Here is a 55,661-nt window from a genome sequence, read left to right as displayed (position 1 = left end):
TCATAGGCGCTCGCGGGCTTGCCGATTTCGGCGACGGCGTCGAAGATCTGCGCGCGCATGTCGGTCCAGGCTTCGCCCGCGCCCTCAAGCGCGGTTTGCGCCGCGCTGGCGAGCGAGGCGCCGCTGGCCTCGATATGCGCATGATCATGCTTGCCCATGGCGATAATGTAGGCGCTTTGGGCGCGGCCCGCAAGTTGCGGGCAATGCGTATCAGTGGCGCGCGCGGCGGTTGAGATCGTGGCCGAGCGCGACGATCGCGACGCCGATCATCGTCGCCAGCACTTCGCTGCCGTCGTGCGGTCGCGCCAGCGCGCCCGCCATCATGCCGAGCCCGAAGCAGCCAACGCCGAAGGGCATCATATAACCGTGGCTGAGTACGCCGGAAACCAGCGTCACCAGCGCGAAACCGATCGCGATGGCGAGGCCGACCTCGTGGAAGAGATGGTTTTCGAGGAACACCCCGCCGACCGAGGCGATCGACGCGAAGAAGATCGTCGTCGCAAGGCAATGGACGAGGCAGAGCCCCGACAGGCCCATCGCAAGCTGGTCGCCCGACAGCGAGGTCAGCGGTCGCGAATCGCGCGCAGCCCGCACCATCGCGCCGAGGCGAGGCCATGCATGGCTGTGACTGGCGACTTGGGTCACCCGATTCTCCGTTGGTCCGACTGCGGGGCTGGATATGGCATAACATGACAGAGGTTACAATGTCTCATTGTAACAATTCATATCCCTCCTTCGTCATTCCCGCGAACCCGAGCGCACCTTCATTATAGCTTGGTCGGTGCGCGGTTGCGCGGTGTCGTTGACAAAGTCGAATGCCCATTAGTGAGTCATGCAGCGTGGTATGAACCTCGCCGCGTTTTTCGCCGGAATGTGGCACGATCTTGCCGACGAGCGAGCGGATGCCCGCCTATTGCTGTGACTGGTGCAAAGGGTCTTGGCAGCATTATCTGGCGAGTTAGAAAAAGAGCCCTCGATGCCATTAATGGAAGTGGAAGGCAGCAAAATATTTTCCCGTCAGGCACGTCAGCAAATACAAGATCAAGGCCGACTGCTCTGGTGTAGCGACAATGTATGGAGAAACGATCAAAGGAACGCCCGACCAGTTTGCAGGGCAAAGCACTACGAATGGTGAGAAGATGGATCCGAATGCAATGACTGCAGCAAGTGTTAGCCTCCGCGACGGCGCCGGGAATCTGCCGCGAACTCCCCTCATCGGAATGGGCACTACCCTTGTTGTTTCGTTGAATTCTGACCCCAGTAAAAGCGTCGTTGTTCGGATTAATGACACTAGTCCACTTCGCCCGAGTAGAATTCTGGACCTGATCCCAGCAGCAATGAAGCCGCTCGCCGGCAAGGCATATAATGAGGTCGCGGCAAACGCGTACGATTGCAAATGAAGAGGCGCCTCAAGATGATCCGAGTTGCGATTCTTCCTCTTGCCATGGCACTGTTAGCCTGCACTCATGATGAGCCGATCGGCGCGAACGAAAGCCTCAAATTTCCTAATGAAGAATGCTCTACGCAACCCGCCGAGCGTGTGGGAAAGCTGGGCTGCAAGTTTCTGGGGCGGCCTGATGGCATTCCGACCTATTCACTATTTCTCGGGAAACCGGATCGTCAACTGCTCATATTTGACCGATCTATTGAGGTTTATCCGGAGCCTTCTGGCAAAGGAATCGCTGTAAATAGTTACGAAGGAAGCAATTTCACAGACTGCTACGTATTATGGGATAAAAATATATTAAATAAAAGAAATTATGTTTCAAAGTATTGGGAATCAGAAGATAAATTGGAAAATGGCCCAGGCATTGTTTTGCGAGATTCGGACCACAGGTACTTTACATGCTCCAAGTGGATTGGCGGGTCTTTGAAGGTTTCAGCCAGATGGGAGAGGTCGGACGGTTCCTATTTGGTAGGCGAAGCGGAGCTTTCGCCAACGGGTAAGTTAAATGGCTTGACCTATCGCGTTGATGCCAGTGAAGCCCAATAAGCTGGATGGCCAGAGAGGCGCTTCGACGGAAGAGAAGGGGTGTGTGCCCCGAGTGTAAGAAATTTGCGCTAGCACTCAGATGCCATGTGAGCCGCGGGTGAATTGACATCCTTCCGATCCAGTCGGGGCTATTCTGATCTTTCGTCGTCGCCGTGGAAGGAAGCTCCGCGTGCGCAGACCGGCTTCCAGTATGGAGCTATGACCTCTACTTCGATCCTGCTAACCGATGCCACGAGGCAGGCGCGCTGTCATACATTCTTCTCTGCCGTAGCCCTCGCCGCTACCGCCATCTTTTGGCTCTGATCGATGAGTCCTAACCCTAAGACGGGCCAGATTGAGGCACAAAACGGGACTTTTATGCTTGGCTCAAATGGTGACTTCCAGCGAGTTATAATGACGAGGTTTGTCAGGCCTCCGCCTCCGCCCGCAGCGCCTTTCGGTCGAGCTTGCCGATCATCGTCTTGGGCAGGCTCGCGCGCACCTCGACGGCGCTCACCCGCTCATGCTTGCCGAGCCGGGCGTTGAGCCAGTTCTTCAGCGCTTCGCCGGACACTTCATAGCCTTCCTCCAGCGTCACGAACGCCTTGGGCGTCTCGCCGCGATAGGCGTCGGGGACGCCGAGGACGATCGCTTCCTTGACCGCGGGATGCTCGTGGAGGTGCGCCTCGATCACGCTCGGATAGACTTTGAAGCCGCCGACCGCGATCATGTCCTTCAGCCGGTCGACGATGCGGATATAGCCGTCGGCGTCGATCGCCGCGACGTCGCCGGTGCGCAGCCAGCCGTCTTCGGTGAAGCTGTCCTTGTCGGCTTCGGGCCGGTTCCAATAGCCCTGCATGATCTGCGGACCCTTGACCGCGAGTTCGCCCGCTTCGCCCGGCGCGGCGTCGCTGGTGGGATCGTCGCGGCCCAGCAGGCGGATGCGCGTCGCGGGGATTGGCTGGCCGATCGTGCCGGGCTTGACCGGGCCGTCATAGGGGTTGGTCGCGACGACCCCCGAACTTTCGGTGAGGCCATAGCCCTCGACGAGCGAGGCGCCGGTCGCCGCGATGAATTTCTCGCGCAGCTCGGCGGGCATCGGCGCGCCGCCCGAGATGCAGACGCGCAAGCTGGAGAAGTCGGTCTTCGCGAGGTCGGGATGATCGAGCAGCGCCTGATACATGGTCGGGACGCCGGGCAGCGCGGTCGCCTTGGTCCGCGTGATCGCCGCGAGCGCCGCCTTGGCGTCGAAGCGCGGCAGCATCGTGATCATCCCGCCGTTGAGGACCGTGCGATTGAGGACGCAGGTGTTCGCGAAGACGTGGAAGAAGGGCAGCACTCCCAATATGCGGTCGCCGGCATCGTGATCGGGGTCGATCGCGTTGACCTGCCGCGCGTTGGCGGTGAGATTCTGGTGGGTCAGCTTCGCGCCCTTCGGCGTTCCGGTGGTGCCGCCGGTATATTGGATCAGCGCGACGTCCTGCTCCGCGTCGATCGCTACCGGATCGGGGCGCCCGTCGTTGGCAAGGAGCGCCGAAAAGCGGATGATGCGCGGATCGGCGGGCAGCGCGGCGACCTCTTTTGTCTTGAACAATCGGTAGAGGACCGACTTCGCGGGCGGCAGTCCGCCCGCGATCGAGCCGACGACGAGATGCTTGAGGCTCGATCCGTCGAGGACCGCGAGCGCGGTCGGCAGCAGCGCCGCCGCGCTGAGCGTGACCAGCGTGTCGGTGCCCGAATCCTCGACCTGCGCCTCCAGTTCTGCGACGGTATAGAGCGGCGAGAAATTGACCACCGTCGCGCCGGCGGCGAGCGCGCCATAATAGGCCGCGACATAATGCGGAACATTGGGCAGGAAGAGCCCGACGCGGCTTCCCTTGCCGATCCCGCGCTGCTGCAATCCGCGCGCGACGCGCGCGACGCCGTCCGCGACCTCGGCATAGGAAAAGCGGCGCCCCATGAAATCGAGCATCGGCGCGTCGCCCTTGCGCGCGGCGCTCGCCGCGAGCATGTCGGGAAGCGAGAGCGGAGCGAACGGCTGATCCCATGGGGTCGGATGGCGATAATCGTGCGACCAGTCATGGGGGCTGTTCATTGCCGGGATTCGTCCTTTCGCGCTCGTTACTGACATCACTTTAAGCAGCGCCGCCGCATATCGCAATCGGGGGCCCCCCCACGCTTGCGGCGCGGCGGCGTGGCGGCTAGGCAGGATCGTCTTTCTCGCCAGGGGTTGTTCCATGCCGCAGCAGATTTCGCGCTTCGCCGCACCGCTCGTCCTCGTCTCGATGCTCGTTGCCGCTCCGGCAACCGCAAAGGACAAGGAGCCGCCCGCGCGTCCCGCGCAGATTCAGGAGCTTTACGCCTGCCGCGACATCGCCGACCCGACGGCGCGTCTGGCCTGCTTCGACCGCGAGGTCGGCGAATTGTCGCAGGCCGATCAGGCGCGCGAAATCGTCTTCACCGATAAGGAAACCGCAAAGAAGACGCGCCGCGGCCTGTTCGGCTTTTCCTTTCCCAAGCTCGGCGGGATTTTCGGCGGCGACGATGACGAGATCAAGGAAATCGACACGGTGATCCGGTCGGTCAGCGTCGACCGTTCGGGCAAATATACGCTGGTGATGGAGGACGACGCGGTGTGGACGCAGATCGATACCACCGCCTTGCCGCGCCAGCCGAAACCGGGCCAGAAAATCCACATCAAGACCGCGACGATGGGCAGCTATTTCGCGACGATCGAGGGCGGCCGCGCGATCCGCCTGAAACGCGACCGCTGATCGGAGCCTGCCCCTCGGGGGTCGATGATGGCAGGCGAAAGCGCGATTCCGGTGCCGGGCCTCGGCGGTCCGCCCTTCGTGCTGCTCGACGACGCGCGCGCCGAAGGCGCGGCCCCGGCGCGGCTGTTTCGCAGTCCGGTGGAGATCGTCGCGGCGCATTCGGCGCGTGAAATACCCGCCCTGCTGGCGACATTGGAGGCGGCGCGGAAGCGCGGGCTGCACGCTGCGGGCTTTCTGGCTTATGAGGCCGGGAAGGGGCTGGCGCCCGCGTGGCGCGGTGCGCCGGGTGCCGCACGGGACGGTGATCTGCCGCTCGGCTGGTTCGGCCTGTTCGAGACGGTCGAGCGGATCGCGCCCGACGCCGTCGCCGCATGGCTTCCCGACCCCGCCGCCGTCTGGGTGGGCGCACCCCGACCGCGCATCGATCGCGCCGACTATCTGGCCGCGGCCGAACGCGTGCTCGCTTATATCCGCGCGGGGGACATCTATCAGGCGAACCTGACCTTCCGCGCCGATGTGCCGCTGCTCGGCGATCCGCTCGCCGTTTATGCGCGGCTGCGGCGCACCGCGCGGGCGGGCTATGGCGGTTTCTTGTGGACCGGCGAGCGGGCGGTCGCTTCGCTGTCGCCCGAGCTTTTCTTCGCGTTGCGCGAGGGGCAGGTGATGGCGCGGCCGATGAAGGGAACCGCCGAACGGCGCGCCGACCCCGACGCCGATGCCGCGGCGGCGCGCGAATTGGCCGAGGATCCCAAGCAGCGCGCCGAGAATCTGATGATCGTCGACCTGATCCGCAACGACCTGTCGCGCGTCGCGGCGCCGGGAACGGTCGCGGTGCCCGAGCTTTTCCGCGTCGAGAGCTTTCCGACGATCCACCAGCTCGTCTCCGACGTGTCGGCGGCGCTCCCTGATGGGGCGGGAGCGGTCGATGTGCTGCGCGCCGCCTTTCCCTGCGGGTCGATCACGGGGGCGCCGAAGGTGCGCGCGATGGAGATCATCGACGCGCTGGAAACGGAGCCGCGCGGGCTCTACACCGGCTCGATCGGCTTCATCGAAGCGGGGGGCGGCGGCGCCTTCAACGTCGCGATCCGGACATTGGTGTTTCCGCACGGGGACTTGCGGGACGGCGCAGCTTGCGCCACGCGCCCCTTGCAGGAAAGCGTGGCTTGCGCCACGCTGGGCCTGGGGTCCGGAATCGTCGCCGACAGCCAGCCGGCGGAGGAATGGCGCGAATGTCTGGCCAAGGGGGAATTTGTGAGCGTAGCGGGCGAAAGCTTCGACCTGATCGAAACGATGTTCTTCGATCCCGTCGAGGGCGTCCAGCGGCTCGAAGGCCATCTGGCGCGGATGAAGGCCAGCGCCGCAGCGCTCGATTTCCTGTTCGACCGGCACGGCGCGCGCAACAGCCTGCAATCGGCGACCTTCCGCCTGCGCAGCGCGGCGCGGGTGCGGATGCGGCTCGCGCGCTCGGGCGCGCTCGCGGTCGAGGTGTCGCCGCTGCCGCGGCTCGCCGAACTGCCGGTGCCGGTCGCGGTCTGCCCCGCGCCGATGGCGCCGGGCGATTTTCGCGCCCTGCACAAGACGAGCCTGCGCGCACCCTATGACGCGGCGCGCGTCGAACGGGGCACCGCCGAGGTCGTGTTCGTCGACGAACCGGGCTTCGTCACCGAGGGAAGCTGGAGCAATATCTTCGTCGAACGCGACGGGCTGCTGCTGACGCCGCCGCTGGCGCTCGGGCTGCTTCCGGGCGTGCTGCGCGCCGAGCTGATCGAGAAAGGCCGCGCGGTCGAATCGCACCTGCGCCTCGCCGATCTTGCCGGCGGCTTCTTCCTCGGCAATTCGCTGCGCGGCCTGATCCCGGCGCGGCTGGCGGACGGCGCGGCCGCCGCGATAGGCTGAGCTTCGCCCTGCATAGGTAAATTATCCCATGCCGCGCTTGCGAATTGCGGATGGAAGCTCTAGGCGCGGCCCCGCGCAATTTCCTGTCCATTTGCTCGCGAAGGACCGCCTCTCCATGTCGCTGAAGCCGCATACCTCCGCCGCCCTCAACCGCATCCAGCCCTCGGCGACGCTCGCGATGACCGCACGCGTGACCAAGCTGAAGGCCGAAGGCGTCGATGTGATCGGCCTTTCCGCGGGCGAGCCCGATTTCGACACCCCCGATTTCGTCAAGGAAGCGGCGATCGAGGCGATCCGCAACGGCCAGACCAAATATACGCTGGTCGACGGCACGATCGCGCTCAAGGAAGCGATCCGCGGCAAGTTCCGCCGCGACAACGGCCTCGACTACGGCCTCGACCAGATCACGGTCAACGTCGGTGGCAAGCATACGCTCTTCAACGCGCTGGTCGCGACGGTTGATGCGGGGGACGAAGTGATCATTCCCGCGCCCTATTGGGTGAGCTATCCCGACATCGTCGCTTTCTGCGGCGGGACGCCAGTGATCGTCGAAGGCACGGCGGCGCAGAATTACAAGATCACCCCGGCGCAGCTCGACCAGGCGATCACGAAGAAGACGCGCTGGGTGATGTTCAACTCGCCGTCCAACCCGTCGGGCGCCGCTTACGCGCCCGAGGAACTCGACGCGATCGGCGAGGTGATCCGCCGTCATCCGCACGTGATGGTGATGACCGACGATATGTACGAGCATGTCTGGTACGCCGATTTCGCCTTCTCGACCCTCGCGCAGCGCTGCCCCGACCTCGCCGATCGCATCCTGACCGTGAACGGCTGTTCGAAGGCCTATGCGATGACCGGCTGGCGGATCGGCTATGCCGGCGGTCCGGCCTGGATTATCAAGGCGATGGGCAAGCTCCAGTCGCAGTCGACTTCGAACCCCTGCTCGATCGCGCAGGCGGCGGCGGCGGCGGCGCTCGGCGGGCCGCAGCAGTTCCTCGACGACCGCAACGCCGCGTTCCGGAAGCGGCGCGACATGGTGGTCGCGATGCTCAACGATGCGCCCGGTCTGTCGTGCCCCGTCCCCGACGGCGCCTTCTATGTCTATCCCGACGCGAGCGGCTGCATCGGCAAGAAAACCCCTTCGGGCCACGTCATCGAGAATGACGAGATGCTGATCGACTATTTCCTCGACGCCGCGCGCGTCGCGGCGGTGCACGGCGGCGCCTTCGGCCTGTCGCCGGCGTTCCGCGTTTCCTACGCGACGTCCGAAGCGGCGCTCAAGGAAGCGTGCGTGCGCATCCAGCAGGCCTGCGCGGCGCTGAGTTGACCCTTCTCCCCTCCCGCCTGCGGGAGGGGGCAAGCTGAACCTCGCACAACCATCCGGTTCACCCTTCGGTAAGCCCTCGTCCCTATAGGTGATCGCCATCACTGCACGGCGGCAAGGGGCGCGCCATATCGTTCGGTGTAACCAGGGCGGCATCGCCCGCGAAACGATAAACATGACAAGAGGCTCCCATGCTGACCATGATTCGCTCCGACTGGTTTCCGACCATGCTCGCCGGCTTCGCCATCGGCGGGCTGATCGTGATGCTCCAGCATCCGGGGCTCGCGCTTCCCTTGTAATGCCGATGCGGCGCGCGTTCGCCGCGTTGCTCGCGGCACCGCTTCTCGCGCAATGCGCGCCCGCGCAGGCCGAGAATGTCGTCAAGCTGCCCGCCGCCGCCTATGACCCTGCGGTGGGCGCGAAGCGCGCCACCGCCGTGCTCGCCGGGGGCTGCTTCTGGGGCGTCGAGGGCGTCTTTTCCAACGTCAAGGGCGTGATCTCGGTCGAAGCGGGCTATCACGGCGGCAGCGCGGCGACGGCGAAATACGAACTGACCCACGACGGCAGCTCTGGCCATGCCGAGGCGGTGCGGATCGTCTATGATCCCACCAAGGTCAGTTATGGAACCTTGCTGCGCGTGCTGTTCTCGGTCGTTGCCGACCCGACGCTGAAGAATCGGCAGGGCCCCGACGCCGGATCTCAATATCGCGCCGCGATCGTGCCGATGGATGCGGCACAGCGGCAGGTCGCGACCGCCTATCTCGCGCAGATCGGCAAGGGCGGCTATTATGCCAAGCGGCTCGTCGTCCCGATCGAGGCCTATAAGCGCTTTTATCCCGCCGAATCCTATCACCAGAATTTCATGCGGCTCCACCCTGCGAATCCCTATATCGTCCGCTGGGACGCGCCCAAGCTCGCGGCGTTGAAGCGGCTGTTCCCAAGCCTCGTCCGCGGGACTCCCGCCCCCTGATCGCTGCCGCCCCGCCGCTCATCGCGCCTGCGGAATCGTTCGTCGCAAATCGCTGGCCCGCCGCCCGTGGCTGCGGGAGCAGGGGGGCGGCCAAAAGGGTCGGGACAATATAGACGGTCGCCGCCGCGGGGTTGGAATGAAGTTACGGTTTTCGGGCAGGTCGCTGCTCGGCATGACGATCGGCGCGACGTTGCTCGCAGGATGCGTCAGCGGCGCGGCGCTGGTGCCGCCGCCGCCACGCCAGGCGCAGCCCGCGCCCCACGCTCCGGGCGCGGTCACCGTTCCGATCGGGGAGCCGGCGCGCTCGTCGGCCCCGCCGCCGCGCGGCACGCTCGATCCCGGCTTCCGCCGTCCCGCGCCGGGCCTCAATGATCGTATTGCTTCGCTCTGGCGCGCCTTTCCCGGCAAGACCGGCATCGCGGTCCAGCGCATCGACGGCGAATGGGCGATCGCGCAGCGCGGCACCGACCTCTTCCCCCAACAGAGCGTATCGAAGCTGTGGGTGGCGATGAGCATCCTCGACGCGGTCGATAGCGGCCGGATCAGCCTCGACCAGAAGGTCCGCATCGGGCCCGAGGATCTGGTGGTCTTCCACCAGCCGCTCGCCGCGCGCGTGCGCTCGGAAGGCAGCGTGACGATGAGCGTGCGCGACCTCATCGAAACCGCGATCACCCACAGCGACAATCTGGCGAACGACAGCCTGCTGCGCACCGTCGGCGGACCCAGTGCGGTGCGCGCCTTCATCGCGAAGAAGGATCTGGGATCGATCCGTTTCGGCCCCGGCGAGCGGCTGCTGCAAAGCGGCACCGCGGGGCTGACCTGGCAGCAGAGCTATTCGATCGGCCGCAATTTCTATACCGCGCGTGCGGCGTTGCCGATGGCGACGCGCCAGGCGGCGATGGACAAATATCTCGCCGACCCGGTCGACGGCGCGAGCCCCGCGGCGATCGCGAGCGCGCTGACCCGCCTTGCGCGCGGCACCTTGTTGTCGCCCGAATCGACCGACTATCTGCTCGGCGTGATGACGCGGACGCACAGCGGGCCGAAACGGCTGAAGGCCGGTCTGCCCGCCGGCTGGCAATTCCTCCACAAGACCGGCACCGGCCAGGATCTCAATGGCATGACTGCGGGCTATAACGACATCGGCATCGCCACTGCGCCCGACGGCACCCGCTATGCGATCGTCGTGATGCTGGGCACCACGACCGCGTCGATCCCGCAGCGCATGGCGCTGATGCAGGCGGTGTCGGGCGCGGTTGCCGAATTCCACGGGCGATAGGCGTTCTGCGGGGTTTGTGGTCTTGCCGCTTTCGATTATAGGCGGCGCATGAAGACCTGTCTCGCTTTTCCCCTGATCGCCGGATGTCTCGCGCTCGCAAGCTGCGCGACGCCCGAGACGCGGCTCCGCAACGGCCTCCACAATGCCGGTCTGTCGCAGGCGATGTCGGCGTGCATGGCCGAGCGGATGGTCGACCGCCTGTCGCTCGTCCAGCTCCGGCGCCTCTCGGCGCTCGGCAGCCTCAAGGACAAAAGGATCACCGATCTGTCGCTCGACCAGTTCCTCCACAAGGTCCGCGCGCTCAAGGATCCCGAGATATTGACGGTGTCGACAAGCTCCGCCGCGCTTTGCGCGCTGCGCTAACGACTTAGCTCCCAGTTTCGACAGCCCAAGTTTTTCTGGACGCGGCAGGGGTAGCCTTGCCGCGCAACTTGTGCTTATGCGGCGCCATTCTTCTCCCCTTCCAGAGTCGAAAGGCCCGGCAGACCTCATGAACATCCACGAATATCAGGCGAAAGAACTGCTCGCGAAATTTGGCGTCGCGGTGCCCAAGGGCATTGCCGCGATGAGCGTCGAGGAAGCCGTCGCCGCGGCGAAGCAGCTTCCCGGGCCGCTCTATGTCGTGAAGGCGCAGATCCACGCCGGCGGCCGCGGCAAGGGCAAGTTCAAGGAGCTCGGCCCCGACGCGAAAGGCGGCGTCCGCCTTGCCAAGACGCTCGAGGACGTCGAGGCCGCGGCCAAGGACATGCTCGGCAACACGCTGGTGACGATCCAGACCGGCGAGCATGGCAAGCAGGTCAATCGCCTCTACATCACCGACGGCGCCGACATCAAAAAGGAATATTATCTCGCGCTGCTCGTCGACCGCGCCACCAGCCGCATCGCGGTGGTCGCCTCGACCGAGGGCGGTATGGACATCGAAACCGTCGCGCACAACACGCCCGACAAGATCCACACCATCGTCATCGACCCCGCGACCGGCCTGATGCCGCACCACGGCCGTAGCGTCGCCGCGGCGCTCGAGCTCGAAGGCGATCTCGCGAAGCAGGCGGCGAAGACGCTCGCGGGGCTCTACAACGCTTTCCTCGCGACCGACGCCGAGCAGATCGAGATCAATCCGCTCGCGGTCTGCGAAGGCGCGAACGGCGACGAACTGCTCGTCCTCGACGCCAAGCTCGGCTTCGACGGCAACGCGATGTTCCGCCACAAGGATATCGCCGACCTCCGCGACCTGACCGAGGAAGATCCGGCCGAGGTCGAGGCGTCGGAATATGACCTCGCCTACATCAAGCTCGACGGCAACATCGGCTGCATGGTCAACGGCGCCGGTCTCGCGATGGCGACGATGGACATCATCAAGCTCAATGGCGCTTTCCCGGCGAACTTCCTCGACGTCGGCGGCGGCGCGAGCAAGGAGAAGGTGACCGCGGCGTTCAAGATCATCCTCAAAGACCCGGCGGTCGAGGGCATCCTCGTCAACATCTTCGGCGGCATCATGAAGTGCGACATCATCGCCGAGGGCATCGTCGCCGCGGCGAAGGAAGTGAATCTGTCGGTCCCGCTCGTCGTCCGCCTCGAAGGCACGAACGTCCAGCAGGGCAAGGATATCCTCGCGAACTCGGGCCTGCCGATCGTGGCGGCGAACGACTTGGGCGATGCGGCCAAGAAGATCGTTGCCGAGGTCGCAAAGGCGGCGTGACATGTTTCTGCCCTCTCCCTTCAGGGGAGAGGATATGAAGGCTTGGCAGCTTGCTGCCTAGCCGGAGTTGGAGAGGGGCATGTTGCGTTCCCCCTCTCCAAGCTTCGCTAGCTCCTTCGGAGCAAGCTACACTATCCTCTCCCCTGAAGGGGAGAGGGCTAGGGACTGCAAGGTTGACGTTTACGTAAACGCCAATTATGGCGCAGTGCACAATTTTTCGAGAGGAGCTTTGAGCCCATGAAAATCCTCGTCCCCGTGAAGCGGGTGCTCGATTACAACGTGAAGCCGCGGGTGAAGTCCGACGGCACCGGCGTTGATTTGGCGAATGTGAAGATGTCGATGAACCCGTTCGACGAGATCGGCGTCGAGGAAGCGATTCGCCTGAAGGAAAAGGGCGTCGCGACCGAGATCATCGCCGTCAGCGTCGGCCCGGCGAAGGCGCAGGAAACGCTGCGCACCGCGCTCGCGATGGGCGCCGACCGCGCGATCCTGGTGCAGACCGACGATGCGGTCGAGCCGCTGGCGCTCGCCAAGATTTTCAAGGCGATCGCCGACGCCGAACAACCGGGTCTCGTGATCCTCGGCAAGCAGGCGATCGACGACGACAACAACCAGACCGGTCAGATGCTCGCCGCGCTCACCGGCTGGGCGCAGGGCACCTTCGCCAGCGCGGTGAACGTCGAGGGCGACAGCGTCAGCGTCACCCGCGAAGTCGATGGCGGTCTGGAAACGGTGAAGCTCAAGCTCCCCGCGATCGTCACCACCGACCTGCGTCTGAACGAGCCGCGCTATGCCAGCTTGCCGAACATCATGAAGGCGAAGTCGAAGCCGCTCGATACCAAGTCGCCCGCCGATTATGGCGTCGACACGGCGCCGCGCGTCAAGACGGTCAAGGTGTCGGAGCCGCCCGTCCGCTCGGCCGGCGTCAAGGTCGCCGATGTCGATGAACTGGTTGCCAAGCTGAAGGCGATGGGAGTGCATTCATGAAAACGCTCGTTTGGGTCGAACATGACGGCAGCGCCGTCAAGGACGCCACGCTCGCTGCGGTGACCGCCGCGTCGAAGCTCGGCGAAGTCCATCTGCTCGTCGCGGGTAGCGGCGTTGATGGCGTCGCCAAGGCTGCCGCCGAGATTGCCGGCGTTGGCAAGGTTCATGTCGCCGACAACGCTGCCTTCGGTCATAACCTGCCCGAAAATATCGCACCGCTCGTTGCCGAATTGATGGCAAGCCACGACGCCTTCGTCGTGCCCGCCACCACGACCGGCAAGAATATCGCGCCGCGCGTCGCCGCGCTGCTCGACGTGATGCAGATTTCGGAAATCCTGTCGGTCGAGGGTCCGAAGACGTTCACCCGCCCGATCTACGCCGGTAACGCGATCGCGACCGTCGAAAGCTCGGACGCGAAGCTGGTCCTGACCATCCGCGGCACCGCCTTCGAAAAGGCCGCCAGCACCGGCGGTTCGGGCACCGTGGAAGCCGTCTCGGCTGGCGGCGACGCTGGAATCTCCAGCTTCGTTGGCGCCGAGATCGCCAAGCAGGATCGCCCCGAACTCACCTCGGCGAAGATCATCGTCTCGGGCGGCCGCGCGCTGGGTTCCTCGGAGAAATATCAGGAAGTCATCGTCCCGCTCGCCGACAAGCTCGGCGCCGCGCTCGGCGCGAGCCGTGCGGCGGTCGACGCGGGCTATGTCCCCAACGACTATCAGGTCGGCCAGACCGGCAAGATCGTCGCGCCGGAAGTCTATTTCGCGATCGGCATCTCGGGCGCGATCCAGCATCTCGCCGGCATGAAGGATTCGAAGACCATCGTCGCGATCAACAAGGACGAGGACGCTCCGATCTTCCAGGTCGCCGACTTCGGCCTCGTCGCCGATCTGTTCAATGCCGTGCCGGAACTGACCGGCAAGATCTGAGAAGGCGCTGCGAATCGAAAGGCGTTCAGGGGGAGGCCGCCACGGGCGCTTCCCCCGTGCGCGGGGAGGCGGTCGCCTTTGTCGCCAAATGCGCGATGAAAGCCCTTGTCGCGGTGCGGCGCGGCGCATAGCCTCCAGCGCCATGAAATATGACGGGAAAGTCACCGCTTCGGCGCTGCTGCTATCGTTGCTGACGCCAGGCGCCGCGTCGGCGAAGGAGGGCACGCTCCTGCTCGAACCATCGTCGAAATGGAATGTCCATTATGCCGATGACTTCTGCCGCCTGTGGCGGAGCTTCGGCGAAGGCCGCGACCAGATCACGCTCGTCCTCGACCGCTTCCAGCCGAGCGACTCTTTCCGCCTGACCCTCGCCGGCCAGCCGATGGGCGGGCCTAAATCGCGTAGCGAGGCCAGCATCCGCTTCGGCAACATGCTGCCCGAACAGAAGCTCGACTTTTTTTCCGGCAGTTTCGCAAACAATGTTCCGGCCTGGGTCTTCGCGAACAATATCCGCATCCGGCCCTATCCCGATCCCAAGGATGTCGCCGCCGTCGCGGCCGATGGCTGGATCAGCGATGAGGAATGGGCGTCGGTCACCGCCGTCCGCATCGGCGAACCGTTCAGCCGGGTGCGCGTGCTCGACACCGGGCCGATGAGCGATGCGTTCGATGCGCTGCACCGCTGCACCGTCGAACTGGTCGGTCATTGGGGTATCGACGTCAAACGGCATGGCAGCCTGACGCGCTGGCCCAAACCGGTCGATTCTCCCGCGACATGGCTGCGGTCGAACGACTATCCGCGCGCGATGCTGGAGAAATGGCAGCCGGGACTGGTCCAATTCCGGCTGACGGTCGGAGAGGATGGAAAGCCGACCGCATGCCATATCCAGCAATCGACCAATCCCGAAGGATTCAATAAGGCGGTGTGCGACGCGCTGATGAAGCGGGCGAGCTTCGAGCCTGCGCTCGCCGCCGACGGCAAGCCGCTGACCTCCTTTTATATCAGTTCAGTGAAATTCCAGTTTTGACGGCGCCGGTTCTTGTCCAACGCGACGGCCCCGTCGCCACCGTCACTCTCAACCGGCCCGAGGCGATGAACGCGCTGTCGCGCGCGCTGCGCGCCGAGCTGGCGGCGACGATGCGGGGCCTCGCTGTCGACGAAAGCATCCGCGCGATCGTGCTCACCGGCGCGGGTGAGCGCGCTTTCACCGCGGGGCTCGACCTCAAGGAACTCGGCGCCGACACCAGCAATCTCGGCGCCGCCAATGCCGAGGGGGCCGACGAAAATCCGGTGCGGGCGATCGAGCTGTGCCCGCAGCCGGTGATCGGCGCGATCAACGGCGTCGCGATCACCGGCGGGTTCGAGGTCGCGCTGGCGTGCGACATATTGATCGCTTCGACTCATGCGCGCTTCGCCGATACCCATGCGCGCGTCGGCATCATGCCCGGCTGGGGCCTGTCGCAGAAATTGTCGCGCATCGTCGGGCTCGGCCGCGCGAAGGAATTGTCGCTGACCGGCAATTTCCTGGGCGCCGAGGCCGCGCGCGACTGGGGTTTGGTGAACCGCGTCGTCGCGCCCGACGAGCTGCTTCCCGCGGCGCAGGCACTCGCGCGCGATATCGCCAGCATCGATCCGGCCATGGTGCGGGGCTACAAGCGGCTGATCGACGATGGCTATGCGCTGCCTTTCGCCGACGGACTCGCGCTCGAACAGCAGCGTTCGAAAGCCGCGAACGGCGCCGTGCGCGCCGAAGAGGTCGAAGCACGCCGCCTCGCGGTGATGGAGCGGGGCCGCGCGCGCGTGGGATGATGCGCCGTTCGGCTTGCCGCGCATCCATCGTCCGTTGCTGCGAATCTTGCGCTTTCTTGCGCGCGCTCCATCCTGGCACGATTACGGGCTTGCGGCGCCCGAAAATACTTAGCATGGTTAAGTAATGGCCGATCTTTCCGAACCGCTTTCCATCTTCATGACGCGCCTTGCCGGACCCGGCACGCTGTCGGGGCTCGCCCGCTTGTCGGGCGGCGCGAACATGGAAAGCTGGGCGTTCGACTGGGCGGGGGCGGCCTATGTGCTGCGCCGCGCGCCGTCGGCCGAATATATGGAAGGGCGGCCCTATGGGCACCCGGTCGAGGCGGCGCTGGTGCGGGCGGCTTATGCGGGCGGGGTCAAGGCGCCCGAAGTCGTCGGCGTGCTTGCCGACGCCGACGGCATGGGAACCGGCTATGTGATGCGCCGCGTCGTCGCCGAGGTCAGTCCCGCGAAGATATTGCCGAACCCGCCGCCCTCGCTCGTCGCCGATCTCGGCCGCGAACTCGCGCATATCCATGCCTTGCCGCGCGCCGCTATTCCCGAAGGCATTCCGGTGATGGACACCGCCGCCGCGCTCGCCGAACTCAAGGCGCGCTTTCTCTCCTACGGCGGCGACCGCCCGGTGATCGCGCTCGCGGTCAAATGGTGCGAGGATCATCTGCCTGAACCTGCGGAGCCGGTGCTCGTCCACGGCGATTACCGGATGGGCAATGTCATGGTCGATGCAGATGGCCTTGCGGTCGTCCTCGACTGGGAGCTTGCGCATCTGGGCGACGCGCATGAGGATCTCGCCTTCGGCTGCATGACCGTCTGGCGCTTCGGCCAGCTCGACAAGCCGGCGTTCGGCGTCGGGAGCCTCACCGACTATTTCGCGGCCTATGAAGCCGCGGGCGGCGTCAAGGTCGATCCGGCGCGGTTCAAATATTGGCTCGTTTACCGCACCCTCTGGTGGGCGCTCGGCTGCCTCCAGATGGGGCAGGCGTGGCGCAGCGGCGCCGACACGACGGTCGAGCGCGTCGTCGTCGGGCGGCGCACCGCCGAGCAGGAACTCGATCTTGTTCGGCTGCTCGAGGAAGAGGCGCCCGAAGCGGAACGGCAGCAGGCCTTGCCGCCGTCCTCCGATCCTGCGCCGGCGCCGACGGGCGAGCCGACGAGCCGCGAGATGGTGCAGGCCGTGCGCGACTGGATCGAAAGCGCGATCAAGCCAAAAGCCGAAGGTCACGCCAAGTTCGAGGCGGTTGTCGCGATGAACGCGCTCGGCATCGTGATGCGCGATCTCGATACCGGCACGCGCGCCGAGGACCGGGCGCTGGCCGAGGCGTTGATGACGGGCGAAACGACGCTCGCCGAGCCCGGCCTGCTAGCGAAGCTGCGCCGCGCGGTGCTCGACAAATGCGCGGTCGACAGCCCCAAATATGCCGCGCTTGCCGCGGCGGCCGCCGAATGGCGCGGATAGATCATAGGGAGAGAGACATGGATTTTGCGATGCCCGCCGACCTGCAGGCCTATCTGGACGAACTCGACGCCTTCATCGAGGCGGAGATCAGGCCGCTCGAACTGGCGGACGACAATATCCGCTTCTTCGATCACCGCCGCGAGCATAGCCGCACCGATTGGGACAATCAGGGGCTGCCACGCCACGAGTGGGAACAGCTTTTGAAGCAGGCGACGCGCAAGGCCGACGCGGCGGGGCACTGGCGTTTTTCGGCGCCGAAGAAATATGGCGGCAAGGACGGGTCGAACCTGTGGATGGCGGTGATCCGCGAGCATTTCGCGGCGAAGGGCCTTGGCCTCCACAACGACCTCCAGAACGAGCATAGCATCGTCGGCAATTTCCCCTTCGTCGCGATGTTCGAGCAGTTCGCGACGAGCGAGGAGCAGAAGCAGGAATTCATCCTCGGCGGCTTCGAGGGCAAGCGCCGCACCGCCTTCGGCCTCACCGAGCCCGATCACGGCAGCGACGCGACGCATATGGAAACGCGCGCGGTTCGCGAGACCCGCGACGGCGTCGACGGCTGGCTGATCAACGGGCGCAAGATGTGGATCACCGGGATGCATGTCGCGACGCATTGCGCCGCCTTCTGCCGCACCAGCGGCGAGGACGGCGATGCGAAGGGCATCACCTGCCTGCTCGTGCCGACGGGCACGCCGGGGATGACGGTCGACGAATATATGTGGACCTTCAACATGCCGACCGACCATCCGCGCATGACCTTCACCGACGTCTGGGTGCCCGACAGCGCGCGGCTGGGGCCGGTCGACGGCGGCCTGGCGATCGCGCAGAGCTTCGTCCACCAGAACCGCATCCGCCAGGCGGCAAGCTCGCTCGGCGCCGCAGTCTATTGCATCGAGGAAAGCGTCCGCTACGCGCGGGAGAGGAAGCCTTTCGGCGAGGCGCTGGCGAAGAATCAGGCGATCCAGTTCCCGCTCGTCGAACTCGCGACGCAGGCCGAAATGCTGCGCCTCCTGATCCGCAAGACCGCGTGGGACATGGACAACACCCCGCACAAGGAGATCGAGCGCACGCTGTCGGACAAGGTCAGCATGTGCAATTACTGGGCGAACCGCCTCGTCTGCGAAGCCGCCGACCGTGCGATGCAGGTGCATGGTGGCATCGGCTATTCGCGTCACAAGCCGTTCGAGCATATCTATCGCCACCACCGCCGCTATCGCATCACCGAGGGCGCGGAGGAAATCCAGATGCGCAAGGTCGCGGCCTATCTCTTCGGCTATATGGGGCCGCGTAAGGAGACGCTGGGGAAAATCTGAGCGGGGTGGACTCTTCGCTTCGTTGCGGCATGATCGCCGCGACGAAGCGAAGAGGAGACAGCCATGGCCGAAGCCGATCGCGCACGGGATGCGGCGCCGTTCCGGATTTTCCGGGCCGGCGACGCGCCCGACCTCAACGAAACCGACAAGATGACGCTCGCCGGGCTGACCCCGATCGTCGAAGCCGGCATCGGCCGCTGGGTCGCGGCGGGCGTCGGCGAAGGGAATGTCACGAAGGTGCTGTTCTCGCTTCCGCACATGAGCCTGACCTATGCCTGGTTCAAAAGCGGCTTCGCGCTGCCGCTGCACAGCCATGATGCGGACTGTCTCTATTATATCATCGCGGGTTCGCTGAAGCTTGGGACCGAAGAGCTCGGTGCGGGCGACGGCTTTTTCGTCGGCAGCGACGTGCCCTATAGCTACAAACCGGGGCCCGAAGGCGTCGAAGTGCTCGAATTCCGCACGGTCGAGCGTTTCGACATGAAGTTTCAGGGGCGGACCGAGGCCTATTGGGACAAGGTCGTCGCGGGCATGGACGCCGCGCGGCCCCGCTGGGACAAGGAAAGGCCGCCTTCGGCGCGGGCGCCTGGGGTCTGATTATCGTCGATTGAAAAAGCCGTGCGCTCCCGCGAAGGCGGGAGCCCATCTCCTGCAGGTGCAAGATGGAACCGACCGGAGATGGGTCAGCATCGGGTTGACCATGCCCCGCATGGTCAAGGATCGTCCGGGGGACGATCCGACCCGATGCTCCTTCGCGGGGACACGTTTATGTTTCGCTCAAAGTCGATCCCAAGCCAGGATCAAGACTCTAACGCTTGCGCACGAACTCCGTCCGCAGCACCAGCCCCTTGATCCCCTCGTAGCGGCAGTCGATCTCTTCGGGATCGGCGGTCAGCCGGATCGACTTGATGACGGTGCCGACCTTCAGCGTCTGCCCCGCGCCCTTCACCGGCAGATCCTTGATCAGGACGACCGAGTCGCCGTCGTTCAGCACATTGCCGACCGCATCCTTGGCTTCGGGCAGCGCATTGGCCGCCGCCGCCCGTTCGCGCGCTTCGCCAGCGGGCAGCCATTCGCCGCTCGCCTCGTCATAGACATAGTCTTCGTCGTCGTTGCTCATCGCGCCGCCCTAGCGCCTCATGCGGGCTTGCGGAAGCGCAAGGTGAACTGGTCAGTCTTGCCGCGAATGGCGGGATCGAAGACGTTGGCGGTGCGGGGGTCTTCGGGGCGCTTGTAGAGGTCGCTCTCCGCCTCGAGCCGGAACCCCGCCTTGGTGAGTGCGGCGACAACCGCCGCCTTGTCGATGCGGTGCAGGCTGTCGGACAGTGTCGTGCCGCTGCCGTCCGCCGCGCTGTGATCGACGACGACGAGCGTGCCGCCGGGTTTCAGCGCCGCGAACAGCGCCGCGCTCGCCTTGTCGCCGGTGCCTTCGGGAAAGGGCTTCAAATAGAGGTCGTGGAAATTCTGCACGGTGATGATCGTGTCGAGCGGCACCGGGAAAGCAGGCGCCGCGAACGGCCCCGCGACGGCATCGACATTGGCGTAGGCCGCGTCGATTGCGGCCTGATCGTCGCCATATTGCTTCTTGAAGGCGATGAACTCGGCGGGCTGGAAGGCGTAGACCTTGCCCTCCGGTCCGACCGCGCCGGCGAGGATGCGGGTCAGATAGCCGCCGCCCATCACAAAGTCGCCGACCGCCTGCCCCGGCTTCACGCCCGCGAAGGCGAGCAGTTCGGCGGGTTTGCGCGCCGCATCGCGCTCGCGGTCGGCGGTGGGGCGCGCCGGATCGGCGAGCGCGGCGCTGTAATCGGGGGCGGGCAAGGGCTGCGCGATGGCCGAAGGCGCGGCGACGGCGAGGAGCAGGGCAAGGGTCAGCGGGCGGATCATGATGGCGACTCCCAGATGGTTTGATCGCGCCATCATAGCGCCTCGCCGCGCGCCGCGCGCGCATATTTGCATCTCCCGATTTTGATGATAGGTTTTTAGCTGAAACTAAAAATCGGGAGAGCGAACATGCATGATCTGGTGATTCGCGGCGGCACGGTCGTCGATGGGTCGGGCGGCAAGCCCTTCGTCGCGGACGTTGCGGTCGAGGGCGACCGCATCGTCGCGGTTGGCCAGAACCTCGGCGCGGGCCGCGAGGAGATCGACGCCGGCGGCCGGATCGTCACCCCCGGCTTCGTCGACGTCCACACCCATTATGACGGACAGGCGACGTGGGACGCCGAAATGGCGCCGTCGAGCTGGCACGGCGTCACCACCGTCGTCATGGGCAATTGCGGCGTCGGTTTCGCTCCGGCCAAGCCCGATCGCCACGACTGGCTGATTTCGCTGATGGAAGGCGTCGAGGACATCCCCGGCACCGCCCTCGCCGAGGGCATGTCGTGGGAATGGGAAACCTTCCCCGAATATATGGACGCACTCGAAAAGCTGCCGCGGACCGTCGACGTCGCGTGCCACGTCCCGCACGGCGCGGTACGCGCCTATGTGCTCGGCGACCGCGAAAAGCCCGGCGCGGTTCCGACCGACGACGACATCGCCGAAATGTCGCGCATCGTCGAGGAAGGCGTGCGCGCGGGCGCGCTCGGCTTCTCGACCAGCCGCACCGTGCTCCACAAGTCGGTTGACGGCGAACTCGTCCCCGGCACCACCGCTACGCCTGAGGAACTGGTCGCGATCGGCCGCGCGATGGGCCGCGTCGGCTATGGCGTCTTCGAAATGGCGAGCGACATGCGGCGCGAGTGGAACGAGTTCCAGTGGATGGGCGATCTCAGCCGCGAGACCGGCCTGCCGGTCACGTTCGCCGCGCTCCAGTCGATCGCCAAGGAACTGCCGCTCGAGGAACAGATTTCGGAGATGCGCAAGCAGAATGCGACCGGCGCGAACATCGTCGCGCAGATCGCGCTGCGCGGCAACGGCGTGATCATGGCGTGGCAGGGCACCGTCCACCCCTTCCGCTTCAAGCCAGCGTGGGCCGAGATCGAGGGGCTATCGTGGGAGCAGCAGCTTGCGAAGCTGAAGGACCCGGCCTTCAAAGCCCGCATGATCGGCGAACCCAATGTCTGGCCCGAAAGCGATATACTCGATTTCCTGATGGCGGTCGCCGAAGGCTGGCCGGTGCATTTCGAGATGGACCCCGACTTCAACTACGAACCGCGCATGGACGAAAGCGTCGCGCATCGCGCTGCGGCGGCGGGCGTCTCGCCGGCCGAATATGCCTACGACCTGCTGATGAAGGACGACGGCAAAGGCTTCATCTATTTCCCGATCTTGAACTACCGCGACGGCAACCTCAATTTTCTCGAGGATTTGCAGGCGTCGGACGACACGGTGAACAGCCTGTCCGACGGCGGCGCGCATTGCGGGACGATCTGCGACGCCGCCTCGCCGACCTTCATGCTCCAGCATTGGGTGCGCGACCGCAAAGGCAATCGCATCGCGCTCGAAGCGGCGATCAAGCGTCAGTGCCGCGACACCGCGATGCTCTATGGGCTGGAGGATCGCGGGGTGCTCGCGCCGGGCTATCTCGCCGACCTCAACATCATCGACATGGAGGCGCTGAAGCTCGGCAAGCCGTGGCTCGCCTTCGATCTGCCCGCGGGCGGCAAGCGCCTGCTGCAAAAGGCCGAGGGTTATGTCGCGACGATCAAGTCGGGCGTCGTTACCTTCAAGGACGGCACGATGCAGGGCCCGACCCCCGGCGGCGTGATCCGCGGCCCGCAGCGCGTCGAACTGGCGATCGCGGCCGAATAATGCGCGCCATCCAGCTGCGGGCGCCGGCGTCTCTCGACAATCTGGCGCTCGCCGACCTGCCCGACCCCGGCGATCCGGGACCGGGCGAGATTCGTGTCCGACTGACGGCTTCGTCGCTCAACTTCCACGACTTCGCCGTCGTTGCGGGGATGATTCCGACCGCCGAAAATCGCATTCCGATGTCGGATGGCGCGGGAACGGTCGAAGCGGTGGGCGATGGTGTCACGGACTTTGCGGTGGGTGACCTTGTCGTCTCGCTTTTCTTTCCTGAATGGAATGACGGTGCGACGCCGCCTGGGGCCTTCACCAAGGTGCCGGGCGACGGCATCGACGGCTATGCGCGCGAGGCGGTGGTCGTGCCTCAGCACTGGTTCACGCGCGCGCCGGCCGGCTGGTCGGCGGCCGAGGCGGCGACGCTGACCTGTGCCGGGCTGACCGCCTGGCGCGCGCTGTTCGTCGATACGGCGACACAGCCGGGATCGACCGTGCTGGTCCAGGGCAGCGGCGGCGTGTCGGTGTTTGCTCTGCAATTCGCAAAGGCGGCGGGCGCGCGGGTGATCGCGACCAGTTCGTCCGACGCGAAGCTCGACCGGCTGAGGGCGCTCGGCGCCGACGAGGTTATCAATTACAAGACGGTGCCCGAATGGGGCGTGCGAGCGCTTGAACTGACCGGCGGGCGGGGTGTCGATACCGTTGTCGAGATCGGCGGCGCGGGCACGCTCGACCAGTCGATGCGCGCCGCGCGCGTCGGCGGCCATGTCGCGCTGATCGGTGTGCTTGCGGGCATCGCCGGGCCGGTGCAGACCGCGCTGCTGATGAGCAAGAATCTGCGCGTGCAAGGGCTGACCGTAGGGAGTCGCGCGCAGCAGCTGGCGATGATTGCGGGTGTCGAGGCGAATGGCATCCGGCCTGTCATCAGCGATCATTTTCCGCTCGAACGCCTGGCTGATGCGTTTCGGCACCAGATTGCGAACGCGCATTTCGGCAAGATCGTCGTCGATATCTAAACCGCCCTGTCGGGTGTTGCGGCTGGGCATCATCGGAAGGAAACGGCATGGGCTTCGCCGAATATGATCGTTTTGACGCGCTCGGTCTGGCCGAGCTCGTCGCGAAGGGTGCGGTAACGGCGCTCGAACTCGTCGACACCGCGATCGCGCGGATCGAGGCACTCAATTCGCGCCTCAACGCGGTGATCTTCACCGATTTCGATGGCGCGCGCGAGCGGGCGAAGGGCCGCTTGCCCGACGGGCCGTTCAAGGGCGTGCCCTTCCTGCTCAAGGATATATTGGGCGACCTCGCGGGCTGGCCGACGCGCAATGGTTCGCGCCTCTCGCCGCCGGTGCCGATGCCCTTCACCGCGACGCTGGTTCAGCGCTTTCTCGCCGGCGGGCTGGTACCGCTCGGCAAGACCAACGTTCCCGAATTCGGCCTCGTCGCGACGACCGAGAGCAAGCTCTACGGCCCGGCGTGCAATCCGTGGAACCCGGAGCATTCGACCGGCGGCTCGTCGGGCGGCTCGGGCGCCGCGGTGGCGAGCGGGATGGTGCCCGTCGCACACGCCAACGATGGCGGCGGCTCGATCCGCATTCCGGCGAGCTGCAACGGGCTCGTCGGGTTGAAGCCGACGCGGGCGCGCAATCCGCTGGGGCCGATGCTCGGCGACGTGATGGGCGGGCTCGCGGCGGAGCATATCGTCAGCCGATCGGTGCGCGATACCGCCGCGATGCTCGACGTCACCGCCGGTCCCGAGCCCGGCGATCCCTATTCGGCACCGCCCGCACCGCCGAGCTGGCGCCGCGCCGCCGAGGCGCCGTGCCCGGCGCTGCGCATCGCTTTCGCCCGCACCGCGCCCGGCGGCCGCGCGCTCGATCCACAGGCGGTCGCGGCGGTCGACCATGCCGCCAAGCTTTGCGAAAGCCTCGGTCATCATGTCGAAGAGGCTTCGCCGCCGGTCGACAATGCGGCGATGGTGCCCGCCTTTCTGGCGATCTGGTCGAGCGGCGCGGCGATGCAGATCGACGGCCTCGCCGCGATGACCGGGCAGGCGCCCGGTCCCGACACGCTCGAAGGGCTGACGCGCGGCCTCTATGCGATGGGCAAGGCGATCAGCGCGCCGCAGCTTTGGGGCGCGATCTTCCAGCTTCAGCAGATGGCGCGCGCGGTCGCCGCGTGGCACGCCGACTATGACGTCTGGTTGACCCCGACGCTCGGCGCGCCGCCGCCGCCGAACGGCAGCTTCTCGCTCGACAGTGACGATGTCGCGGTCGGCTTCGGAGCGATGACCGACTATGTGCCCTTCACCGCGATCCAGAACGCGACCGGCCAGCCGGCGATCAACGTCCCGCTGTGGTGGACGCCCGAAGGCTTGCCGATGGGAACGCAGTTCGTGGGCCGCGTCGGCGAGGAGGCGCTGTTGCTTCAGCTCGCGACGCAACTTGAAGCCGCGCAGCCCTGGTTCGACCGGCGGCCGGCGCTCTAAAAGTGTAACTTCAATCTGACCTGTTGTCCGTTCGTGTCGAGCGAAGTCGAGACACCGTGAGGTCTTGCCCTACCGATGGACATCTCGACTTCGCTCGATGCGAACGGACTATTTGATAAGCGCCGCCGCTGCTCTTTCGACGTCCCCTGCGCCATTATAGGCGTGGAAGGACAGGCGGACGACCGATCCGCGAAAGTCGGCGCTGATGCCGTGCGCCGCGAGTGATGCGGCCACGCGCGGCTGATCGGTGCCGGTGTCGATGCACAACGTCCCGCCGATTTCCCCCGTCGGCCAGCGCCATCCCAGCGTCCGGGCTTCGAGCGCATCGCGCAGCATTGCCTGCAACGCCCGGTTGTGCGCGCGAATCTTGTCCACGCCGATCGCCGCGATCTCGGCGATCCCCGCGGCCGACAGGATGAACGGCGCTACGTCAGGGGTGCCGCCCCACCAGCGCCGCGCGTCGGGGGCATAGCGAAAGTCGTCTATGTCCATCTCGAACGGATTTTCGTGGCTCCACCAGCCGCGCTCCGTGGGCGAGAGCGCGGTGCGGTCGTGCGGGGCGACCCATAGCCACGCCGCGCCGGGGCCGCCGCACAGCCATTTGACGCTGGTGCCGAGCACCGCGTCAACGCCCCACGCCGCGGGCGTCACCGGCACCACGCCGACCGACTGCGCGCAGTCGGCGATGCAGCGCGCGCCTGCCGCCTTCGCCGCCGCGGCGACCGCCGCGATGTCGGTCAGCGCGCCGCTGTTCGAGCTGACGTGCATCGCGATGACGAGCGCGACATCGTCGTCGAGCGCCGCGATCCAGTTGGCGGGATCGCGAACGTCGGCGTCGCCGGGTAGGTAGCGCACTGTCCACCCCGCCGCTTCGAGCCCGCTCGCGACATAGCCGATCGTCGGAAAGGCGCTCGGCGCGAGCAGGATCGTGCGACGGCCCGTCGCTGTCCCAAGCGCCGAGATATAGCGCGACAAGCCCGCGCTGACGTTGGTCGCGGGGCAGAGGTCGCGCGCCTCGACCCCGATCAGCCCAGCCAGCGCCGCGCGCCACGCGTCGATCGCGCCGAGCCAGTCGGGCCACGCTTCGCCTGTCTCGCGCCACGGCGTCAGCAGTTTTCGGCGCAACAGATCCTCGGCTGTGCGCGGCTGGCAGCCGACGCTGTGGCTCTTGAGATAGGTGGCGCCCGGCGGCAGATGGAAGCGGCCCGCGACCGCTTCCGGCAGCAGCGCGCCGCTCACAGCCCGCTGCCGTGCCCGGCCGCCGACGCGCCGCTGATGCTGTCGCGCTTGACGCCATATTGGGCGCCCCAGCGGTCGGTCATGTCGCAGCGGACGTCCCATAGTTCGGGGAAGAAGCGGTGGCGCATCCCGGCATTGAGCAATTCGACCGGCCGCCCTTTGAGCGATTTCGATCCCATGCCGATCGAACGGTGGATGAGCTGGATATGGTGGGCGCGGAAAAGCTGGAACAGCTCGTCATATTCGACCATCGCCTCGGCGACCATATAGGCGTCGTCGTGGCGGTATCCGGTGTCGTAGACGTCGGCCACCGTCCGCCCCGCGGCGTCGAGATAGACCGCTTTGTAACGCGCCCAGAGCGACGGAGGCAGGGTGAGGAGAAGCTGGAAGCCGGGGCTTTCCTGCCCCGACCCGTTGCCGAGCTGCAGGCGGATCGACTGATAGTCGAAGGGACTCATTGTCTCGAGCAGCGATAGCTGGTCGGTCATCAGCCGCATGATGCGGTTGACGCGGTCGAAGAGCGAGAGGACGCGCATCGTCTCGCCCGCCGCCATATGGCCGTCGATCTCGGCGAAGGTGAAGGCCATCAGCTTCATCCACAATTCCTCGACCTGATGGACGATCTGGAACTGCAATTCGTCGGGGGTGCAGAGGTCTGCGAGCGGCTTCTGGCACGCGAGCAGGCGGTCGACCGCGAGGTAGACGCCATAATCCTTCATGTCGGGCGTTTCGATGCGGCGATGAATATCTTCTTTGTCGAGCATGATCTGCTCCTTTTCGGCTTGGCACGGGAATGACGGACGGCGCGCAAGGGTGCGTGCCGGATCGGTCAGCCGCGCGGCGCCACGCCCGCCGGGGGACGGCGGGGCGAACCCGCCTGGCCGAGCCACAAGAGGCGCGCCGCCGCCTTCATCGGCGGAGCAGGTCCGCCGGCAGCGTGGGTTCACCGATGATCTTCGCCATGCGCCGCCACATTTCGTCCCGGTCCGGATTGCCGCGTTCGACATAGCCGCGAACCATCGCTTCGCCGAGTCCGTAATTGATCACATAGCTGCGATATTGTTCGGCGAAGCGCACCGACTGGTCGGCGCGTTCGGGCGACATCAGCAGATATTTACGCGTCAGCGCGACCGCCGCGGCGCGGTCGATCGCGCCGTCGAGATATTGCTGCGCGATCGTCAGCCGTGCGCCCTGTAGCGCTTTCGTCGCTTCCATGAGCTGCCAGTAAAGATCGTCCGCCGGAACCGGAATTTCGGCCAGCGGCATCAGTACATCGCGCTCGGTATCGGCGCGGCTTTCGGCGGGGAAGGCGAGGTCGATGCCGTAATTGGCGCTGCCCTCGGCGATCAGGCTCTGCGGACTGTAGAGCGGATAGACGGTGAATTCGGCCCAGCCGCGTCCCTTCACGAGCTGTTCCTCCAGCTTCATGTTGAGCAGATGATGGCCCGGATAGCCCTCATGACAGCCGAGGTCGAGCGCACGCGACAGGCGGATCGGCAGATCGGTGTTGACCTGAATCAGGCTGTGATAGCCGCCCTGATAATAATTGTAACCGCTCCAGCTCTTGCCGGTGACGAATTCCAGACGAAAGCTCTCGCCCTCGGGCATCGCGATATGCGCGGCGCTGCGTCCGCGGCAGCGCGCGATCGCGGCGTCGAGGGTTTTTTGCAGCCGCGGCTTCGGGATGGTGAAGTGGTCGAGATAGGCCTCGACGCGCGTCGCAAGGTCGCCGTCGCCGGGAACGAGCGCCGCGACCTTCGCCAGCGCGGCGTCATAACTTGCGAGCGGGAGCAGGCGCGGCCGGACGCCGAACAGCCGCTCGGCCTCGTCGGCGAAGGCAAAGCGCGTTCCCTGCATCATCAGCAGGCGCGTTTCGGCGGCGCGAAGCTGCGCGCGCAGAAAAGCCGCGCGGCGACGCTCCATCGGATCGGACAGGCGGCGCGCGGCGAGATCGAGCCGCGCCGCCAGCGCGCGCGTTTCGGCGAGCAGTGCGGGCTTGTCGCGCGGCGCGGCCTCGGCGGCAACCTTGACGTCCGCCGGGCCGTAATAGGCGTCGATATAGCCGTCCTCGTGCGTGCCGATTTCGAGGCTCAGCCTCACATAGGCGGCGGCGATGGCGCTCATCGCCTGCGACGCGACCGGCGCGCGGCGGACGTCGATCGACGCGACGCCGACGGCGGGTTTGGTGTCCGCGGCCGCGCAGCCGGTGAGCATCAGCGCGAGAAATAGGGCTGAAGCGCGCTTCATCTGGCCGCCTCCGACGTGTCGCGAATGTCGCCGTCGGCGGCGATCTCGCCCTCGCTCGCGGCTTCGATCACGTCGTGATCGGGATGCAGCGGGGCGAAGCGCAGCAGCGCATAGCCGATGAGCGCGGCGGCGAGCGATCCCGCCAGCACGCCGATCTTCGCCTCGTCGACCCGTTCGGGCGCGCCCGGAAAGGCGAGGCCGCCGATGAACAGGCTCATCGTGAAGCCGATGCCGCACAGCACCGCGACCGCATGAACCTGCCGCCACGTCGCGCCGCGCAGCCGGCCCGCGATGCCGAGCTTCACCGCCAGCCAGACGCTGCCGAAAATGCCGATCTGCTTGCCGAGAAACAGCCCGGCGGCGATGCCGAGCGGCAGCGGCGACAGCAATTGCTCGCTGCCGAGGCCGCGAATATCGACCCCGGCGTTGACGAAGCCGAAGACGGGGACGATCGCGAAGGCGACCCACGGGTGCAGCGCATGTTCGAGCCGGTGGAGCGGCGAGGCGGCGCTGTCGGGCGCGCCGGGCGTGCGGTCGAGCGGGATCGTCATCGCCGCGAGCACCCCCGCGATCGTCGCATGAACCCCCGACAGCAGCATCGCATACCAGAGGCAGGCGAAGAGCAGCAGATAGACGGATAGATGCCGGACACCGCCGCGATTGCAGGCAAACATTATGCCGAGCAGCGCTGCCGCGGCGCCGAGCGCGGCAAGGTCGATCGTCGCGGTATAGAAAAGCGCGATGATCGCCACCGCCCCCATGTCGTCGACGATCGCGACGGTGACGAGGAACAGCTTGAGCGAGGTCGGCGCGCGCTTGCCGAGCAGCGCGAGCACCCCCATCGCGAAGGCGATGTCGGTCGCGGCGGGGATCGCCCAGCCTTGTGCGAGGCCCGGCGTGCCGCCCGCGAACAGCATATAGAGCAGTGCGGGCACCGCCATCCCCGCGGCGGCGGCAATGAAGGGAAGCCGCCGCCGGTCCCAACTCGCGAGGCGGCCGTCGACGAACTCGCGCTTGATCTCGAGCCCGACGAGCAGGAAGAAGATCGCCATCAGCCCGTCGTTGATCCACAGATGGACCGTCATCGGCCCCAGCTTGTCACTGAGCGTCGGGCCGGTCTCTGCGTGAACCAGATGGTGATAGGATTCGCTCAGCGCCGAATTCGCGACAATCATCGCCAATATGGCTGCGAAAATCAGCAGTATCCCGCCCGCGCTTTCGCTCGCGAGAAAGTCGCGCAGGACGGAGCGAGAGGCTGAATTGCTGGACATATGCGATGCTGCGACCCTGCTCGACCCGGAAGAGAGCCGCATTCCTAGCGCCGGGGCGGCCGGGCGTCACCCTTTACAAAAATTAACAGCCGGTTACCCCATGCGGGATCGCGGCAAGCGCCGCGCGGGGGAGCGGGGCAAGCGGGGTGGAGCCGGCGTCCGCATGGTTGCAATGGCTGGTCGCGGGGGCCGGTCACGAGCTGATGCTGTTCGCATCGGTCGGGATTCTGCTGATCGGAATCGACGATCTGCTGTTCGATCTGTTGTGGCTTGCGATGCCGCGCAAGGGGACGGCGCCGCCACTGGGGGCGGAAAGCAGGCCGCTGGACGGTCGGATCGCCGTTTTCATCCCGGCGTGGGACGAGGCAGAGGTGCTGCCGGCGACGCTCCGGCGTATGCTCGCGGCGTGGGCGGGCGAAGATGTCCGCCTCTATGTCGGCTGCTATCCCAACGACGTCGCGACGCTCTTTTCGGTTTCGCCGCTTGTCGCGCGCGATGCGCGGCTGCGCCTTGTCGTCGGCGATGCCGAGGGGCCGACGACCAAAGGCGACAATCTCAATCGCCTATGGGCCGCGCTCGGCGAGGATGAGCGGATGGAGGGACGGCGCTTCGCGGCGGTGGTGCTGCACGATGCGGAAGATCATGTCCACGCCGACGAACTCGCGCTGTATCGCCGCCATCTGGGCGACCATGCGATGGTCCAGATACCCGTCGTGCCGATGGTGACCGGCGGGTCGCGGTGGATCGGCGGCCATTATGGCGACGAGTTCGCGGAAGCGCACGGCAAGGAACTGGCGCTGCGTTCGCGCCTCGGGGTTCCGATCCCGTCGGCCGGGGTCGGCTGCGCCCTGACGCGGAGCGCCCTGGCCCTGCTCGCGATCGAACGCGACAGACAGCCCTTTCGCGCCGACAGCCTGACCGAGGATTATGAGGTCGGAATACTGATCGGCGCTTATGGCCTGCGCGCCTGTTTCGTCGACAGCCTGAGCGCGGCGGGCGATCGTATCGTCTCGCGTGGCGGTTTTCCGGGAACGGTCGAACATGCGGTGCGGCAGAAATCGCGCTGGATCGCGGGCATCGCGCTGGCGGGCTGGGATCATCTCGGCTGGCTCGGCGCGCGTTTCGCGGGCGGCGGGGCGTCGCCCGGCCAGGTCTGGCTGGCGCGCTGGATGCTGTGGCGCGATCGGCGGTCGCCGCTTGCCGCGCTGATCCTGCTCGCCGCCTATCTGGGCCTCATTGTCACCGGCTTGGCGCTTGCCGGTGGAACGCTGCTGGGTTGGGAAAGCAGGCCGCTCGGGCCGGAAATGCGATTGCTGTTCGCGCTCAACGCGGCGCTGGTCCTGTGGCGTCTCGCGATGCGGGTTCATTTCACCGCGCGCTGGTATGGCACGCGCCAGGCGCTGCTGGCCATGCCGCGCGCCTTTGTCGCCAATGTCATCGCGATACTGGCCGCGCGGCGGGCGGTTGTTCTTTATTGGCGGATGCTGCGGTCGGGGCAGGTGCTTTGGGAAAAGACCGAGCATCGGGACGGCGAGGTCGTCCCCGGGCGCCGGGCGATCCGGTCATGATGATCTCCGCGACCGGCCCCCGGCCGGGGCGCGATGCCGCGTCGCTGCGCTTTCTGGCGCTCTGTCTCGGCGGCTGGGTATTGCTGCGCGCCGCGATGCTGTGGAGCCCGGCGATGCCGGCTCTGCCCGCCGGAGTCCGGCCTTCGTGGGATATTCCTTCGCCCTTTGTCTTGCCGGTTCCCCACGACCGGGCCGATGCCGTCCTCCCGCCCGTCGCGCCGAGGCTGCCCGAACGCGCCGCAGCGACCCGCTTCCTTGCTGTATTGCCGGAAACCGCCTCTCCGGTCCCGGGTACGACCGGAGACAAGGGCTTCGACGGCGACCGGCATGGCCTGCGGCTCGCGTTGATCGCGCGGTTCCTGCCCGGCGTTCCGACGCGCGGCGCGCTGCGAGGCGACCCGCCGCCGTGGCGCGCCGCGCTGCCGCTCCGCGTAGGCGATCCGGGGCGGGGCGAGCCCTTCTGGATGCAGCGTCCGCTTGCCCGTTGGTCGCTCGGCGGCTGGCTCTATCTGCGCGAGGGATCGCATGGCGCATCCGGAGCGATCGGGGCCGGCAGTCAACTCGGCGGTTCGCAGGCGGGGCTCCGCCTCGCATATGGTTTTGGCGACGACGGGCGGCTGCGCGCTTATGGTCGCGCGACGATCGCAGTGCGCCAGCCCGAGCAACGCGAACTCGCCTTCGGCACGGCCTTCGCGCCGGTTCGGCACCTGCCGGTCGATATCGCGATCGAGCAGCGCGTCGCGATCGGTCGCGAGGGGCGCACCGCGCTCGCCGCGATGGTGACCGGCGGCGTCAGCGACGTTCCTCTGCCCGCGGGCTTCGCGCTCGACGCCTATGCGCAGGCGGGAATCGTCGGCGCGCGGCGGCGCGACGGTTTCGCCGACGGCGCGCTGGTCGTCGATCGGCGGCTCGGCGACGATGAGCGCTCGCCGCTGCGGTTCGGCGCACTCGCTGCCGGCGCGGTCCAGCCGGGAGTGTCGCGGATCGATGTCGGTCCCCGGCTCACCCTGCGGCTTCCCGATGTCGGCCGGGGAAGCCGTATCGCGCTCGACTGGCGACAGCGGGTGGCGGGCAATGCGCGTCCCGAAAGCGGTCTCGCGCTGACCCTTGCCAGTGACTTCTAAGCGGCGGCGAAATTTAGGTGCCGCAGCCGATTCCCCGGCCCCGAAAAATGCTCTAGGGTCGCCGGACTCGGCGCATTTCCTGCGCCGTGAACGTCATTCGGGGCCCATGGATCTTTACCTTCCCGTCGCCAATCTGTCGGTCAACGCGCTGGTCATCATCCTGCTCGGCGGCGGCGTCGGCTTCCTGTCGGGGATGTTCGGGGTCGGCGGCGGCTTCCTGACGACGCCGCTGCTGATCTTCTACGGCATTCCGCCGACGGTCGCCGCGGCGTCGGCGGCCACGCAGGTGACGGGGGCGAGCGTTTCGGGCGCGCTCGCGCATTTCGAGCGCGACGGCGTCGACGTGCGCATGGGCGGGGTGCTGATCGTCGGCGGCCTGTTCGGGTCGCTGATCGGCGCGGGGCTGTTCGAGCTGCTGACCGCCTGGGGCCAGATCGATACGACGATCAACATCCTCTATGTCGTGCTGCTCGGCTCGGTCGGCGGGATCATGGCGCGCGAGGCGTGGGGCGCGCTGCGGCGGATGCGCGCGGGGCTTCCCGCGGCGGCGCGCAAGCGGCGGCACCATCCGATGGTCGCCAACCTGCCGCTGCGCTGGCGCTTCTATCGCTCGGGCCTCTATATCTCGCCGCTCGCGCCGCTGCTGCTCGGCATGATGGTCGGCGTGCTGACGATGCTGCTCGGCGTCGGCGGCGGCTTCATCATGGTGCCCGCGATGATCTACCTCCTCGGCATGGGGACGCAGGTGGTAGTCGGCACCTCGCTGTTCCAGATCCTGTTCGTGACGATCGCGACGACGATGGTCCACGCGATGACGACCGGCGCGGTCGATCTGGTGCTCGCGGCCTTGCTGCTGGTCGGCAGCGTCACCGGCGCGCAGATCGGCGCGCGCTTCGCGCAGAGCGTGAAGCCCGAATATCTGCGGATGGCGCTGGCGGTGATCGTGCTGATCGTCGCGCTGCGCATGGCGGTCGACCTCTTCATCCGCCCCGAAGAAATCTATACCGTGCAATGAGGATGCTCGGCGCTCTCGTCTGCGCATCGGCGCTGCTGCTGACCGTGGGCACCGCGCGCGCCGACGATCCGCGCCTCGTGCCCGACGTGTCGAGCCGCGCGATCGAGATTCAGTACAGCTTCACCGGCGAGGAACTGCTGCTGTTCGGCGCGATCCTCTATCCGGGTCAGCGGCTTCCCGACGACCGCACCGACATCGTCGTCGTGCTGAAGGGGCCGGTGCGGCCGATCGTTCTGCGCGAGAAACAGCGCGTTGCGGGAATCTGGGTCAACGCGAGCAGCATCCGGCTGCGCACCTCGCCCGGTTTTTATGCGATCGGATCGTCGCGGCCGATCGACAAGCTGGTCGACGAGCGCACCGCCGCGATCTTCGAGCTCGGCCTCGACAATCTGTCGATGTCGCCCGCGGGCTTTTCCGAAGCGAAGAAGCTCGCGCGCTTCGAGGCGGGGTTGATCGATCTGTATCGCCGTATCGGGCTGTTCTACGAGAATCCGCGCGCGGTCGAGATCAGCGAGGGCGTGCTCTATCGCGCGCGCATCCCGGTGCCGGCGCGCGTGCCCGTCGGCACCTATCGCGCCGAGACCTATCTGATCAGTCGCGGCCGCGTGATCGCGGTCGCCTCGCGCGATGTCCAGATCCGCAAGGCGGGGTTCGAGCGGTTCGTCGCGCTCGCCGCCGAGCGGCACGGTTTCCTCTATGGACTGACCGCGGTCATGCTCTCGCTGGTCCTCGGCTATGGCGCATCGGCGCTTTTCCGCCGCCGCTGAGCAGTTTTCCGCCGATTCAGCATAAGCGCTTTATTTACCCTCACCTGCGATAAGCGGTACCGGAACGATATAAGGCGGGGCTTGATATGGATATGCAGGGTGGCGGGTTCGGCGCCGGGGATTCGACGGCTGCGCAGCATGTCCGGCTCGCGGGCGGTGGGACCGCCGCGGCCGTGGCGCCGACCGTCAACCATCATCGCGACGACCTGCTGATCGGCGAAGTGATCGATATTTCGGGATCGGATTCGCGCATTCTGCTCGATGCCGCGACGATCGGCCAATTGTCGACGTCGAGCGACGCGGCGGTCGCGATGGCGGGCCAGGTCGGCGCGCAGGTCAAGATCCGCGTCGGCAACGTCTGGCTCGTCGCCAGCATTCGCGACCAGCAACTGCACGAGCGCGGCGAGGGGCTGATCGTCGCGACGATCGACTTCCTCGGCGAAGGCGAAGAGGAAAAGATCACCGGCCGTATCCACAATTTCCGCCGCGGCGTGACGCGCTATCCGATCCCGGGCGGGCAGGTCTATGCGGCGACCAGTCACGACCTCAAACAGATCTACGCCGCCGACGAACGCGCGCATGTCGAGATCGGGACCATCTATCCGACGCGCGACATTCGCGGCTCGCTCTATGTCGATGCGATGCTCGGCAAGCATTTCGCGCTGCTCGGATCGACCGGCACCGGCAAGTCGACCAGCGCGGCGCTGATCCTCCACAAGATCTGCGAGCTTTCGCCGCAGGGCCATATCGTGATGATCGACCCGCACGGCGAATATTCGGCGGCCTTCAAGGGCACCGGCGCGCTGTTCGACGTCGACAATCTCGCCATGCCCTATTGGCTGATGAACTTCGAGGAGCATTGCGAGGTCTTCGTCACCAGCGAGGGTCGCGACCGCCAGAGCGATTGCGACGTGCTCGCCAAATGCCTGCTCCAGGCGCGGCAGAAGAACCGCATGGCCGAGGGGATGACCAAGCTCACGGTCGATTCGCCGATCCCCTATCTGCTCTCCGACCTGCTCAACATCCTCCAGAACGAGATGGGGAAGCTCGACAAGGCGACCTCGTCGGCGCCCTTCATGCGGATCAAGGGCAAGATCGAGGAAATGCGCGCCGACCCGCGCTATAATTTCATGTTTTCCGGGATGCTCGTCGCCGATACGATGGCGAATTTCATCGGCAAGATCTTTCGCCTGCCGTCGGACGGCCGGCCGATCTCGATCATCGACGTGTCGGGGGTTCCCAGCGATATCACCAGCGTCGTCGTCGCGGTGCTGTCGCGCCTGACCTTCGACTATGCGATCTGGTCGCGCGGTGAGCCGCAGCGCCCGATCCTGCTCGTCTGCGAGGAAGCGCACCGCTATATCCCGTCGAAGGACATTGGCCAGGGCCAGGCGGTGCGCAAGATTCTGGAACGGATCGCCAAGGAAGGCCGCAAATATGGCGTGTCGCTAGGGCTGATTACCCAGCGCCCGTCGGATCTGGCCGAAGGCGTGCTGTCGCAGTGCGGCACGATCATCTCGATGCGCCTCAACAACGAGCGCGACCAGCATTTCGTCAAGGCCGCGATGCCCGAAGGCGCGCGCGGCTTCATCGATTCGATCCCGGCGCTTCGCAACCGCGAATGCATCGTCTGTGGCGAGGGCGTGTCGATTCCGATCCGCGTCTATCTCGACACGCTCGACGAGGACAAGAGGCCCGCGTCGAGTGATCCGATGTTCTCGAAGCTGTGGCGCGAGACCGGCGGCGAGGCCGAGATATTGGAGCGCGTCGTCAAGCGCTGGCGCAGCCAAGGTAGGTAACAAACTGCGTCATTGCGAGCGCAGCGAAGCAATCTCCAGCTATCGGCCAGCGCGAGGCCGATAGCTGGAGATTGCCGCGTCGCCCCGGATCAAGTCCGGGACTCCTCGCAATGACGATGGTCCTATTTCGCCGGCGGTTCCCAAAGCTCGATCGGGTTCCCCTCGGGGTCGTGGACCCGCGCGAAGCGGCCGACGCTCGGGTCGTCCCATTCCTTCTTGGTGATCACCGCGTCGCCCGCTTCGCGGAACGGCGCGAGGACGGCGTCGAGATCGTCGACGCGCAGGTTGATCATGAACTGCCGGTCGGCGGGAAAATAGTCGGTGTCGGCTTTGAAGGGCGAAAAGACGAGCGGCCCGCCGGTGACCGTCCATACCCATTGATTGACCGGCTCGCTGCCGTCGGCGCTGATCCCGCCGCCGACGCCGAGCCGGTCGCGATACCAGGCCGACAGCGCCTCCGGATCGCGGGCGCGGAAGAAGAGTCCGCCGATGCCCTTTACATGTCCCATGCCCGCCTCCCTGATGTCGAGGGGGCGAGACTAGGCGGCTTCGGTCAGCGAATCCACTCCCCGCTCTTGCTGAACTCTTCCTTGACCTGCCCCGACTGGTTGAGCCGCGGATCGGTGTAGGTCGGCGCGGGCGCCGCAGTCGGGGCGGGGGCGGCCGCGGCGGGCGGCGCGGCGCCCATCGTGCCGGGCAAAGGCGCGGGCGCGACGTCGGGCAGCGGTGCTGCCGGACCGGTCAGCCCCGGCATCGGCCCGGCGCCCGGCGGCAGACCCTTGCCCTTGAGGATCGCGAGCTGCTGCGCAAGCGGCAGATAGGGGCCGGGCACCGGCTCGCGCCCCATATAGGGCGCGCGAAACGCGTCGGGCATTCCCCAGCGGCCGCGCCAGCGATGAAAGATATGCGCGCCGACGATGTTGGTCATCACAAGGCTCTTGCCCCAGCGCGGCCAGATCGCGGTGGTGTGATAATGGGTCGCGAGGCCGACGCCCGGGAAAACAGTGCCGTTCAGCGCTGCCGAGGCGATGCGGCTCGCGCGCAGCCAGTTGCGGCGCTCGGGCGCGCGCGCCATCGCGCCGTCGCAGGCGAAGGTGAACTGGCACACGCCCGCGCGCTCGGACCCCTGGAAGACGACACCGCAGATGGTGTTGGGAAAGCTCGGGTGGCGGGCGCGGTTGACGATCACCTGCGCAACGCCGCGCATTCCGTCGTCGCTTTCGGACGCCGCCTCATAATAGAGCGCCGAGGTCAGGCAATAATGCGCGCGCTCGCGATCGAGCGCGGTGAGGCCGCGAAAGACATAGGGCTTGGCGGGCGGCCCGACGAAGGCTTCCTGCTGCATCTCGGCCGGCGACGCGGGGGGCAGGGCGGTCGCATCGGCGTAGCCGACGCTGGCGGGGTCGGGCAGCGTCGGATCGATCTTCAGCGCATCCTCATAGCTGCCCGAATTCATCACCGCCCAGCGCGCGGGGTCATAGGGCTTGAAGGTCAACGGCACGCTGACGCTGTAGGGACCGAAGCCGCGCGGCCGATATTGTCCCGTCGACAGCATGAGCGCGAGGCAGGCGACGATGGTGATCGCGGCCAGCATCCCCCAATATTCGCGCCCCGGACCCGCCGGTTTTTCCGGCGCCGGGTCGCGCCACGTCGAGCGGGCGGCAAGATGGAGTTCGGGCTTCATGCGTCGCGTTACAATCTCCGCGGCCGATTCGCGCAGCCGCTCTCATCCTGCCTTATGCCCCGAAACGCCAATAAAGTGTTTCGCCGCCGATGTCCTGTGCCGCAGGGGGACAGGTGATGCGTCAGCCGATCTCGACCGTCAGATGCTCGATTTCATGCACCGGGCGGAGTCGCTCGCGGATCGTCGCGCGGCTTGTGCCGGTGACGCTGACGATCGCGGCGTGCGCGGCGGGGCCGACGCGCCAGACGTGGAGGTCGCGGATCCGCGCGTCGCCCGGCCCTTCGACCAGCGCGCGGATTTCGGCTTCGAGTTCCTTGTCGGTCGCGTCGAGCAGCACCGATGCCGTATCGCGCATCAGCGTCCCCGACCAGACCGCGATGACGGCCGCGCCCGCGATGCCCATCGCGGGGTCGAGCCAGGTCCAGCCGAGATAGCGACCGCCGAGCAGCGCGGCGATCGCGAGCACCGAAGTCAGCGCGTCGGCGATCACGTGCAGATAGGCCGAGCGCATGTTGTTGTCATGTTCGTGGCCGTGGTGGTCATGGCCATGATCGTGATCGTGGCTGTGTCCATGGCCGAGCAGCAGCGCGCTGACGATATTCACGACTAGCCCGACGACGGCGACGATCGTCGCCTCGCCGAAGGCGACCGGGCTCGGATCGAGCAGGCGAACGACCGATTCCCACGCGATGCCGATCGCGACGATGCCGAGCACCAGCGCCGAGGCGAAGCCCGCGAGGTCGCCGACCTTGCCGGTGCCGAAGCTATAGCGCCCGCTGGTCGCGTGCCGCTTCGCATAGCGATAGGCGAGCGCCGCGATGCCGAGCGCGCCCGCGTGGGTCGCCATGTGAAAACCATCGGCGAGCAAAGCCATCGAGTTGAAGGCGATTCCCGCGGCGATCTCCGCGACCATCATCACCGCGGTCAGCAGCACGACCCAGAGGGTGCGGCGCGCATTTTCGTCGTGCCGCTTGCCGAGATAGACATGGCTGTGCGTCAGCGCGTCGATATCGTCGTCGAGCGACATGCGGCTCCCCCTATTTCGTATAGCGGCGGATCGCCGCGAGCAGGTCTTCGCCGCCTTGCGCGCGCTCGGCGTCCGACAGGCCGGGCGCGGCGACATGCGATTGCAGATGGTCGGCGACGAGTTCGTCCATCAGCCCCGCGACGGCGCCGCGCACCCCAGCGACCTGATGGAGGAGGGCCGCACAGCCCGCCTCATCGGCGATCGCACGCTCGATCGCGGCGATCTGCCCGGCGATGCGGCGGGTGCGGGCGAGGAGTTGATCCTTGTTGGCGTGCGTATGCGACATAGGATACCCCCCTATCCTATATAGGCGCCGTGGGGCAAGCGATCAGTGGACGATCGCGGCGTCGTACCAGTCGCCGCGCGGCGACACGTCGATCGGCAGGCCGAAAAGGCCGGTCAGCGCGTCGCTGGTGAGCAGGTCGGCTTTGGCGCCGTCGTGCAGCACGCGCCCGCGCTGCAGCATCACGATGCGGCCGATCTCGGGCAATATCTCCTCGATATGGTGGGTGACGAGGATCAGCGTCGTGCCGCCGCGCGCGACGCCGCGCAGCATGTCGAGGAAATGGTGCCGCGCCGCGGGGTCGAGCCCCGCGCACGGCTCGTCGAGCAGCAGCGCGCGCGGCCGGTGCGCGAGCGCGCGGGCGATGAGCACGCGGCGCGCCTCGCCGGTCGACAGACTCGCCATGCTGCGCCCGATCAGATGGGTGGCGCCGACCTCTTCGAGCGCGGCGCGCGAGGCGTCGATCATCTCCTGCGTGTAATGCTGATGCGCCCAGAGGCCGCGCGAGGCGAAGAAGCCCGAGACGACGCAGTCGAGCGCCTCCAGCGGCGGCTCGGCATCGAAATCGAGCTGCATCGTCGTCGACACGATCCCGAGCAATTTGCGGAGCTCGAACACGTTCCAACTGTCCTGCCCGAAAATACGGACGTCGGCGCCATAGGCGGGATAAAGCTGGCGCGCGATCAACTTGACCAGCGTCGACTTGCCCGACCCGTTGGCGCCGAGGATCGCGGTGCTTTCGCCGTCGGCAATGGTCAGCGCAGGCAGATCGAGGATGCACGTCTCGTCGGCCATGACGCGGACATCGGCGAGGGCGAGCAGGGGAGAGTCGTTTGTCATGGCGGCGCGTTGAGCATGGCCTAGGGCGGGAGGGCAAGGGAGAAGTGGCGGGTTGGAAAAGCCGGAAGTTGTCAAACTTGTCATTACGTCCCGGTATAATGATACCTGCCTGGCAAAACAGACTTGCGGCACGGCGGCGCGATTACGGATCGAATGTGGCCGGACGAAAGGCATCGCGTCGATCCTAAGCCGGCGGGATAATGTAGGACAGGGCTTTTTGTGCGGGCGGCGGCGTTGGGGTGGCGAGCGGACATTCCCCACTTTCGTCATTCCCGCGAAAGCGGGAACCCAGTGTGGGGTCAGCCGACGCACGCCCTGGGTTCCCGCTTTCGCGGGAATGACAAAGCGAAGGGATGAAGATTGTCGCTTTCCTGCCGCCTGCAAACTCTCGTCATCCCGGACCCTTCGACAGGCTCAGGACAGGCTTGATCCGGGATCCATTCATCCAGCGCTGAGAGAGTGGATCCCGGATCAAGTCCGGGATGACGACGCAGGATAGGTCGGCATTCGGACGAAATCCGCCTGCTCATTCTCCCCTTGCCGACTCCCCGCAACACGCCTATATGCGCCCTACTTCTTGACATGGTGAGCCAGTTGGGACGTCGGGGCCGCGGGCCGCGGCGGCAATTCCCGCATGGTTTCCGGTCATCCGATTTGGGAAACGCATTTGGTCGATTTCGACGCCCTCAACGCGATCATCGCGCCCGAAGCCGAGGCGATGGGCCTGGCGCTCGTGCGCGTCGCCTTTTTCGGCGGCGACAGCGATCCGACGCTGCAGGTGATGGCCGAGCGGCCCGACACGCGCCAGCTCACCATCGACGATTGCGCCGATCTGTCGCGCCGCATCTCCGAACGGCTCGATGCGCTGGAAGAGACGGGGAAGGACCCGATCGACGGTGCCTACCGGCTCGAAGTCTCGTCGCCCGGCATCGACCGGCCGCTGACGCGCCGCGCCGACTTCGCCGACTGGGCGGGGCACGAGGCGAAGATCGCGCTGAAAGAGAAGCGCGACGGGCGTCAGCGCTTCAACGGCGAGCTGGTCGGCATCGACGGCGATGTCGTCACGATTTCGGATAAGGAAGGGGTGGAGCATCATCTGCCGTTCGACGCGATCGACACGGCGAAGCTGGTCCTCACCGACAAATTGATTGCCGCAACCGTCCCGCTCTCGACCGAGGGCGCCGACGACATGGAAGAAGAAGGACAGGACTGATGGCCACTGCCATTTCCGCCAACAAGGCCGAGCTGCTCGCGATTGCCAACAGCGTCGCCAGCGAGAAGATGATCGACAAGGGCATCGTCATCGAGGCCATCGAGGAAGCGATCCAGCGCGCCGCGCGCGCGCGCTACGGCGCCGAGAACGACATTCGCGCCAAGCTCGACCCGCAGACCGGCGACCTTCGCCTGTGGCGCGTCGTCGAGGTGGTCGAGCAGGTCGAGGATTATTTCAAGCAGGTCGACCTCGCTGCCGGCCAGAAGCTGCAGAAGGACGCCAAGCTCGGCGACTTCATCGTCGATCCGCTGCCCGCGGTCGACCTCGGCCGCATCGACGCCCAGTCGGCGAAGCAGGTCATCTTCCAGAAGGTCCGCGAAGCCGACCGCGAGCGCCAGTATGAAGAATTCAAGGATCGCGCGAACGAGATCATCACCGGCGTCGTGAAATCGGTCGAGTTCGGCCACATCGTCGTCAACCTCGGCCGCGCCGAGGGCGTGATCCGCCGCGACCAGCAGATTCCGCGCGAACTGATGCGTGTCGGCGACCGCGTCCGCGCGATCATCCTGTCGGTGCGCCGCGAGAACCGCGGCCCGCAGATTTTCCTGAGCCGCGCGCATCCCGAGTTCATGAAGAAATTGTTCGCGCAGGAAGTGCCCGAAATCTACGACGGCATCATCGAGATCAAGGCCGCCGCCCGCGATCCGGGTTCGCGCGCGAAGATCGGCGTGATCAGCTATGACGGCTCGATCGATCCCGTCGGCGCCTGCGTCGGCATGAAGGGCAGCCGCGTTCAGGCGGTCGTGCAGGAAATGCAGGGCGAAAAGATCGACATCATCCCCTGGTCGGAAGACACGGCGACTTTCGTCGTCAACGCGCTCCAGCCCGCGACGGTGCAGCGCGTCGTCATCGACGAGGATGACGGCCGCATCGAGGTCGTCGTTCCCGACGATCAGCTCAGCCTCGCCATCGGCCGCCGCGGCCAGAACGTCCGTCTCGCGAGCCAACTCACCGGCAGCCAGATCGACATCATGACCGAGGCCGACGCGAGCGAGAAGCGCCAGCGCGAATTCGTCGAACGCTCGACGATGTTCCAGGAAGAGCTCGACGTCGACGAGACGCTCGCGCAGCTTCTGGTTGCCGAAGGCTTCGGCGAACTGGAAGAAGTCGCTTATGTCCCGCTCGACGAACTCGCGGGCATCGAGGGTTTCGACGAGGAACTGGCGCAGGAGCTGCAGAGCCGCGCGACCGAAGCGCTCGACCGCCGCGAGGAAGCCGCGCGTCAGGAGCGCCGCGGCCTGGGCGTCGAGGACGATCTCGCCGAACTGCCGCACCTGACCGAGGCGATGCTCGTCACGCTCGGCAAGGCGGGGATCAAGACGCTCGACGACCTCGCCGACCTCGCCACCGACGAACTGATCGCCAAGAAGCGCCAGGACAACCGCCGCGGCCCGTCGCGCGAACGCAGCGAGCGCGCCGAGGATAAGGGCGGCGTGCTCGGCGAATATGGCCTCAGCGAAGAGCAGGGCAACGAGATCATCATGGCGGCGCGCGCGCACTGGTTCGACGATGAGCCGGTGGCCGAGGCGCCGCAAGCCGGGCCCGCGGTGGAGCCGCAAAACGGGGAGGCCGCCGATGCGGACCCCGCGCAATGATCAGCTGACCGAAACCGACCGCGCAAAGGGGCGCGGCCAGCATGTGCCCGAGCGGCGCTGCGTCGTAACCGGCGAGGTTTCGCCGGCGGAGCAGCTCGTGCGCCTGGCGCTCGGCCCCGACAAAAGCATTGCCCCCGACGTCCATGGCCGGGCGCCGGGGCGCGGCGCATGGATCGGCGTCAATCGCGCCGACCTCGAGGCCGCCCACGCCAAAGGCAAGTTGAAGGGCGGGCTCGCGCGCGCGCTTCACGAAGGCCATATCGTCATTCCCGACGATCTCGGCGAACGGATCGAGGCGCAGTTGATGCGCGCGACGCTTGACCGGCTCGGCCTCGAATCGCGCTCGGGGACGCTGATTTCGGGAAGCGACAAGATCGAGCAGGCGGCGCGGCGCGGCCAGGTGCGCCTGCTGCTTCATGCCAACGACGCGGGCGAGGATGGGCGCAAGAAACTCGCCCAGGCGTGGCGCGTCGGCGAGGAGGACGAAGGGTCGGGCCGCGAGGGCCAGGTCTTGCCGGTGGACCGCGGCACCCTATCTATGGCATTGGGCCGCGAAAATGCGGTGCATCTGGCGCTGACCGATGCCCGCGCTGCGGATCGGGTGCTGGCGCATTTGAGCCGCTGGCAGTTTTTCACAGGATGGAGTAGGGACGCGGCCAACCGCGATTCCGACCCGCTTGCCGCGCCAGCCTCTGGCGAGGAAAAAATTGGGGCGGCGCCAGATGGCTCCGCCGCTTCGGACGCGTTTTGAAGGAATGATGGCTTTCGATGAGTGACGAACAGGACAAACCGACCCTTACCCGCAAGCCCCTGGGGCTGAAGCGGACGGTCGAGGCCGGGCAGGTGCAGCAGCAGTTCAGCCACGGGCGCCGCAATACGGTGGTGGTCGAGGTGAAGCGTCGCCGCGTCCTTGGCCGTCCGGGCGAAGCCGCCCCGGCCCCCGAGCCCGAAGAAGTCGCGGCCGCGCCTGCCGCTCCGGCCCCGGCGCCCGCTCCGGCCCCGAAGCCCGCTGCACCCAAGCCGCCCGTCGACAGCCTAATGTCGCGGCAGGAGCGCCAGGCGCAGTTGCTGCGTGAGGCCGAGGAAGCGCGCATGGCCGCGCTCGAGGAAAATCGTCGCCGCGAAGAAGCCGCGCGGGCCCGCGCCGCCGAGGAAGAGAAGACGCGCGCCGAGGAAAAGGCGAAAGCGGCCGAAGCCGCTCCGGCGCCTGCCCCCGCCGCGCCTGTTGCGGTCGAGCCGGAAGCGCCTGCCACGGCCGAAGCGCCCGCGGCCAAGGAAGCGAGCGCTGAAGCCGCGCCGCGGCCCGCGACGACCAGCGCCGCGCCCGCGCCGCGCCGCTTCACCCCGGTCGAGGCGCCGAAGCGCCCCGAGCCGAAGCGCCCCGAACCCAAGGCCAACCGCGGCGCCGACAATCGCCGCCAGTCGGGCAAGCTGACCGTCACCCGCGCGCTCAACGACGACGAGGGTGCGCGCGCGCGCAGCCTCGCGGCGCTGAAGCGCGCCCGCGAAAAGGAAAAGCGCTCGCACATGGTGTCGAGCGGCCCGCGCGAGAAGCAGGTCCGCGAAGTCGTCGTGCCCGACACGATCACGGTGCAGGAACTCGCCAACCGCATGGCGGAAAAGGGCGCCGACCTGGTGAAAGCGCTGTTCAAGATGGGGATGCCCGTCACCGTCAACCAGACGATCGACCAGGACACCGCCGAGCTGCTCGTCACCGAATTCGGGCACGAGATCAAGCGCGTCAGCGAAGCCGACATCGACATCCGCCACGACGAGGATGTCGACGACGCCGCGCATCTGAAGCCGCGCGCGCCGGTGGTCACGATCATGGGCCATGTCGATCACGGCAAGACCAGCCTGCTCGACGCGCTGCGCGGCGCGAATGTGCAGGCGGGCGAAGCCGGCGGTATCACCCAGCATATCGGCGCCTACCAGGTGAAGACCCCCGACGGATCGCTCGTCACCTTCCTCGACACGCCGGGCCACGAGGCCTTTACCGAGATGCGCCAGCGCGGGGCGAACGTCACCGACATCGTCATCCTGGTGGTGGCGGCCGACGACGGCCTCAAGCCGCAATCGATCGAGGCGATCAACCATGCCAAGGCGGCCGGGGTGCCGATCATCGTCGCGATCAACAAGGTCGACAAGGAAGGCGCCAATCCGCAGCGCGTCCGCGAACGCCTGCTCGAACATGAGCTGGTGGTCGAGGAAATGGGCGGCGACGTCCAGAATGTCGAAGTGTCGGCGCTGAAGAAGACCGGCCTCGACAAGCTGCTCGAAGCGATCGCGGTGCAGGCCGAGATCATGGAGCTGAAGGCCAACCCCGACCGCGCCGCCGAAGGCACGGTGGTCGAGGCGAAGCTCGACAAGGGCCGCGGGCCGGTGGCGACGATTCTCGTCCGCCGCGGTACGCTCAAGGTCGGCGACATCTTCGTCTGCGGCGCCGAAAGCGGCCGCGTCCGCGCGCTGGTCGACGATCAGGGCAAGCAGATCAAGCAAGCTGGTCCGTCGATGCCGGTCGAGGTCCTCGGCCTCGGCGGGGTGCCGATGGCGGGCGACACGCTGACGGTCGTCGAGAATGAGGCGCGCGCCCGCGAGGTCGCGGCCTATCGTCAGGAACAGGCGCTCAAGAAGCGGACGGCGCAGGCGCCGGTCAGCCTCGAGGGCATGTTCTCGGCGCTCGCCGACAAGGCCAAGGTCATCGAATATCCGGTGGTCATCAAGGCCGACGTCCAGGGCTCGGTCGAAGCGATCGTCAACGCCTTGAACCACCTGTCGACCGACGAGATCCGCGTCCGCGTGCTCCAGTCGGGCGCCGGTGCGATCACCGAAAGCGACGTGACGCTGGCGGCCGCCTCGCGCGCGCCGATCATCGGCTTCAACGTCCGCCCGAACGCCAAGGCGCGCGAGATCGCAAATCGCGAGAAGGTCCGCTTCCTCTACTATGACGTCATCTATCACCTGACCGATGCCATCGCGAAGGAGATGGCGGGCGAGCTGGGGCCGGAACGCGTCGAAACCGTCGTCGGCCGCGCCGAGGTCAAGGAAGTCTTCCCGGCCGGCAAGCGCGACAAGGCCGCGGGCCTGCTGGTGCTCGAAGGCTCGATCCGCAAGGGGCTCCACGCGCGTCTCACCCGCGACGACGTCATCGTCTCGGCGACGACGATCGCCTCGCTCCGTCGCTTCAAGGACGATGTCGCCGAAGTGCGCGCCGGCCTCGAATGCGGTGTCGTGCTGGCGGACACCAACGACATCAAGGCGGGCGACCACCTCGAAGTCTTCGAAGTCGAACTGCGCGAACGGACGCTGTAATCCCTTTGTGCCCCCGCGAAGGCGGGGGCCCAGAGCGGCAGGGGGAGAGCGGAATGGTCTTTCTGACGGCCTTGCTTCTGGCTGCGGCAGCGCCAGCGGCGCATCCGTGCGAAGGCGATTTCGTCTATCGCGCGCCGCCCGACGAGGTGTCCGTCGGCGTTCGCATCCGCAGGAACCCGGACGTCGCCGAGATCCTGTTTTCGGATTATGACGAGATCGTGCCGTCCAATGTCGAATGGGGCAGCGAACATCTGGTGATTGTCGATTCCCATGACCGATCCAATATCGTCATGATCTGCGATTCGCCGGAGCCGTCGCTGGTCCTGCCCGCAACGGAATATGGCCTGGCGCGGGTGTTCAGGCTGCGGAAGGTGCAGGGTTCGCTGTGGGACGTCGGGCAACGCGAGGGCTGGTTGCAGCCGGAAGATTAGAATGAGACACACAGAACAATCCCAAGGCCCCTCGGTCCGCGTTCTGCGCGTCGGTGAGCAGGTGCGCCATGTGCTGAGCGAAATCCTCGCGCGCGGCGACGTGCACGACGATGTCCTCGCGAGCCATCCGGTCAGCGTGACCGAGGTCCGCATGTCGCCCGACCTGCGTCACGCGACGGTTTTCGTGAAGCCGCTGCTCGGCCGCGACGAGGAAGCGGTGATCAAGGCGCTGCGCACCAACACCGCCTACCTCCAGCGCGAGGTCGCGCACCGCATCCGCATGAAATATGCCGCGAAGCTGAAATTCCTGCCCGACGAAAGCTTCGACGAAGCGAGCCATATCGACAAATTGCTGCGCGATCCGAAGGTGGCGCGGGATTTGGAGAGCGGCGAGGACGAATAGTCCCAGCCGTCCCAAAGCTCGTCATTGCGAGCAAAGCGAAGCAATCTCCAGCTATCGTTCGAATAGGTCGATAGCTGGAGATTGCTTCGTCGCTACGCTCCTCGCAATGACGGAAGAGCGCTACTTCCCCTTCTTGATCCCCGCCGCCACCTCAAGCTCGACCAGCGCTTCCTCCAGATAGTCGATCATTCGCTGCGCATGGGGCACGCTGCGGCGGCAGGCGGTGATGCCGAAGTCTATGTTCTTGAAGTTCGACACCTGGGTGATGTTCATCGCCATGCCGTCGACCGGGATGCTCGCGGGATACATGCCGTCGAGCCGCGCGCCGTTCCAGTACATCTGCTCGCGCGGGCCCGGGACGTTCGAGATCGTCACCGAATAGGCGGGGAATTTGTCGGCGGTGCGGGTGAGCGCGGTCAGCATCATCGGGAAGCTGGTGATCGCCGTGTAAAGCTGGATCTGCGACGCGGTCATCGCGCGAAGCTGCGCCTTGGCCGAATTCATCGACTCCTGGATCGCCGCCATCCGCTCGGCCGGGTCGTCGATGTGCGTTGCGAGATTGGCGGTGACCGAGGCGACCGAATTGCCCGAATCGATGTCGTCCTTCGGCCGGATCGAGACCGGCGCCATCGCCTTCAGCGGCTTGTCGGGCAGTTCGTTCAGCGATTGCAGATATTTGCGCATCGCCCCCGCGCACATGCCGAGCACCGCGTCGTTGATCGTCCCGTCATAGGCCTTGCCCAGCGCGCGGACGCGCTCGAGCGACCAGCTTTGCGCGACGAAGCGGCGCGCGCCGGTGATGTTGCGGTTGAAGCTGGTGCGCGGCACCCCGGAGAAGGGGGTGACCAGCCCGTCGCCGCCGATCCCGAACATCGCCGCGAGATATTGGTTGAGCGCCTTTGTTACCCCGACGCTGTTGCCCCATTGCTCCTTCAGGAAATCGCCGATCGCCTTGATGTCGGTGAGATTCGGGAGCGGCGGCTTCTTCGGGGTCGGGAACTTGCGCTTATAGGCCTCATAGGCTTCGACCGACAGCGGCGAGTAGGCGCGCCGTTCCTTCGGATCGGGCGTCAGCATCGAATTGTAGAAATGGATGCTCGCCGCGCCGTCCATCAGCGCGTGGTGGACCTTCTTGAAGGTCGCGATCTGCCGGTTCGGCAGGCCCGAGATCAAGGTGATTTCCCACAGGGGCCGGGTGCGGTCGAGCAGTCCCGAATGGAGCCGCGAAGCGAGCTCGAACATCTCGCGATAGCGCCCCGGCTTCGGCAGCGCGGCGGCGCGGACATGGTAATGCATGTCGATGTCGCGGTCGGGTTCGAGCCGGATCGGGCCGTACTGGCCGAGCGGGGTGAGTTTCAATATTTCGCTGAATGGCCGCCTCAGGCCTTCCGGCTGTCGGAGCAGGGCAAGTTGTTCGTTCAGCCATTCGGTTTCGTCAACATCGTCGGGCAGCGTGTAGAGGTTGATGCCGCCGATATGCATCGGCATCTCGCGGCTCTCGCCCCAGAGGAACATCGCATCGCTCACCGGCATCAGCCGCATCCGCCGCTCTCCCCACTTATGTTGCGACCTTTGCTGCGCAGCATGACAGCGGCGGCGAGCGTGTCAAGCGATGGTCAGGGCGTGCAGAAGGCGATCTCGATCGTTACCGATCCCTGCCGTTCCAGATGATGCGGAACTTGCGGCGGAATCAGCATCGTGTCGCCCGATTTCAGCAGGCGAACGCCGCCTTCCTCATCGTCCCAATGAAAGTGGATCGATCCGGCGAGGACCGACAGCAGGCCCCAGGCGCCGTCCTTGAGGTCGTGCCGGCGCAGCAGCCCGGCGGGAATCGTGTCGGCGCCGAACGGACCGATCCGCCGGTAAGCGCGGGCGCCGGAGGGAAGCGGCGGCCCGCGCTCGGCGATCGGCGGGCTCATGGCCCTAAAAACCCGCCGTCGCCCGGACGATGACGAAAGTGACGCCGAGAAAGGCGAAGCCCGCGGGCACCGCGAGAATCTGCGCCGCGACGGTGTGGCGGTCCATCGGTCCGGTCCAGGTATCGAGCACGCCGTCCGTGCGGTCGAGCGGCGAATCATGCTCGCGGCCCTTCTGTGCATTGAGCAGCTTCGTCGTGCCGAAGAACATCAGCATATAGAGGCCCGAGATGACGAGCATCATCACCGTCGCCGCATCGCGTCCGGTGGCGATGAAGATGCCGAGGAAGAAGATCGCATAGCAGGCGAACATCGCGTGCCAGATCGAGCGCGGCAATTGAAAGCCCGCCTGGACCCCGCTGGTTTCATAGGGATCGTTGGAGCGATAGGGCGGCGGCAAGACAGGCAGGTCAGACATCGGGCAACTCCACTTTCTTCGCGAGGGGATCGTCCCGGTCGCGGTGAACCCAGATGCCGGTGAGCAGGCTCTCGGCGATCATCCGCGCCTTGGCGCCGACATGCGGGACGGCCTCGGGGGTCGGGGCGATATCGTGCAGCGTCTGGTAAAAGAGCCGCAGCCACTGCTGGAAATGCTCCTGCCCGATCGTTGGGATCGCCAGATGCTTCATCATCGGATTGCCGGTGAAATTGCCGGCGCTGAGCAGAATCGACTGCCAGAAGCGGTTCATCTGGCCGAGATGCTTGGGCCAGTCGTCGATGCGCGCGTCGAAGATCGGGCCGAGCATCGCATCCTCGCGCACCGAGGCATAGAAACGGTCGACCAGTTCGGCGATGAAGGCTTCGTCGATGCCCATCGCATAGGCCTCGGCGCGCCGCTCCTCGCGGGCGGCGATGGCGTGGGGATGGGCCTGGACCGTTCTCGTCGTCATATCGTTCCGACTCTATATTGAGTATCTGAAATACCTCTTTAAGCGGGTTGCCGCAAAAAGCAATATCTAATATACCACTTTTATGCGGCTCAGTCTCCATAGCGATTATGCCCTGCGCATCCTGATGGCGCTGTCGGCCAGCGGCCGGCAGATGTCGGTCGACGAGATCGCGGGCCAATATGGCATTTCGCGCAACCACCTTGCCAAGGTCGCGCAGCGGCTGCAGGCGCTCGGCTATGTCAGCGCGCAGCGCGGGCGCGGCGGCGGCCTGACGCTGGCGCGCGAACCCGAGACGGTGATCGTCGGCACGGTGGTGCGCGAGTTCGAGAATCTGGAGGGGCTGGTCGAGTGCATGGACCCCGCCACCTCGACCTGTCCGGTGTGCGGCGGTTGCGGCTTGCAGGGCGCGCTCGGCGGGGCGCTCGCGGCCTTTCTGACGCATCTCGACGGTTATACGCTCACCGATCTGGTGCCGCAGCCCGCGCGTTTTCGGGCGCTGCTCGGCGTCGCCTGATTTCGCTCGATTTCCGATTGCGCGCGAGGCCGCCGGAGCGGTATCGCTGCCGCCATGGCCAAGCTCTATTTCTACTATGCCAGCATGAACGCGGGCAAGTCGACGACGCTGTTGCAGGCGGATTTCAACTATCGCGAGCGCGGCATGGAGACGATGCTGTGGACCGCGGCGCTCGACGACCGCTATGGCGCCGGGCAGATCACCAGCCGCATCGGCTTGCTCGCCGAAGCGCATAAATTCGATCCCGACAGCGACCTGTGGGCGGCGGTGCGGGCCGAGAATGCGGAGCGCCCGCTCGCCTGCGTACTCGTCGATGAGGCGCAATTTCTGTCGCGCGAACAGGTGCTCGCGCTCGCGCGGCTCGCCGACGAGGCGAATATTCCGGTGCTCTGCTATGGCCTGCGCACCGATTTCGCGGCGAATCTGTTTCCCGGCTCGGCGGCGCTGCTCGGCCTTGCCGATGCGCTCGTCGAACTCAAGGCGGTGTGCGAGTGCGGGCGCAAGGCGACGATGAACCTGCGCGTCGATGCGCGCGGCCGCGCGGTGGTCGAGGGCGCGCAGACCGAGATCGGCGGCAACGACCGCTATGTCGCGATGTGCCGGCGGCATTTCATGGAAAAACGGCGCGCCTCGGCCGAGGCACTTGCCGATGCGTGACGCGCTCTATGTCGAGCTTGCGGACGGCGACCTCCGGCTCGTCAAGCTCGCCGAGGCGCATCGCGAGGCGCTGGGCGCGGCGTGCGCGGCCGATGCCGACATCTGGCCCATCTATTCGTCGAGCTTCGATCCCGAGCATTTCAACGCCGCCTTCGATACGCTGCTCGGCAATCCGGTGCGTATGCCCTATGCGGTGTTCGCAGGCGGCCGGCTCGTCGGCATGACCGCGTGGCTCCGCCCCGACTGGTCGGCGCAAACGGTCGAGATCGGCAGCAGCTATATCCATCCCGACGTGCGCGGCACCGGGCTCAACGGGTGCCTGAAGCGGCTGATGATCGACCACGCCTTTGCTGTCGGCATCCGCCGCATCGAGTTCCGTATCGACGAACGCAACAAGCGCAGCCAGGCGGCGGTGGCAAAGCTTGGTTGCACAAAGGAGGGCGTGCTGCGCTCGGAACGGATCACCTGGACGGGCTTCGTGCGCGATACCGGGCTCTGGTCGCTGCTGGCCGGGGAGTGGGGAGGATAGGGTCAGCGCGGGTTCAGACTCGACCTGCTATTGCGGGCCTCAAGTCGGGGTTATCTTGTCCGAAGGACTCGACATGAAACAGAAACTCGCGCTCTCCCTGGCCGCCGCCTTGCTTTCCCTTTCGGCAATTGCGGCGGCCGACGAGCCCGCCGCCGCGGCGCGTCCGCTCGGCGTCGAAACCGGGATCAGCTTCCCGAGCGACGCGACGATCCGCACCTTTCAGGCCGATGATGAAGACGGCGTCTGGATACAGGACAGCCGCCGCAACTGGTATTACGCCAAATTCTTCGGCCCGTGCCGCAACATCGATTTCGCGCAGGCGATCGGCGTCGACACGCGGGGCTCGTCGCGGCTGGACAAATATGCGACGCTCCTCGTGCGCGGCGATCGCTGCGCGCTCTCCTCCTTCGTGACCTCGGCGCCGCCGCCGACCAAGGCGGAACGGAAGGCAGCCGAGCAAGCCGCAAAGGCCGCCAAGTCGAATTGACAAGCGCGCCGCGCGTCCGCAGGGGCGCGGGATGAACGGCTGGATCATCCTCGACAAGCCCGTGGGGCTCGGCTCGACCCAGGCGGTCGGCGCGGTGAAGTGCGTCTGCCGCGAGGCGGGGCTCGGCAAGGTCAAGGTCGGTCATGGCGGAACGCTCGACCCGCTCGCGTCGGGCGTGCTGCCGATCGCGCTGGGGGAGGCGACCAAGCTCTGCGGCCGGATGCTCGATGCCAGCAAGGCCTATGATTTCACCGTTGCATTCGGGGTGGAAACCGCCGGGCTGGACGCGGAGGGCGACATCGTCGCCACGAGCGACGCGCGGCCGACGCTGGCGGAGGTGGAGGCGGTGCTGCCGCGCTTCACCGGCCCGATCGAGCAGGTGCCGCCCGCCTATTCGGCGATCAAGATCGACGGACAGCGGGCCTATGACCGCGCGCGCGCGGGTGAAGATGTGGCGATGAAGGCGCGGAGCGTGACGATCCATTCTCTTCGTCACCCCGGACTTGATCCGGGGTCCCGCTCAGCGCCGTCGGAAAGCGGGACCCCGGATCAAGTCCGGGGTGACGAGGTGGAAGGCGAGGGGCTTTGTGAAATCACCCTCACCGCCCATGTCTCCAAGGGCACCTATATCCGCAGCCTCGCGCGCGACATCGCCCGCGCGGTCGGCACGGTCGGCCACGTCACCATGCTCCGCCGCATCAAAGCGGGACCGTTCGACCTCTCCCAAGCGATTTCGCTGGACAAATTAAACGCTTTCGGCCAAGGGGCCGCGCAATCAGATGTCATTCTGCCGCTCGAGGCAGGGCTGGTCGACATCCCGGCTCTGAACCTTTCCCCGGAAGCGGCAGGGGCGATCCGTCAGGGTCGCGTCTGGACCGGGGTAAGCACGCACGACGGGCTCTATTGGGGACGCGATGCCGACAATCGGCCCGTTGCCCTGATCGAGGCTTTGGCGGGAACGCTGAAAGTCGTGCGGGGCTTCAATCTATAGCCATGATGTTCGAGGAATATATTTATGTCGATTACCGCCGAGCGCAAAGCCGAAGTCATCAGCGACAATGCGCGTGCCAAGGGCGACACCGGCTCGCCGGAAGTCCAGGTCGCGATCCTGACCGACCGCATCAACACGCTGACGAGTCACTTCAAGGCGCACCACAAGGACAATCATAGCCGCCGCGGGCTGCTGATGATGGTCAACAAGCGCCGCAGCCTGCTCGACTATCTCCGCAAGAAGGACGAGGGCCGCTATCAGGCACTCATCGCGAAGCTGGGTCTGCGCAAGTAAGAATGCGAGGGCGGCTCCGGGTTCCGGGGCCGCTTTCATTTTGGTTCGCGGTAAATTCGCGAACCGCAAGGGCCGCTCCCGCATCCGGCGGGACCGCCATAGGGCAGACAGACGCCCTGCACCGCCCCGGGCCGGACTGCCCGGACATCAGAGGCCCCGCCCGGCATAGGGCCCGGCGGGCGAAGGAAAATCCATGTTTGACGTGAAAAAAGTATCGATCGAGTGGGGCGGCGAGACGCTCACTCTCGAAACGGGCAAGGTTGCCCGCCAGGCCGACGGCGCCGTGATGGCGACGCTGGGCGAAACGGTCGTCCTGTGCGCCGTGACCGCCGCCAAGTCGGTGAAGGACGGGCAGGACTTCTTCCCGCTCACCGTCCATTATCAGGAAAAATATTCGGCCGCCGGGCGCATCCCGGGCGGCTTCTTCAAGCGCGAACGCGGCGCGACCGAAAAGGAAACGCTGGTTTCCCGCCTGATCGACCGTCCGATCCGCCCGCTCTTCCCCGAAGGTTTCTACAACGAGATCAACGCCATCGCTCAGGTGCTGAGCTATGACGGCCACAACGAGCCCGACATCCTGGCGATGGTCGCGGCGTCGGCCGCGCTCACCATTTCGGGCGTCCCCTTCATGGGCCCGATCGGCGCCGCGCGCGTCGGCTATCTGAACGGCGAATATATCCTCAACCCGACCGACGAGCAGGTCGCCGAGGGCGACCTCGACCTGGTCGTCGCCGCGACCTACGATGCGGTGATGATGGTCGAATCCGAAGCCAACGAGCTGTCGGAAGAGGTCATGCTCGGCGCCGTCCTGTTCGCGCACGACGCGTGCAAGGAAGTCGTCAAGGCGATCGTCAAGCTCGCCGAACAGGCCGCCAAGGACCCTTGGGAAATGGCCGCGTCGGACGACAATGCCGCCATCAAGGACAAGCTCAAGAAGCTGATCGGCAAGGACATCGCTGCCGCCTACAAGCTGACCGACAAGTCGGCCCGCTCGAACGCGCTCAACGAAGCGCGCGCGAAGGCGAAGGAACAGTTCGTCGCCGACGGCCTCGACCCGCAGAGCGTCATGGCCGGCATCAAGCTGGTCAAGAAGCTGGAAGCCGAAATCGTCCGCACCGCCATCCTCAAGGACGGCAAGCGCATCGACGGCCGCACCACGACGCAGATTCGTCCGATCGTCGCCGAAACGCACTTCCTGCCCCGCGCCCACGGCTCGGCGCTGTTCACCCGCGGTGAAACGCAGACGATTGCGACCTGCACCCTCGGCACCAAGGAAAGCGAGCAGATGATCGACGGCCTCAACGGCCTGTCGTATCAGAACTTCATGCTCCACTATAACTTCCCGCCCTATTCGGTCGGCGAAGTCGGCCGCTTCGGCGCGCCGGGCCGCCGCGAAGTCGGTCATGGCAAGCTCGCGTGGCGCGCGCTGCATCCCGTGCTGCCGACCAAGGACGAGTTCCCCTACACGATCCGTCTGACCAGCGACATCACCGAGTCGAACGGCTCGTCGTCGATGGCGTCGGTGTGCGGCGGTTCGCTGTCGATGATGGACGCCGGCGTGCCGATCAAGCGCCCCGTCTCGGGCATCGCGATGGGCCTGATCCTCGAAGGCAAGGATTATGCGATCCTGTCCGACATCCTCGGCGACGAGGATCACCTCGGCGACATGGACTTCAAGGTCGCGGGGACGTCCGAAGGCATCACCACGATGCAGATGGACATCAAGATCGCGGGCATCACGAAGGAAATTTTCGAGGCCGCGCTGACCCAGGCCAAGGAAGGCCGCGCGCACATCCTCGGCGAGATGGCCAAGGCGCTCGGCGAAACCCGCACCGAACTGTCGGATTATGCTCCGCGCATCGAGACGATGCAGATCGACAAGGCGAAGATCCGCGACGTCATCGGCACCGGCGGCAAGGTGATCCGCGAGATCGTCGCGACCACCGGCGCCAAGGTCGACATCGACGACGAGGGCCTGATCAAGATTTCGTCGAGCGACCTCAGCCAGATCGAGGCGGCGCGTAAGTGGATCGCCGGCATCGTCGAGGAAGCCGAAGTCGGCAAGATCTATGACGGCAAGGTCGTCAATCTCGTCGATTTCGGGGCGTTCGTGAATTTCATGGGTGGCAAGGACGGGCTCGTCCACGTCAGCGAAATCGCCAACGAGCGCGTCGAAAAAGTGTCCGACGTCCTGAGCGAAGGCCAGGAGGTCAAGGTCAAGGTGCTCGAGATCGACCCGCGCGGCAAGGTTCGCCTGTCGATGCGCGTCGTCGATCAGGAAACCGGCGCCGAACTCGAAGACACCCGCCCGCCGCGCGAACCGCGCGGTGATCGCGGTCCGCGCCGGGACGGCGGCGACCGTGGCCGCGGCGGCCGCGACCGTGGCCCGCGCCGCGAGGGCGGTGATCGTGGCGATCGCGGTCCGCGCCGCGAGCGCAACGATGGTCCCGAAGATCAGGGCCATGTGCCCGATTTCCTGAAGGACTAAGCGTTTTCACCGATCGAAAAAGAAAGGGGCTGCCGTGAGGCGGCCCCTTTTTTATGGCGGCTATGGGGTGGGGAGCGAATACTCCCCACCTTCGTCATTCCCGCGAAAGCGGGAACCCAGTGTGGGATCAGCTGACGCACGCCCTGGGTTCCCGCTTTCGCGGGAATGACGAAGATAAGAGATGCTGAGCGCGACTTTCAGACTCTCGTCATCCCGGACTTGATCCGGGATCCATTCATCCGGCGCTGAGAGAATGGATCCCGGATCAAGTCCGGGATGACGATGCAAGAGAGGTCCGCTTCCAGTCGGATTGCTGATGATCCTCCCTGTCGCGGAGCGATGGGGAGGTGGCAGCGCCCTTCGACTGCCTTGCAGGCGCT

At 66.2% G+C, this 55,661-nt stretch carries 55 protein-coding genes (1 of these 55 running past the window's edge); 37 read left to right on the top strand and 18 right to left on the bottom strand.

What is annotated here, in order from left to right; genetic code table 11:
• Both VHO04_RS16110 and VHO04_RS16105 read right to left on the bottom strand, forming a co-directional pair.
• Positions 1-158 carry the start of a Fur family transcriptional regulator gene (locus VHO04_RS16110; protein WP_257547785.1) on the bottom strand. 307 nt of this gene lie to the left of the window's left edge, so the window shows 158 of its 465 coding nt (coding positions 1-158); the start codon lies at positions 156-158; its stop codon lies off the left edge, out of view.
• 52 nt (positions 159-210) lie between these two features.
• Positions 211-645, bottom strand: coding sequence for a MerC domain-containing protein (locus VHO04_RS16105; protein ID WP_257547786.1), 435 nt, complete (start codon positions 643-645; stop codon positions 211-213).
• Positions 646-1,070: 425 nt separating this feature from the next.
• Between VHO04_RS16105 and VHO04_RS18865 the strand changes: the two genes are divergently transcribed.
• Together VHO04_RS18865 and VHO04_RS16100 are read left to right on the top strand one after the other, a co-directional pair.
• On the top strand, positions 1,071-1,400 hold the full coding sequence (locus tag VHO04_RS18865) for a septal ring lytic transglycosylase RlpA family protein (RefSeq protein ID WP_414713128.1): 330 nt from the start codon (positions 1,071-1,073) through the stop codon (positions 1,398-1,400).
• 14 nt (positions 1,401-1,414) lie between these two features.
• A complete protein-coding gene (locus VHO04_RS16100; protein ID WP_329629253.1) occupies positions 1,415-1,993 on the top strand; it encodes a hypothetical protein in 579 nt (192 codons plus the stop codon).
• A 406-nt stretch (positions 1,994-2,399) separates the two neighbouring features.
• On the opposite strand, the gene VHO04_RS16095 is transcribed toward VHO04_RS16100, so the two are convergent.
• The gene (locus VHO04_RS16095) at positions 2,400-4,067 is read right to left on the bottom strand and encodes a long-chain fatty acid--CoA ligase (RefSeq protein ID WP_329629252.1); all 1,668 of its coding nucleotides are present in this window, start codon (positions 4,065-4,067) and stop codon (positions 2,400-2,402) included.
• A gap of 142 nt (positions 4,068-4,209) precedes the next feature.
• On the opposite strand from VHO04_RS16095, the gene VHO04_RS16090 reads away from it, so the two are divergent.
• The 14 genes from VHO04_RS16090 to VHO04_RS16025 all read left to right on the top strand — a co-directional run bounded on the left by VHO04_RS16090 (position 4,210) and on the right by VHO04_RS16025 (position 19,002).
• Entirely contained in the window at positions 4,210-4,746 is a 537-nt protein-coding gene (locus VHO04_RS16090) for a hypothetical protein (RefSeq protein ID WP_329629251.1), read from the top strand.
• A 27-nt stretch (positions 4,747-4,773) separates the two neighbouring features.
• Complete coding sequence (pabB, locus tag VHO04_RS16085) at positions 4,774-6,642, top strand: aminodeoxychorismate synthase component I (RefSeq protein WP_329629250.1); 1,869 nt, start codon at positions 4,774-4,776, stop codon at positions 6,640-6,642.
• Between the two features lie 115 nt (positions 6,643-6,757).
• The gene (locus VHO04_RS16080) at positions 6,758-7,969 is read left to right on the top strand and encodes a pyridoxal phosphate-dependent aminotransferase (protein ID WP_329629249.1); all 1,212 of its coding nucleotides are present in this window, start codon (positions 6,758-6,760) and stop codon (positions 7,967-7,969) included.
• A 301-nt stretch (positions 7,970-8,270) separates the two neighbouring features.
• Positions 8,271-8,936, top strand: coding sequence for a peptide-methionine (S)-S-oxide reductase MsrA (gene msrA / locus VHO04_RS16075; protein WP_329629280.1), 666 nt, complete (start codon positions 8,271-8,273; stop codon positions 8,934-8,936).
• Positions 8,937-9,108: 172 nt separating this feature from the next.
• On the top strand, positions 9,109-10,215 hold the full coding sequence (gene bla, locus VHO04_RS16070) for a class A beta-lactamase (protein ID WP_329629248.1): 1,107 nt from the start codon (positions 9,109-9,111) through the stop codon (positions 10,213-10,215).
• A gap of 48 nt (positions 10,216-10,263) precedes the next feature.
• The gene (locus tag VHO04_RS16065; protein ID WP_329629247.1) at positions 10,264-10,578 is read left to right on the top strand and encodes a hypothetical protein; all 315 of its coding nucleotides are present in this window, start codon (positions 10,264-10,266) and stop codon (positions 10,576-10,578) included.
• Positions 10,579-10,705: 127 nt separating this feature from the next.
• The gene (gene sucC, locus VHO04_RS16060) at positions 10,706-11,914 is read left to right on the top strand and encodes an ADP-forming succinate--CoA ligase subunit beta (protein WP_329629246.1); all 1,209 of its coding nucleotides are present in this window, start codon (positions 10,706-10,708) and stop codon (positions 11,912-11,914) included.
• Between the two features lie 237 nt (positions 11,915-12,151).
• Positions 12,152-12,901 carry an electron transfer flavoprotein subunit beta/FixA family protein gene (locus tag VHO04_RS16055; RefSeq protein ID WP_329629245.1) on the top strand — a complete coding sequence of 250 codons (750 nt, stop codon included), beginning with the start codon at positions 12,152-12,154 and terminating at the stop codon, positions 12,899-12,901.
• The gene (locus VHO04_RS16050) at positions 12,898-13,827 is read left to right on the top strand and encodes an electron transfer flavoprotein subunit alpha/FixB family protein (RefSeq protein WP_329629244.1); all 930 of its coding nucleotides are present in this window, start codon (positions 12,898-12,900) and stop codon (positions 13,825-13,827) included. The genes VHO04_RS16055 and VHO04_RS16050 overlap by 4 nt, the downstream gene beginning before the upstream one ends.
• A gap of 142 nt (positions 13,828-13,969) precedes the next feature.
• Positions 13,970-14,854 (top strand): energy transducer TonB, encoded by an 885-nt coding sequence (locus VHO04_RS16045; protein WP_329629243.1) that lies wholly within the window; start codon positions 13,970-13,972, stop codon positions 14,852-14,854.
• A complete protein-coding gene (locus VHO04_RS16040) occupies positions 14,851-15,636 on the top strand; it encodes an enoyl-CoA hydratase (protein ID WP_329629242.1) in 786 nt (261 codons plus the stop codon). The genes VHO04_RS16045 and VHO04_RS16040 overlap by 4 nt, the downstream gene beginning before the upstream one ends.
• Before the next feature lie 124 nt (positions 15,637-15,760).
• The gene (locus VHO04_RS16035; protein ID WP_329629241.1) at positions 15,761-17,092 is read left to right on the top strand and encodes a phosphotransferase family protein; all 1,332 of its coding nucleotides are present in this window, start codon (positions 15,761-15,763) and stop codon (positions 17,090-17,092) included.
• Positions 17,093-17,109: 17 nt separating this feature from the next.
• Positions 17,110-18,405: an acyl-CoA dehydrogenase family protein gene (locus VHO04_RS16030; RefSeq protein WP_329629240.1), complete on the top strand. Its 1,296-nt coding sequence runs from the start codon at positions 17,110-17,112 to the stop codon at positions 18,403-18,405.
• Positions 18,406-18,468: 63 nt separating this feature from the next.
• Positions 18,469-19,002: a cupin domain-containing protein gene (locus VHO04_RS16025; protein ID WP_329629239.1), complete on the top strand. Its 534-nt coding sequence runs from the start codon at positions 18,469-18,471 to the stop codon at positions 19,000-19,002.
• A 211-nt stretch (positions 19,003-19,213) separates the two neighbouring features.
• Here VHO04_RS16025 and VHO04_RS16020 read toward each other — a convergent pair whose 3' ends face one another.
• Both VHO04_RS16020 and VHO04_RS16015 read right to left on the bottom strand, forming a co-directional pair.
• Positions 19,214-19,525, bottom strand: coding sequence for an alkylphosphonate utilization protein (locus VHO04_RS16020; RefSeq protein WP_329629238.1), 312 nt, complete (start codon positions 19,523-19,525; stop codon positions 19,214-19,216).
• A 17-nt stretch (positions 19,526-19,542) separates the two neighbouring features.
• Positions 19,543-20,292, bottom strand: a complete 750-nt coding sequence (locus VHO04_RS16015; RefSeq protein WP_329629237.1) for a methyltransferase — start codon at positions 20,290-20,292, stop codon at positions 19,543-19,545.
• A 126-nt stretch (positions 20,293-20,418) separates the two neighbouring features.
• Here VHO04_RS16015 and VHO04_RS16010 point away from each other — a divergent pair, with 126 nt between their 5' ends.
• The 3 genes from VHO04_RS16010 to VHO04_RS16000 are packed head-to-tail and all read left to right on the top strand — an operon-like array spanning position 20,419 to position 24,637.
• Complete coding sequence (locus VHO04_RS16010) at positions 20,419-22,158, top strand: D-aminoacylase (RefSeq protein WP_329629236.1); 1,740 nt, start codon at positions 20,419-20,421, stop codon at positions 22,156-22,158.
• On the top strand, positions 22,158-23,165 hold the full coding sequence (locus VHO04_RS16005; RefSeq protein WP_329629235.1) for an NAD(P)-dependent alcohol dehydrogenase: 1,008 nt from the start codon (positions 22,158-22,160) through the stop codon (positions 23,163-23,165). The genes VHO04_RS16010 and VHO04_RS16005 overlap by 1 nt, the downstream gene beginning before the upstream one ends.
• A 47-nt stretch (positions 23,166-23,212) precedes the next feature.
• A complete protein-coding gene (locus VHO04_RS16000) occupies positions 23,213-24,637 on the top strand; it encodes an amidase (RefSeq protein WP_329629234.1) in 1,425 nt (474 codons plus the stop codon).
• Between the two features lie 108 nt (positions 24,638-24,745).
• Here VHO04_RS16000 and VHO04_RS15995 read toward each other — a convergent pair whose 3' ends face one another.
• From VHO04_RS15995 to nhaA, 4 genes are all read right to left on the bottom strand, one after another.
• A complete protein-coding gene (locus tag VHO04_RS15995) occupies positions 24,746-25,876 on the bottom strand; it encodes an aminotransferase class V-fold PLP-dependent enzyme (protein ID WP_329629233.1) in 1,131 nt (376 codons plus the stop codon).
• Positions 25,873-26,640: a tryptophan 2,3-dioxygenase family protein gene (locus VHO04_RS15990; protein WP_329629232.1), complete on the bottom strand. Its 768-nt coding sequence runs from the start codon at positions 26,638-26,640 to the stop codon at positions 25,873-25,875. The genes VHO04_RS15995 and VHO04_RS15990 overlap by 4 nt, the downstream gene beginning before the upstream one ends.
• Positions 26,641-26,785: 145 nt before the next feature.
• Positions 26,786-28,123: a hypothetical protein gene (locus VHO04_RS15985; protein ID WP_329629231.1), complete on the bottom strand. Its 1,338-nt coding sequence runs from the start codon at positions 28,121-28,123 to the stop codon at positions 26,786-26,788.
• Positions 28,120-29,394, bottom strand: coding sequence for a Na+/H+ antiporter NhaA (gene nhaA / locus VHO04_RS15980; RefSeq protein ID WP_329629230.1), 1,275 nt, complete (start codon positions 29,392-29,394; stop codon positions 28,120-28,122). Before nhaA ends, VHO04_RS15985 begins: the two co-directional genes overlap by 4 nt.
• Before the next feature lie 146 nt (positions 29,395-29,540).
• Here nhaA and VHO04_RS15975 point away from each other — a divergent pair, with 146 nt between their 5' ends.
• The 5 genes from VHO04_RS15975 (at position 29,541) to VHO04_RS15955 (ending at position 35,667) form a co-directional block, all read left to right on the top strand.
• Positions 29,541-30,962 (top strand): glycosyl transferase family protein, encoded by a 1,422-nt coding sequence (locus VHO04_RS15975; RefSeq protein WP_329629229.1) that lies wholly within the window; start codon positions 29,541-29,543, stop codon positions 30,960-30,962.
• The gene (locus VHO04_RS15970; protein ID WP_329629228.1) at positions 30,959-32,086 is read left to right on the top strand and encodes a hypothetical protein; all 1,128 of its coding nucleotides are present in this window, start codon (positions 30,959-30,961) and stop codon (positions 32,084-32,086) included. The genes VHO04_RS15975 and VHO04_RS15970 overlap by 4 nt, the downstream gene beginning before the upstream one ends.
• Before the next feature lie 106 nt (positions 32,087-32,192).
• Positions 32,193-33,101 carry a sulfite exporter TauE/SafE family protein gene (locus VHO04_RS15965; RefSeq protein WP_257547819.1) on the top strand — a complete coding sequence of 303 codons (909 nt, stop codon included), beginning with the start codon at positions 32,193-32,195 and terminating at the stop codon, positions 33,099-33,101.
• Complete coding sequence (locus VHO04_RS15960; RefSeq protein ID WP_329629227.1) at positions 33,098-33,868, top strand: TIGR02186 family protein; 771 nt, start codon at positions 33,098-33,100, stop codon at positions 33,866-33,868. The genes VHO04_RS15965 and VHO04_RS15960 overlap by 4 nt, the downstream gene beginning before the upstream one ends.
• 86 nt (positions 33,869-33,954) lie before the next feature.
• Positions 33,955-35,667, top strand: a complete 1,713-nt coding sequence (locus VHO04_RS15955; protein ID WP_329629226.1) for an ATP-binding protein — start codon at positions 33,955-33,957, stop codon at positions 35,665-35,667.
• Between the two features lie 122 nt (positions 35,668-35,789).
• Here the strand turns inward: VHO04_RS15955 and VHO04_RS15950 are convergent, their stop codons facing one another.
• From VHO04_RS15950 to VHO04_RS15930, 5 genes are all read right to left on the bottom strand, one after another.
• The gene (locus VHO04_RS15950; protein WP_329629225.1) at positions 35,790-36,176 is read right to left on the bottom strand and encodes a VOC family protein; all 387 of its coding nucleotides are present in this window, start codon (positions 36,174-36,176) and stop codon (positions 35,790-35,792) included.
• Positions 36,177-36,220: 44 nt separating this feature from the next.
• Positions 36,221-37,351, bottom strand: a complete 1,131-nt coding sequence (locus VHO04_RS15945) for a cell wall hydrolase (protein WP_329629224.1) — start codon at positions 37,349-37,351, stop codon at positions 36,221-36,223.
• 121 nt (positions 37,352-37,472) lie between these two features.
• Positions 37,473-38,378 carry a CDF family Co(II)/Ni(II) efflux transporter DmeF gene (dmeF, locus tag VHO04_RS15940; protein WP_329629223.1) on the bottom strand — a complete coding sequence of 302 codons (906 nt, stop codon included), beginning with the start codon at positions 38,376-38,378 and terminating at the stop codon, positions 37,473-37,475.
• A 10-nt stretch (positions 38,379-38,388) separates the two neighbouring features.
• Positions 38,389-38,664 (bottom strand): metal/formaldehyde-sensitive transcriptional repressor, encoded by a 276-nt coding sequence (locus VHO04_RS15935; protein WP_329629222.1) that lies wholly within the window; start codon positions 38,662-38,664, stop codon positions 38,389-38,391.
• A 42-nt stretch (positions 38,665-38,706) separates the two neighbouring features.
• Positions 38,707-39,501, bottom strand: coding sequence for an ABC transporter ATP-binding protein (locus tag VHO04_RS15930; RefSeq protein ID WP_329629221.1), 795 nt, complete (start codon positions 39,499-39,501; stop codon positions 38,707-38,709).
• Between the two features lie 667 nt (positions 39,502-40,168).
• Here VHO04_RS15930 and rimP point away from each other — a divergent pair.
• Genes rimP through rbfA form a run of 6 tightly spaced genes read left to right on the top strand, consistent with a single transcriptional unit; the run spans position 40,169 to position 46,515 of the window.
• Positions 40,169-40,714, top strand: a complete 546-nt coding sequence (gene rimP / locus VHO04_RS15925) for a ribosome maturation protein RimP (protein WP_329629220.1) — start codon at positions 40,169-40,171, stop codon at positions 40,712-40,714.
• Entirely contained in the window at positions 40,714-42,369 is a 1,656-nt protein-coding gene (gene nusA, locus VHO04_RS15920) for a transcription termination factor NusA (protein WP_329629219.1), read from the top strand. The genes rimP and nusA overlap by 1 nt, the downstream gene beginning before the upstream one ends.
• A complete protein-coding gene (locus VHO04_RS15915) occupies positions 42,350-43,120 on the top strand; it encodes a DUF448 domain-containing protein (RefSeq protein WP_329629218.1) in 771 nt (256 codons plus the stop codon). The genes nusA and VHO04_RS15915 overlap by 20 nt, the downstream gene beginning before the upstream one ends.
• Positions 43,121-43,137: 17 nt before the next feature.
• The gene (infB, locus tag VHO04_RS15910) at positions 43,138-45,681 is read left to right on the top strand and encodes a translation initiation factor IF-2 (RefSeq protein ID WP_329629217.1); all 2,544 of its coding nucleotides are present in this window, start codon (positions 43,138-43,140) and stop codon (positions 45,679-45,681) included.
• Positions 45,682-45,734: 53 nt separating this feature from the next.
• Positions 45,735-46,112 carry a hypothetical protein gene (locus tag VHO04_RS15905; RefSeq protein WP_329629216.1) on the top strand — a complete coding sequence of 126 codons (378 nt, stop codon included), beginning with the start codon at positions 45,735-45,737 and terminating at the stop codon, positions 46,110-46,112.
• 1 nt (position 46,113) lies between these two features.
• On the top strand, positions 46,114-46,515 hold the full coding sequence (gene rbfA, locus VHO04_RS15900; protein WP_329629215.1) for a 30S ribosome-binding factor RbfA: 402 nt from the start codon (positions 46,114-46,116) through the stop codon (positions 46,513-46,515).
• Positions 46,516-46,635: 120 nt separating this feature from the next.
• On the opposite strand, the gene VHO04_RS15895 is transcribed toward rbfA, so the two are convergent.
• From VHO04_RS15895 to VHO04_RS15880, 4 genes are all read right to left on the bottom strand, one after another.
• On the bottom strand, positions 46,636-48,057 hold the full coding sequence (locus tag VHO04_RS15895) for a wax ester/triacylglycerol synthase family O-acyltransferase (protein WP_329629214.1): 1,422 nt from the start codon (positions 48,055-48,057) through the stop codon (positions 46,636-46,638).
• A gap of 74 nt (positions 48,058-48,131) precedes the next feature.
• Positions 48,132-48,434 carry a DUF1971 domain-containing protein gene (locus VHO04_RS15890; protein WP_329629213.1) on the bottom strand — a complete coding sequence of 101 codons (303 nt, stop codon included), beginning with the start codon at positions 48,432-48,434 and terminating at the stop codon, positions 48,132-48,134.
• A gap of 4 nt (positions 48,435-48,438) precedes the next feature.
• Complete coding sequence (locus tag VHO04_RS15885; RefSeq protein WP_329629212.1) at positions 48,439-48,849, bottom strand: hypothetical protein; 411 nt, start codon at positions 48,847-48,849, stop codon at positions 48,439-48,441.
• Positions 48,842-49,321, bottom strand: coding sequence for a group III truncated hemoglobin (locus VHO04_RS15880; protein WP_329629211.1), 480 nt, complete (start codon positions 49,319-49,321; stop codon positions 48,842-48,844). Before VHO04_RS15880 ends, VHO04_RS15885 begins: the two co-directional genes overlap by 8 nt.
• A gap of 82 nt (positions 49,322-49,403) precedes the next feature.
• Here VHO04_RS15880 and VHO04_RS15875 point away from each other — a divergent pair, with 82 nt between their 5' ends.
• The 7 genes from VHO04_RS15875 to pnp all read left to right on the top strand — a co-directional run bounded on the left by VHO04_RS15875 (position 49,404) and on the right by pnp (position 55,281).
• Entirely contained in the window at positions 49,404-49,835 is a 432-nt protein-coding gene (locus VHO04_RS15875; protein ID WP_329629210.1) for an Rrf2 family transcriptional regulator, read from the top strand.
• A gap of 54 nt (positions 49,836-49,889) precedes the next feature.
• Positions 49,890-50,492 carry a thymidine kinase gene (locus tag VHO04_RS15870; RefSeq protein WP_329629209.1) on the top strand — a complete coding sequence of 201 codons (603 nt, stop codon included), beginning with the start codon at positions 49,890-49,892 and terminating at the stop codon, positions 50,490-50,492.
• The gene (locus tag VHO04_RS15865; protein ID WP_329629208.1) at positions 50,485-51,021 is read left to right on the top strand and encodes a GNAT family protein; all 537 of its coding nucleotides are present in this window, start codon (positions 50,485-50,487) and stop codon (positions 51,019-51,021) included. Before VHO04_RS15870 ends, VHO04_RS15865 begins: the two co-directional genes overlap by 8 nt.
• 73 nt (positions 51,022-51,094) lie before the next feature.
• Complete coding sequence (locus VHO04_RS15860) at positions 51,095-51,508, top strand: DUF6491 family protein (protein WP_329629207.1); 414 nt, start codon at positions 51,095-51,097, stop codon at positions 51,506-51,508.
• A 31-nt stretch (positions 51,509-51,539) separates the two neighbouring features.
• Entirely contained in the window at positions 51,540-52,499 is a 960-nt protein-coding gene (truB, locus tag VHO04_RS15855) for a tRNA pseudouridine(55) synthase TruB (protein WP_329629206.1), read from the top strand.
• 24 nt (positions 52,500-52,523) lie between these two features.
• A complete protein-coding gene (gene rpsO, locus VHO04_RS15850; protein ID WP_329629205.1) occupies positions 52,524-52,793 on the top strand; it encodes a 30S ribosomal protein S15 in 270 nt (89 codons plus the stop codon).
• 193 nt (positions 52,794-52,986) lie between these two features.
• Entirely contained in the window at positions 52,987-55,281 is a 2,295-nt protein-coding gene (gene pnp / locus VHO04_RS15845; protein WP_329629204.1) for a polyribonucleotide nucleotidyltransferase, read from the top strand.
• Positions 55,282-55,661 lie beyond the last annotated feature (380 nt).

The sequence above is a fragment of the Sphingopyxis sp. genome (assembly GCF_036261875.1).
In the GTDB taxonomy this organism is placed as follows: domain Bacteria; phylum Pseudomonadota; class Alphaproteobacteria; order Sphingomonadales; family Sphingomonadaceae; genus Sphingopyxis.
The sequence above is the reverse complement of the archived record's forward strand: the minus strand, read 5'-3'. Positions and strand labels throughout refer to the sequence as shown.

What these genes read in the sequence shown, in the direction of transcription:
- VHO04_RS18865 (WP_414713128.1), top strand. Translation starts at nt 1,071, where the DNA reads ATGTATGGAGAAACGATCAAAGGAACGCCCGACCAGTTTGCAGGGCAA.
- VHO04_RS16100 (WP_329629253.1), top strand. Translation starts at nt 1,415, where the DNA reads ATGATCCGAGTTGCGATTCTTCCTCTTGCCATGGCACTGTTAGCCTGC.
- VHO04_RS16095 (WP_329629252.1), bottom strand. Translation starts at nt 4,067, where the DNA reads ATGAACAGCCCCCATGACTGGTCGCACGATTATCGCCATCCGACCCCA.
- VHO04_RS16090 (WP_329629251.1), top strand. Translation starts at nt 4,210, where the DNA reads ATGCCGCAGCAGATTTCGCGCTTCGCCGCACCGCTCGTCCTCGTCTCG.
- pabB (WP_329629250.1), top strand. Translation starts at nt 4,774, where the DNA reads ATGGCAGGCGAAAGCGCGATTCCGGTGCCGGGCCTCGGCGGTCCGCCC.
- VHO04_RS16080 (WP_329629249.1), top strand. Translation starts at nt 6,758, where the DNA reads ATGTCGCTGAAGCCGCATACCTCCGCCGCCCTCAACCGCATCCAGCCC.
- msrA (WP_329629280.1), top strand. Translation starts at nt 8,271, where the DNA reads ATGCGGCGCGCGTTCGCCGCGTTGCTCGCGGCACCGCTTCTCGCGCAA.
- bla (WP_329629248.1), top strand. Translation starts at nt 9,109, where the DNA reads ATGACGATCGGCGCGACGTTGCTCGCAGGATGCGTCAGCGGCGCGGCG.
- VHO04_RS16065 (WP_329629247.1), top strand. Translation starts at nt 10,264, where the DNA reads ATGAAGACCTGTCTCGCTTTTCCCCTGATCGCCGGATGTCTCGCGCTC.
- sucC (WP_329629246.1), top strand. Translation starts at nt 10,706, where the DNA reads ATGAACATCCACGAATATCAGGCGAAAGAACTGCTCGCGAAATTTGGC.
- VHO04_RS16055 (WP_329629245.1), top strand. Translation starts at nt 12,152, where the DNA reads ATGAAAATCCTCGTCCCCGTGAAGCGGGTGCTCGATTACAACGTGAAG.
- VHO04_RS16050 (WP_329629244.1), top strand. Translation starts at nt 12,898, where the DNA reads ATGAAAACGCTCGTTTGGGTCGAACATGACGGCAGCGCCGTCAAGGAC.
- VHO04_RS16045 (WP_329629243.1), top strand. Translation starts at nt 13,970, where the DNA reads ATGAAATATGACGGGAAAGTCACCGCTTCGGCGCTGCTGCTATCGTTG.
- VHO04_RS16035 (WP_329629241.1), top strand. Translation starts at nt 15,761, where the DNA reads ATGGCCGATCTTTCCGAACCGCTTTCCATCTTCATGACGCGCCTTGCC.
- VHO04_RS16030 (WP_329629240.1), top strand. Translation starts at nt 17,110, where the DNA reads ATGGATTTTGCGATGCCCGCCGACCTGCAGGCCTATCTGGACGAACTC.
- VHO04_RS16025 (WP_329629239.1), top strand. Translation starts at nt 18,469, where the DNA reads ATGGCCGAAGCCGATCGCGCACGGGATGCGGCGCCGTTCCGGATTTTC.
- VHO04_RS16020 (WP_329629238.1), bottom strand. Translation starts at nt 19,525, where the DNA reads ATGAGCAACGACGACGAAGACTATGTCTATGACGAGGCGAGCGGCGAA.
- VHO04_RS16015 (WP_329629237.1), bottom strand. Translation starts at nt 20,292, where the DNA reads ATGATCCGCCCGCTGACCCTTGCCCTGCTCCTCGCCGTCGCCGCGCCT.
- VHO04_RS16010 (WP_329629236.1), top strand. Translation starts at nt 20,419, where the DNA reads ATGCATGATCTGGTGATTCGCGGCGGCACGGTCGTCGATGGGTCGGGC.
- VHO04_RS16005 (WP_329629235.1), top strand. Translation starts at nt 22,158, where the DNA reads ATGCGCGCCATCCAGCTGCGGGCGCCGGCGTCTCTCGACAATCTGGCG.
- VHO04_RS16000 (WP_329629234.1), top strand. Translation starts at nt 23,213, where the DNA reads ATGGGCTTCGCCGAATATGATCGTTTTGACGCGCTCGGTCTGGCCGAG.
- VHO04_RS15990 (WP_329629232.1), bottom strand. Translation starts at nt 26,640, where the DNA reads ATGCTCGACAAAGAAGATATTCATCGCCGCATCGAAACGCCCGACATG.
- VHO04_RS15985 (WP_329629231.1), bottom strand. Translation starts at nt 28,123, where the DNA reads ATGAAGCGCGCTTCAGCCCTATTTCTCGCGCTGATGCTCACCGGCTGC.
- nhaA (WP_329629230.1), bottom strand. Translation starts at nt 29,394, where the DNA reads ATGTCCAGCAATTCAGCCTCTCGCTCCGTCCTGCGCGACTTTCTCGCG.
- VHO04_RS15970 (WP_329629228.1), top strand. Translation starts at nt 30,959, where the DNA reads ATGATGATCTCCGCGACCGGCCCCCGGCCGGGGCGCGATGCCGCGTCG.
- VHO04_RS15965 (WP_257547819.1), top strand. Translation starts at nt 32,193, where the DNA reads ATGGATCTTTACCTTCCCGTCGCCAATCTGTCGGTCAACGCGCTGGTC.
- VHO04_RS15960 (WP_329629227.1), top strand. Translation starts at nt 33,098, where the DNA reads ATGAGGATGCTCGGCGCTCTCGTCTGCGCATCGGCGCTGCTGCTGACC.
- VHO04_RS15955 (WP_329629226.1), top strand. Translation starts at nt 33,955, where the DNA reads ATGGATATGCAGGGTGGCGGGTTCGGCGCCGGGGATTCGACGGCTGCG.
- VHO04_RS15950 (WP_329629225.1), bottom strand. Translation starts at nt 36,176, where the DNA reads ATGGGACATGTAAAGGGCATCGGCGGACTCTTCTTCCGCGCCCGCGAT.
- VHO04_RS15945 (WP_329629224.1), bottom strand. Translation starts at nt 37,351, where the DNA reads ATGAAGCCCGAACTCCATCTTGCCGCCCGCTCGACGTGGCGCGACCCG.
- dmeF (WP_329629223.1), bottom strand. Translation starts at nt 38,378, where the DNA reads ATGTCGCTCGACGACGATATCGACGCGCTGACGCACAGCCATGTCTAT.
- VHO04_RS15935 (WP_329629222.1), bottom strand. Translation starts at nt 38,664, where the DNA reads ATGTCGCATACGCACGCCAACAAGGATCAACTCCTCGCCCGCACCCGC.
- VHO04_RS15930 (WP_329629221.1), bottom strand. Translation starts at nt 39,501, where the DNA reads ATGACAAACGACTCTCCCCTGCTCGCCCTCGCCGATGTCCGCGTCATG.
- nusA (WP_329629219.1), top strand. Translation starts at nt 40,714, where the DNA reads ATGGCCACTGCCATTTCCGCCAACAAGGCCGAGCTGCTCGCGATTGCC.
- VHO04_RS15915 (WP_329629218.1), top strand. Translation starts at nt 42,350, where the DNA reads ATGCGGACCCCGCGCAATGATCAGCTGACCGAAACCGACCGCGCAAAG.
- infB (WP_329629217.1), top strand. Translation starts at nt 43,138, where the DNA reads ATGAGTGACGAACAGGACAAACCGACCCTTACCCGCAAGCCCCTGGGG.
- VHO04_RS15905 (WP_329629216.1), top strand. Translation starts at nt 45,735, where the DNA reads ATGGTCTTTCTGACGGCCTTGCTTCTGGCTGCGGCAGCGCCAGCGGCG.
- rbfA (WP_329629215.1), top strand. Translation starts at nt 46,114, where the DNA reads ATGAGACACACAGAACAATCCCAAGGCCCCTCGGTCCGCGTTCTGCGC.
- VHO04_RS15895 (WP_329629214.1), bottom strand. Translation starts at nt 48,057, where the DNA reads ATGCGGCTGATGCCGGTGAGCGATGCGATGTTCCTCTGGGGCGAGAGC.
- VHO04_RS15890 (WP_329629213.1), bottom strand. Translation starts at nt 48,434, where the DNA reads ATGAGCCCGCCGATCGCCGAGCGCGGGCCGCCGCTTCCCTCCGGCGCC.
- VHO04_RS15885 (WP_329629212.1), bottom strand. Translation starts at nt 48,849, where the DNA reads ATGTCTGACCTGCCTGTCTTGCCGCCGCCCTATCGCTCCAACGATCCC.
- VHO04_RS15880 (WP_329629211.1), bottom strand. Translation starts at nt 49,321, where the DNA reads ATGACGACGAGAACGGTCCAGGCCCATCCCCACGCCATCGCCGCCCGC.
- VHO04_RS15875 (WP_329629210.1), top strand. Translation starts at nt 49,404, where the DNA reads ATGCGGCTCAGTCTCCATAGCGATTATGCCCTGCGCATCCTGATGGCG.
- VHO04_RS15870 (WP_329629209.1), top strand. Translation starts at nt 49,890, where the DNA reads ATGGCCAAGCTCTATTTCTACTATGCCAGCATGAACGCGGGCAAGTCG.
- VHO04_RS15865 (WP_329629208.1), top strand. Translation starts at nt 50,485, where the DNA reads ATGCGTGACGCGCTCTATGTCGAGCTTGCGGACGGCGACCTCCGGCTC.
- VHO04_RS15860 (WP_329629207.1), top strand. Translation starts at nt 51,095, where the DNA reads ATGAAACAGAAACTCGCGCTCTCCCTGGCCGCCGCCTTGCTTTCCCTT.
- truB (WP_329629206.1), top strand. Translation starts at nt 51,540, where the DNA reads ATGAACGGCTGGATCATCCTCGACAAGCCCGTGGGGCTCGGCTCGACC.
- rpsO (WP_329629205.1), top strand. Translation starts at nt 52,524, where the DNA reads ATGTCGATTACCGCCGAGCGCAAAGCCGAAGTCATCAGCGACAATGCG.
- pnp (WP_329629204.1), top strand. Translation starts at nt 52,987, where the DNA reads ATGTTTGACGTGAAAAAAGTATCGATCGAGTGGGGCGGCGAGACGCTC.